Raw genomic sequence first — 56,813 nt, 5'->3', positions numbered from 1 at the left:
GCGGCCCGCCTCTGGAACCAAAGCTGGCCCGAAACCGAGACTGTCCGAGCGCCTGGGCCTGTCCGAGAGGCCAGGTCAGGCCGATCGGCCAGCCCTTTCTGAACCGTCGGGAGTACCCTCGGAGAACCTGCACGCCGCAATCGATCGGGAGAGATCATGAACTACACGCTGATCGGTTTGGGCATAGGCGGCTTCCTCGCCTTCATGGCCTTCGCCTTCGGATTCTGGGGCTTTCTGGTGGCGGTGCTGTTCATGGTGATCGGCGCGCTGGTCGGCCGCGCCGTCAGCGGAAAGCTTGACTGGCGTGGCGTGCTGGACGCGCTCACCGGGCGGCGGTCCTCCTCATGACCACTCTGACCGGGCCCGGCTCTGAGGCGGTGCGGAAGCGGCGATGACGGAGCAAGCCGGCTACGCAGGCCACACTCGCATCAGCTCCCAGGCCCTGACCTCGCTGAGCCAGGCCGCAGCAGCGCAGGCCCTGGGAGTGCTGCCCCATGAGATCCGGGTGGAATTCACCGACGATGCCGGTCGGCTGGCCATCGAACTCATCGGCCCGATCGCTGTTCCACCGCTCGTCGAGGTGGTCCGGCGTCCTGAGGCGGTGCAGCGCTCGGGTGGTTCGGTTTTTGCGCGCGCCATTGCGGCCAAGAAATCCGTGCTGGACCGCGTGGCGTATCTTTCAGGCTCGGACATCAGCCGGGTGGATGTCCGGCTGAGCGGAGTCAGAACGGCGGAGCCGGTGCGGATCGCGACGGATCAGCCCTTGGCGGATCGGGGCGCTACCAACGGGGGTGCGGAATGAGTATTCCCTGGAACGAAGACGCGCCGTCTCCGACCAGTGAGTCCCGGACGATGGCGAACAGCCACACGATCCCTGGCCTGGATGCCGGCCCCGGCCTGGACCTTGACCGGGTGGTCCGCCGTGAACTCACGCCCTCCCGGGCCGTTCCCGCCATGGTGGCAGCCGTCATCATCACCCTTCTGGCCCTCTACGGGCTGCTCGAATGCGGCTTGCGGATCGTCAACCAGCCCGCCTGGCTGATCGACCCGCAGGCTGCGCTGAGGGCTGTAACCCGTTGGCCGGACACGCTCCTCCCGGCGGCGATGGTCGCCATCGGGGTTCTGCTGGTGGTCCTCGGCCTGCTGTTCCTGGGTCTGGCGCTGATCCGCGGGCACCGCGCCCGGCACACCCTCGACTCCCAGCAGAATCCAGGCTCCACGGAGGCCTCCAGCCGGATCGCCGTCGTGGTCGATGACGAGGTGATCGCCTCGGCGCTGGCCAAGCGTGCCCGGATGGTCGCTGGCGTCACGCAGGAGCAAGTCCGGGCCGTGATTTCTCAGCAGTCCGTGGTGGTTCAGGTGCGGCCCACCTCCGGGATGCCGCTGCAGGCGGAGGTCATTGCTGCTGCGTTGGAACAGGAACTGGATCAGATGCAACCCATCCCGCGGCCTTCGGTGCGCGTTGTGGTGTCCACCTCGGGGGTGATCGGGGTTTGAACGAAACGCCGCGGACTGTCAACCGGCTGTTGCTGGGTCTCTTCGGTCTGCTCCTCCTGGCTGGAGGCGTGCTGCTGCTGGCTGTGCGGCTGGTTCCGCCCTTCGCCAGCTGGTGGCAGGGGGCCTCCGGTGCCGCAGTGGATTCCCTGTTGCGGGCTGCCGATGCCACCACCATCGGCAGCGGAGGCTCCTTGCTGTGGATCGGAGTGGCGGTGCTTCTGGTGCTGCTGATCCTGGGCATGATCGCCTGGATTGCCAATCAGGGCCGGGGCAGGACGACCATTCTGGCGGCCGATAATGAGCACGGTGAGGCCGAAGGGCTGGTGTCGCTGAACGGCAGCGTTGCCGAGCAGCTGTTGAGGCAGGCGCTCGCGGAACGACCCGAACTGCTCGGTGCCACGGTGGTGACCTACGAGGTGAAAGGCCAGCCGGGAGTGAAGATCCGGGTCTTCCCGCGCCAGGGCGTTGCCCCGCAGGCGGTGGCGGCGCAGGTGAGTCTGCTCGTCGAGGCGATGGACCAGCTTCTGGGCCAGCGCACGGCCGTGCTGTTGAGCATCGGCTCGGCGGCCCGGGCGAAGTTCACCCGGGCCGAACGAGTCCGTTAGGGCTTTCCGCCCCCATCGACCAGCGTCACCGAAGCAGCCAGACTGCGGTGTCCGGGGCCAGAGTGTCCCCTGAGAATCCGGTGGCAGGTCCGGCACTGCTCAGGATGACGGTGGCCCCAGCCGGTAGCTCCATCGGAACAGTCCCGAAGTTCGCCAGTACGGTCACGCCGTTGTTGTTGAAGGAGAGCACTCCGCGGGCTTCGTCTGTCTCAGCATTCCAGTGCAGCGTGCCCAGGCCCAGGTGGTGCCGGTTCCGGAGGGCCAACGCCGCGCGGTAGAACTCCACCGTGGAACCGGCGACGCCCAGCTGCTGGTCAGCGGCATAGTGGGCAAAGGACTCGGGCTGCGGAAGCCAGGGTGCCCGGTGCTCCGCCGCACCGTGGCTGAAGCCATACCCGGGCTCCGCCGCAACCCAGGGCAGCGGGACCCGGCAGCCATCGCGACCGCGCTCCACCCCGTGCGTCCGGAAGAAGGCGGGGTCCTGGCGCACCGCGGCAGGCAGGGAGGTATGCTCGGGCAGGCCCAGTTCGTCACCCTGATACAGATAAGCGGACCCGGGAAGGGCCAGCTCGATGGCTGCCGCGGCCCGGCCCCGACGCAGGCCGAGCGCCTCATCCGGCTGCTCGTCATCGGCAGCGATGCCTTTCGGGAACAGCGTCGGATCCTTCAGGCCAAAGCGGGTGGTGTGCCGGACCGTGTCATGGTTGGAGAGCACCCAGGTGCTCGGAGCGCCCACCGCGGCATCTGCCGCGAGGGACGAATCGATGGCATCACGCATCCGCACCGCATCCCAGCCGGCCAGCAGGAAGTCGAAGTTGAAGGCCTGCTGCATCTCGTCCGGTCGGACGTAGCGGGCCAGCCGCTCAGCGGGTTCCACCCAGGCCTCGGCCACCATCATCCGATCGCCGTCGTATTCTTCGAGCAGCTGGTGCCAGGCGCGGTAAATCTCGTGAACGCCGTCCTGGTCGAAGAACGGGGAGGGCTCTGGTGCGGGAATCTGGGCTGCTTCCGTTGCTGCGGCGTTGTCGGCGTCACTGTCGTCGGCCGCGGAATCGCCCTGCACCATCGCCGCCGCCCCGGACCAGTCCGGCAGACCCTCCGCCTTGATCATGCCGTGCGCGACATCGACGCGGAAGCCGTCCACGCCACGGTCCAGCCAGAACCGCAGCACGGATTCCATCTCAGCCCGTACCTCCGGGTTCTCCCAGTTGAGATCCGGCTGTTTAGTGTCAAAGAGGTGCAAATACCATTGCTCAGGGTTCCCTGAAGGGTCCACGAGGCGGGTCCAGGCCGGGCCGCCGAAGATGGACTGCCAGTTATTGGGCGGCAACTCGCCGTGCTGACCCTTGCCGTCCCGGAACATGTAGCGTGCGCGCTCCGGCGATCCCGGCCCAGCGGCAACAGCCTCGACAAACCAGGCGTGCTCATCCGAGGTGTGGTTGGGCACCAGATCGACGATGACGCGAAGACCCAGAGTGTGGGCTTTCGCCAACATGGCGTCGAAGTCCGCCAGGCTGCCGAAAATCGGATCGATATCACGGTAATCGGCCACGTCATAGCCGGCATCGGCCTGCGGGGAACGGTAAAAGGGGGAGAGCCAGACCGCGTCAACGCCGAGCTCCTGGAGGTACTCCAGCTTGCCGGTCACGCCGGGCAGATCGCCCAGACCGTCACCGCTGGAATCGGCGAAAGAGCGAGGGTAGACCTGATAGATCACCGCATCCCGCCACCAAGACTGAGCGTTGGTGATCGCTTCATTGCTCAAAGGAGCATCAGCAATGACTGCGGTGCTGGAGAGATCGTGGCTCACTGAGGCGGCCCTTCCGTAGATTTGCGTAAACGCTTGCACAAGGTTGGAACAGCTTACTAATATGATCCACATCACTCAATCGGGGGTGGGTCACAGTGTCCAGCTTAGAGGTGGACCGCGACCGTGACGTACCGGCCGAAAGAAACTCAACGAGGAGTACATGAGCATGAGATATGCCAAAGTAGTTGCCCCGGTCCTGGCCGCGGGCGTGCTGGCGATCAGCCTGACCGCCTGTGGCGGCGGCGGTTCGACCTCCGCTTCATCGGGCGGAGGCGACGCAGCGAGCAACCTTGATGGACGCGGACCCATCACGTTCGTACAGGGCAAGGACAACTCGAATGTCGCCCAGCCGGTGGTGGACAAGTGGAACGCAGCCCATCCCGACCAGAAGGTCACGCTCAAGGAGCAGACCGACAAGGCGGACCAGCAGCACGAAGACCTGGTGCAGAACCTGGGCGCCAAGAACCCCAATTATGACGTCTTCTCCGTCGATGTGATCTGGACCGCGGAATTCGCGGCCAAGCAGTGGCTGCAGCCGTTGACCGGCAAGATGGCCCTGGATACCTCGGCTTTCCTGGCCCCGACGGTCAAGGCCGCCACCTACAACAAGACGCTGTATGTGGCCCCCTGGCTCTCCGATGGCGGTCTGCTCTTCTACCGCAAGGACCTGGTGCCCAACCCGCCCAAGACCTGGGACGAAATGATGGGCATGTGCTCCATCGCCAAGGCTAAGGGCATCGACTGCTTCGCTGGCCAGTACGCACAGTATGAAGGCCTGACGGTCAACGCCTCGGAGGCCATCAACTCCACCGGTGGTCAGGTGATCGGCGATGACGGCAAGGTCGCGATCGATTCCGATAAGGCCAAGGCTGGCCTGCAGAACCTGGTGACCGCGTACAAGAACGGCAACATCCCGAAGCAGGCCACCACCTACCAGGAGGAGCAGGGACGCCAGTCCTTCGAAGACGGCAAGCTGCTTTTCCTGCGCAACTGGCCCTACGTCTACAGCCTGGCCGGTACCGATGCCTCGTCCAAGGTGAAGGACACCTTCGGTGTGGCGCCGCTGCCCGGAGCCAGCGGTCCCGGTGCCTCGACCCTGGGCGGTCACAGCCTTGGCGTCAGCGTCTACTCCAAGAACAAGGCCACTGCCCTGGACTTCCTCAAGTTCATGACCAGCCAGGAGATCCAGAAGTTCTACGTCACGCAGGCGTCGAATGCTCCAGTGCTCTCCTCGCTGTACACCGACCCTGACCTGGTCGCGAAGCTGCCGTACCTGCCGACGCTGAAGACCTCGATCGAGAACGCCGTGCCGCGGCCCGTCACGCCGTTCTACCCGGCCGTCACGCTGGCCATCCAGCAGAACGCATTCTCTGCGATCAATGGAGACAAATCCGTGGATCAGGCGGTCAAGGATATGAAGACAGCGATGGAGTCCGCGGGCGTCAAGTAGCCCCTGGCCTCCCCGCGACACAGCAGTGACCGCGATGCGGGGCAGCTCAGATGCTGCCCGCATCGCGGTCACCGTGGGTCGCGCTCAATACCCGCACTCGCATGAGCAAACCTAAGCACACAACTCTGTTGACCTAGCCCGTTCCATGGTGACCGGGAGTAAAGGAGGAGTCATGTCCATCGCTGCACATGACGCCGATCCGAAGATTGCGGAACCGGAGAAAAACCGCCGCAACCGGAGTAAGTTACCCCCGGGAGCCCGCCCGGAAAAAATGCAAAACGGATGGGCTGCCTGGTTGTTGGCCCCCACGATTCTTCTGCTCCTGGTGGTCATCGGCTACCCGATTGTCGCCGCCATCGGCATGTCCCTCAACAGCGATGGCGGGCTGGACGCCAACGGGTTCTTCGCCGCCGGCTCGCCCAACGGTCTGACCAACTACATTTCCTGGCTCTTCCAGCAGTGCCCCGCGCCCGATGGCGGAACGGCAGCCTGTGCGCCCGGCCAGCCCGGCGCCCAGTTCTGGTCCGCCACAGGGAACACCTTCTTCTTCACCATCATCACCGTGATTCTGGAGACCGTCATCGGCTTCTGGATGGCCGTCATCATGTCCCGCACCTTCAAGGGCCGCGGCCTGCTCCGCGCCGCCGTGCTGGTTCCCTGGGCCATCCCGACCGCCGTCACGGCCAAGCTGTTCTACTTCATGTTCGCCTTCGAGGGCGTCATCAACAAGATGTTCGGTGCGCAGGTGCTGTGGACCGGGCAGGAGTGGCCGTCCAAATGGGCCATCATCATCTCGGACACCTGGAAGACCACCCCGTTCATGGCGCTGCTGATTCTGGCCGGCCTGCAGATGATTCCGGCCGAGGTCTACGAGGCGGCCAAGGTGGACGGCGCCAACGCCTGGCAGCGGTTCCGGATGATCACCCTGCCGATGGTCAAGCCGGCGCTCATGGTGGCCATCCTGTTCCGCACTCTGGACGCGCTACGGATGTATGATCTGCCTCAGATTCTGACCGGCGGCGCCAACAACACAGACACGCTGTCGATCCTGGTGGTGCAGCAGAAGAACTCGGCGATCAACTCGGCCTCGGCATTGTCCACCATCACCTTTATCATCATTTTCCTGGTCGCCTTCATCTTCGTGAGATTCCTTGGCGCCAATGCGTTCGAATCGTCCACCGGTAGCCGGAAGAAGGCAGCGAAATGAGCCACGCGACGAGTGCACCAGCAACCAACGCAGCGACCAATGCGGCAACAAACGCTCCGCGTCTTAGCTCCAACGCGAAATCCACCAGCCGTACCCGCTGGGCGCAGGGGCGCACCTACTTCCAGGCCGTCATCATCGTGCTCTGGTGCCTGGCGCCCTTCTACTGGATGATGGTCACCGCGTTCCGGCCCTCGGATCAGACCTTCGAGATGTCCTTCTGGCCCAGCAACGCCACCTGGGACAACTTCGTCACGGCCTTCTCGGAGGATCGTGGCAACCACTTCGCCCTCAACCTGTTCAACAGCTTCTTCATCGGCGTGGTGGTGACCGTCATCGGTCTGATCGTGGGTGTGTTTGCCTCCTACGCGCTGGCCCGGTTGAACTTCCGGTTCAAGTACGCCATCCTGGGCATCATCCTGGGGGCCTCGATGTTCCCCGGCGTTGCCCTGATCACCCCCTTGTTCCAGCTGTTTACCAGCTGGGGCTGGATCGGCACCTACCAGGCGCTGATCCTGCCGAATATCTCCTTCGTGTTGCCGCTGACCGTGTACACCCTGGTCTCCTTCTTCCGGGAGATGCCGTGGGAACTGGAAGAGGCGGCCCGGGTGGACGGTGCCACCCAGGGGCAGGCCTTCCGTAAGGTGATCATGCCGCTCGCGGCACCAGCCATCTTCACCACGGCCATCCTGGCGTTCATCTCCTCCTGGAACGAGTTCCTGATCGCCAGCCAGCTGTCCACGGATGCGACCAAGACGGTGACCGTCGCGATCGCCTCCTTCGCCGGGGCACAGCCGCACCAGGAGCCGTACACGGCCGTCATGGCGGCCGGTACTATTGTCACCGTGCCCTTGGTGATCCTGGTGCTGATCTTCCAGCGGAAGATCGTGGCAGGCCTGACCGCAGGTGGCGTCAAGTAATGATGCTTCCTGCTGAGCGGTTTGAGGCGCCGGTGAGCCGGGCAGCAATGCATCTGGACATCGGTATTGGATTCACCGTGTTCTGGGGGTTCGTGCTACTGGTGACGGTGGTCTACCAGGAACTCACCGGAGGTGCGGCGCTGGTCTGGGCACTGCTGCTCGCTGGTGTGGTGCTGGCCATGGTGAGCCTGTTCCGGCTGCGCTACCGACTCCAGCGTCGGGATCAGGAACTGGGCGCGGAATAACGGGCGCCCGGAAACTCCGGGCGCCATGACGTAAGAGGGGAGGCCCTTGTGGCGGTAAGCATCGAAGATGTTGCAGCGGCTGCGGGGGTCTCCACGGCCACGGTCTCCCGGGCCATCCGCGGATTGCCCCGGGTGAGCCCGCAGACCAGAGAACGCGTGCTCAGGCTGGCGGGCGAGATGGGCTATGTGGCTTCCTCCGCCGCCAGCGGCCTGGCCACCGGGAGGACCCGTACGCTGGGAGTTCTGGCCCCCTATGTGAGTCGCTGGTTCTTCGCGAAGGCGATTGAAGGCGTGGATGTGGAACTTCACGCCCAGAACTACAACCTCATGCTGATCAACCTGGGTGGCTACGGCACCAGCCGGCTCCGGATCTTCGAAAACACCATGCTACGCAAGCAGATTGATGGTCTGGTGGTGCTGTGTCTGGCACTTCATCCCTCTGAGCTGGAGCAGCTCCATCAGGCGGAGATCCCGGTTCTGGCCCTGGGCGGGCCGGTGGAAGGACTGTCCCAGGTCTGCATCGACGACTATGCCGCCGCTTGCCTGGCCGCCGAACATCTTGTGGAGCTGGGGCACCGCAGAATCGTGCAGATTCACGGTCAGGCTGCCGATGCGCAGAATTTTGCGGTACCGGCCTTGCGCCGGACAGCCTTTGAAGACACTTTTCGCCGTGCCGGGCTGGAGATGAATCCGGAGTGGAGCAGTGAAGGGGATTTCTCCATTGACGGAGGGCTCCAGATGGCACGGAAGCTCTTTGACCTACCGGTGTTCGCCGAGCCTGGACAGGCGCCGACTGCCGTGGTGTGCGCTTCCGACGAGATGGCGCTGGGCGTGATGTATGAGGCGCAACGGCGGGGGATCCGGATTCCAGAGGATCTCTCGGTGGTCGGCATCGATGATCATGAGTTTGCAGGCCCTGCCGGGCTGACTACAGTCCGTCAGGATCCGGTGGCCCAGGGGCGGACGGCGGCTGCGATGCTGCTCAGCGAGCTTCATGGCGTTACGGACGCGATCCAGACGGTGGCCGCACCGTATTCTCTGGTTGTCCGTGAAAGTACCGCCCCGCCGTCATCGTGAGTCACTCCTCCTGGAGTCCCAAAGGTCATGAGGGGAGGGAGGCGTGGGAGTGGTCGAGACGGGGCCGGTGGTGCCGCGGGTGATGTAGCGGCCCTCCACCAGAAAGCGTGCGGGTTCCACCGTTGAGGATTCACTGTCCATCAGCAGCGCCGTGACAGCGGATCGCGCCGCCAGTTCCACCGGCATGCTCAGCGTGCTCAGCGCTGGGACGGACTGCACCGTCAGAATGTCATCGCAGCCGACCACGGACAGGTCCGCGGGCACCCGGTGGCCGCGCTCGGCCAGGCCGCCCATCACCCCGTGGGCCACCACGTCATCGAACGCCATGACGGCCGTGACCTGCGCCTCCAGCAGCGTGGGCACCATGGTCCGCGCCGTCTCATAGTCGCCGGGGTGCGCATCCACCACCTGGACACTCACGCCATGCTCCTCGCCGAAAGCGAGTGCAGTGGCCCGGCGACGCTTCTCCGACCAGGACAGCCGGGAGCCTCCGACGTAGGCGAAGCGACGGTGGCCCAGCGTGAGCAGCGAATCCATAGCCTGGCGCATGGCGGACGCAGTATCAATCAGCACGCGACTGGTCTCCGGTACATCCCGGTTGATCAGCACCAGGCGCTGACTGCCTGCGAGTTCGCGCAGTCGGCTGTTCTTCAGCCGCGAGGAGGCCAGGATCAGGCCCTCGACCCGGGAGGCCAGCGAGGAGATCAGCTTCTCTTCCTCCTCCGCCAGATCATTCGAATCGGCCAGGAAGAGCGCACGCTGCGAGAGCGCGGCATGCGCCTGGGCTGCGCGGATCAGCGGCGGAAAGAAGGGGTTGGAGATGTCCGGGACCACGAGCCCGATGGCGCCGGTGAGCCCAGTGGACAGCGCGCGGGCATTGTTGTTGGGCACGTAATTGGCGGCCTTGGCGGCCTCTTTGATCCGGGTGACCATGGCCGGAGTAAGCAGTTGTGGCCGGGTGAAGGCGCGCGAGACGGTCGACGGCGAGACTCCGAGGGTGGCGGCAAGCTCACGGATGGTTGCGCGACGGGCCATGCGACGCTCCTCTCCGGTCAGTGAATCTGTTCCCCCACCTTATGTGAACGTTTCTGCGTCCCGCCGATGAGCCTGCGGGGACGGCTCAGGCCGCCCCCAGGTCAGTGCCGTTCGCCACCACCTGCAGCACCTCACCCTCCGCGCTGAGCAGTACCAGATCAGCGGGAGCGCCCGCCTCGAGTCGCCCGGCGCCGGGCTTCCAGCGGTCCGCGATCCGTCCCGGAGTCCCCACCGTCAACTGCAGTGCCTGCGCCAGGGAGCGCGAGGTGTGCCGGAGCAGAAGCCGAAGGCCAGCTGGCAGCGTTGCGGCGGAGCCTGCCAGCAGCTCGGTGCCGGAATAGGAGAGCCGCCCCGCCTCGTCCAGCTCCACCTGGCCACCCACTGCCGTCGTGTAATGGCCCGGCGGCAGACCGGCGATGGCGGTGGCATCGGAGACCAGGAAGGCACCGTCGCTGCCCTTGGCGCTCAGCATGACCTCCAGAGTGTCCCAGGGCAGGTGGTGACCGTCGGCGATCAACCCGCAGCTGAGCCGGTCCTCCGCGAGTTGAGTCCAGATGGCGTTCGGATGCCGGGGGAGCAGAGTCGGCAGCCCATTGCCCAGATGGGTGGAGAGCGTGGCCCCAGCATTGACCGCGGCGCGCAACTGCTCGGGGCTGGCATGCGTATGACCCAACGCGACGCTGATTCCGGCGGCGACGATCCGACGGATCTGTTCCGGTGCGTCCTCGGTATGCGGGGAAACCGTCACCAGCCCTATCGGCGCACCCGCCGCCTGCCAGCGCAGCACCTCGGCGGCATCGAGCGGGCGGATCTGGGCGGGGTCATGGACGCCGCGGAACCCCTCCCGCGCGGAGATGAACGGTCCTTCCACGTGGACACAGGGAATCGCGGCTCCGGTGTCCGGATCGCGCTGCCGGGCCTCTTCGATGGTGGCGAGCGCGCGCGAAATCGCGGCTTCCGGAGCCGTGACCAGAGTGGGCAACCAGGTGGTGACGCCGAGCCGGGCCAGCCTGGCGCCGAGGTCGATGACGTCCGCAACCCGTAGATCGTCACCGTTGAGGTCGATGCCAAAACAGCCGTTGACCTGCAGATCGATCAGGCCGCTGGAGATCAGTGGCAGCTCAGGGTCCCGGGGCTGCACCGGCAGCTGCTCGGCCACCGGCAGCACTGCGAGGATGCCCTCCCTCGTATAGCTGACCTCCAGGACCTGACCGGTCACCGGAGAGCGGCCACGGAGCACGTGGACCGGTTGATCCGCAGCGCTCATGATGCGCGGGATGCATCCGGCCGCACGCTGTCGGGAAGCAGTGCAGCGGCGCCCTCGTCGAGGTAGAGGGTCACCCGGGGGTGGGTTCGCAGTGCTGTGGAAGGGTGCGCCCCGCCGATGCCCTGTGCGAAAGTATCCGCGACGGCCTGACTTTTCTCGGTGCCCAGAACGGAACAGATGAGCGTCTCCGCGTTCAGCAGGCGGGGGATCGTGACGGTGATCGCTTCCTGCGGAACAGCCGAGGCCTCGGGGAAGTGACCTTCCGCCACCTGCTGAGCCACGCTGCGCCCATCCAGCGTCACCACGCGAGCAGCCTGCGCATCGGTGAAGAGCGCGGGCGGGTCGTTGAAGGCGAGGTGCCCGTTGACGCCGATTCCGAGCAGTACGACATCAAAAGGGTCAGTTCCCATCTGCTCAGCGTAGTGCCGGGCGGCTACCAGCGGATCGCCTTCGGTCGGGATCCTGTGGAACCTTGCTCCGGCACCGGGGGGGAGTGACTGGAAGAAGTGGTGCTCCAGCCAGTTGCCGAAGCCTTGCGGCGCGGCGGCATCGAGCCCCAAGTAGTCATCCATATGGAAACAGTCGATGGCGGACCAGTCGATCCCTGGCTGCCTCGCCAGAGCGGCCAGCACTGGCCCCTGGCTGGGAGCGGCGGCCAGCATGAGCCGGGCCGAACCGCGCGTCGCCAGTGCGGTACGCAGCGCGCGGGCGGCCTGCTCGGCGGCGCGCTGGCCGAGTTGCTCGTGGTCGCGGAAGACCAGAGTGGTCGGCGGGATGTCTGGCGTGGAGTGCGCGGTCAGATCCGTCTCGTCGTAGAGACCAGCTTCGACATCGGCCAGCAGCACCGGCCTGCCCAGTGCTGCCGAGCAGTACATGGCATAGATGGTCAGTGCCGCGCGTGCTCCCTCCTCGACAGGGGTGGAGGGGGCCGTTCCGGTACGCACGGCCCGGGCAAAGTCGCGATACTGGCGGCCATGACCGCTGGGACCGAGGGTCGCAACCCCGGTGGTGCCCGGTGTGACGTCGCTCTGCGAAACTGTATCCGCTGAGCCCCCCACCCGATGCAGGAACTGCAGTTCTGTCCCGGCGCTGCTGCCCAGCACGACGGCGGATCCGCGTGGTCCGAGCAACTGAAGCTGGGTGGGCAGCCCGGGCGCTGCGGAGGTGCTGGCATGCACCACGGCGAGTGCTCCGGATTCGAAGACCAGGGTGGCCACGGCCGAGTCCTCTACCTCGATCCCGTGATGGGCGAAAAGGCCGGTCCGTGCGTAGATTTCCTGCGGCTTCCCCAGGAAATACAGCAGCAGATCGACTAGGTGGATACCCTGGTTCATCACTGCCCCGCCGCCATCGAGCGCCCAGGTACCGCGCCAGTCCGCCGAATCGTAATAGGCCTGATCCCGCCAGACCGGGCTGAGCGCCACCCCGGAAACAAAAGGCCCGGAGGGCAAAGGACTGCCCACCTCTGTGAAGGCGTCTTTGATTCTCAGGATGGCATCCTCGAGGCGGAGCTGGCTGACCACAGCGACGGTGAGCCCGCGCTGGCGTGCCCGCTCCGCATCCTCCAGGAAGGCCCGGATCTTGCGTGGATGCGTGTCCAGGGGCTTCTCCACCAGGACGTGTTTGCCGAGATGAAGGGCGGCAGTCGCTTCTGCCGTATGCGAGCCGCTGGGCGTGGCGATCCCCACGGCCTCGAAGCTCAGCTCCCCGGCGGCCTCCGCCGCCGCAGCCTCGGCGAGCGAGGCGAACACCGGCAGCTCGGCATCGAGCGTCTGATCCGTGGGGAGCGCCGGACTCGTGGTGACCGCCGGACTCGTGGCGAGGGTCTGGGCCAGCCGCCGTGCCTGCTGGATGTCACTGTCGATCAGGGCGACCAGTCTGAGGGCCGGGTCCGCGGCGATGGCGCGGGCATGGACCGTGCCGATGATCCCGCAGCCGACCAAAGCTACGGGCAGCGGTGCGGTGGGGAGCCGTGCATCGGCCGCGGGATCGGGGAGGTCAGTCATCGAGGAACCTTTCTGGGGGTCTTTCGGGTACTGGAGATCGGGCTCAACCCTTGGGTACGCGGTCGAGTGAGCTCTGGGATTTCTGCTGAGCGTCCGCGAGCAACTTATCCAGCGAGGACGAGCGGACGCCGCCCGAGCTGAGTTCCGGCAGCGACTGCACCACGACGTTCATCAGGGCCAGCTGGATATCACTCCACGCACCGGTGAAGGGTGTGGCGTGCGCCTGGCTGGCGGCCTGCGCCATCGGGGCCAAGCGTGGATCCGCCAGTGCCTTGAGCGCCTCGACGTTGGCCGGGAGGTCGCCGAAGGTCTTGGTGTACGTCAGCTGTTCCTCCTTGGAGGTGGCCAGATTGACGAAGGCCAACGCCAGGTCTTTCACGCTGGAGTAGTCGGCGATCACCAGATTGTCCCCCGCCAGAATGCCCGATGCCGCCACGGCGCCGGAGGGGGTGGTGCCGTCCACCGTGGTGGGCATGACCGCAAAGGCATACTTCCCTGCCACCGGTGAGGCATCCAGCGTCGGCATGGAGCGCGATGTCGTCATCGGCAGGAAGGCGGTTTTGCCCTGGCTGAAGGCGGCAAGTGCTTGCGGGTTGGTCCAGCCAGCGGCGGCAGGATCCACAATCTTGTCCGTTCCGTACCAGCCGAAATAGGTTTCGTAGGCCTTTTTGACCACCGGATCATTGATGGTGGCCTTGCTGCCGTTAACCAGGGTGTTCCCCGTCTGGATGGCAAGGCCCCAGACGTATTTCCAGGGGTCATAGCCGTCCTTGTAGCCAATCGAGAGGCCGAAAGTGCCAGGCGTGGTGGCCATGGATTTCTTGGCCTGATCGCGCAGACCGTTCCAGCTGGTGGCAGGGGCGTCGATGCCTGCACTTTTGAGCAGTTCAGTGTTGTAGGCCATGACCAGCGGTGGCCGGGTATACGGGATGCCGATCAGGTTCTTATCGTCCGGGCCGGAGATGCCCAGGGCGGCTGGATTGAAGCGGTTCTTGCCCCCGATGGCGGCCCAGTCGGCGTCGGTGAGCTTCATGAAGGCCCCGGTGGCGTAGGCGGTGGGGGTGAAGGTGGTGCCGAGACCATAGACATCGGGGCCGCGGCCTGCGACTACGGAGGTCTGGATTTTGGTCAGCTCTTCAGCGCCGCTGGCGAAGGTTTCAAAGGTCAGATCTGCCCCGGTCTGCGCCTTGAACGTGGCGCTGAGCGCGGCCATCCATTGCTTCTGCTGGTCCGGGTAGGTGGCGTTGACGCTGAGTAGAACGCTCAACGTTTTGCCTTTGCCGTCCACCGATGCTCCGGCAGAGGCGGTGGGTGTTGTGGCCGGCGCACCACAGGCGGCTGTGGCGAAAGCGGCCAGGGCTGTGCCGCTGAGGGTGAGGAAGGCTTTGCGGGAGGGATGAATCATCATGGCTCCTCGAACTGTGCGGATCGCTTCTTTGCGATGTGAGTTGCACCACGGATGCGGGTGAGATCACTGTAAACCGTAGCGATCATTCATGCAACCGATTGCATGAATGATCGCATTCTAGTGATTTGAAACCCTGAAAATAAGGGGTTGACCTGCAACCCATTGCATGTTTATCTGGCAGGGTGACTTCTTCTGACTCCTTGACGGTCGCCTTGTTCGGGGCAGCCCACTCGCATGCCGACTATCTTCTGAGGGAGCTCGATTCGCTGTCTGCTCTGATTCTGGTGGCCGTGGGGGACAGCGACCCCGAGCGAGTGCGGGAGGTTGCGCTACAGCGGCAGGTACCGCTGTACACCTCCCTGGACGAGTTATTGGCGGAGCATTCGCCGGATCTGGTCTTCCTGGCTGGCGTGTACAGCGAACGGGCGGCCGCTGCCGTCACGGCGCTCAACCACGGCGCCCATGTGCTAGCGGATAAACCACTGTGCCTCTCACTCGCCGAGGCCGACCAGATCGAGGCGGCGGCTCGGGCGAGCGGGAAGACGGCATCCTTACTGCTGGAGAAGCGCTTTTATCCGGAGACGCAGGCGGCCTGGGAGGCTGTTCGCAGCGGGCAGATCGGGCAGCTAGTCTCGATTGCCGCCACAGCGCCACACCGCCTCGACCCGGCGGCCCGCCCGGCCTGGTTCACAGATCCTGCCAGCTACGGCGGGCTGATCGGAGACCTGCCCATTCACGACATCGACCTGGCGCTCTGGTTCTCCGAGGCCGGTGAAGGAACCGTCAGTGCATTGACCGGGCGCTCGGTGGCGGCTCCGGATGGCTTTGACGACTACGGAACGGTGTTGCTGCGGGCGGGCCAGGTGATCGCCTCCCTGGAGGCCTCCTGGCTGGTGCCTGGTGGGGCGGCATCGGCCGGGGAGTACCGGATGTTTTTCACCGGAACGGAGGGAACCCTGGATCTGAACTGGGGGACCGGGCGAGCCGTGCTGACCACCCAGACGGAAGGGCCGCGGGAGCTGGAGCTGGGCGCCCGGCAGGGGCCGGCGCGCACCACGCTGGAATCCTTCATCGCCGGAAGGGAACCGTTGATCGGAACGGCGGAGTCCCTGCTGGCCACCCGGGTGGCGTTGAGTGGGCAGAGCAGCGCCCAGCACGAGGGGCTCCCCTTCCCCTGGCGTGCCTGACGTCCCCTCCCTCGCAGGCTCGGTGGGGCCTGGTGGTCTGTCAGCTGGCGGAGCCGTGTTGGCGGACGGGAATCCAGCGGGTGGCCAGCCTGCGGTAGGCGGCTGCCGCCGTCGTCAGATCCCCTTCGGCAATCGCCTCGAGCCCCAGCTGCACATCCAGTGGTGATTCATCCGGCCAGACCAAGGTCGCAATGGCACCGTAATCCAGCTCGACGGCGGCCCCCTCATGACCCTGATCCATCCAGCGCGAGAGGCTGGTGAGCTCGTCCAGTAGATCCCACTCCGGATCGGTTCTGCTCAGCAGCTCGATGGCGGAGGTCAGCCGGGTCCGCGCATCGGCCCAGGCTGTCAGCGCCCGCGCGGAGATCAGCTGATCATCGGCCCAGGTTTCCTCCACGCGGGCTCCGGAGGAAAACAGGACAAACCAGCTGAACGGCACGCCCCAGGCCGAGGTTCGGGTCAGGGCTTCTGAATCCTCCTCAGACGCCGTGGCAGAGGCAACCACAGCCTCCCCGATCACCATCTCCGCCAAGCCCCGCGAACCGCTGGAGCCCAGCCTTTTGAGCGCCTGCTGAGTGCGCAGCGATGATTGCGAAGGGTTGTAGAGCAGCAGATGCTCGCTTCCGGCGCGGAAGGTGCGGACGAATTCGCGGTAGGGCAGTGTTCCGGGCAGCCGACGCAGAGCATCGGTCAGCTCCTCCAGTTCCGTTTCGATCCGCGGCGATTCTGGCGTGGTGAGCCGGAGCAACTCGCCCTGCACCTCCGGAGCGAAATCCTCCAGCGGCAGGTACAACCGTAGCGAGGAGAGATAGGGCAGTGAACTGCGGCCCAGGTACAGCTCAACAGCCATCCGTCAGCCCAGTTCCACGACCACCGGAGCGTGGTCGGAAGCGCCCTTCCCCTTGCGCTCCTCGCGATCGATCTCGGTATGGGTCACGCGCACCGCCAGCGCGGGGGAGGCCATCACGAAGTCGATGCGCATGCCCTCTTTTTTGGGGAAACGCAGTTGCTTGTAATCCCAGTAGGTATAGACGCCCGGCCCGGGATGCTCCGGGCGCACCACATCGCTGAAGCCGATCTCCTCAAAGGCATAGAATGCCGCACGCTCCGGGGCACTGACATGGGTCAGCCCCTCGTCGAGAAAGTACTGCAGGTCCCAGACGTCATCGTCCTGTGGCGCAATGTTCCAGTCGCCCACCAGGGCGATCTGCGCCTGAGGATCCGCCGCCAGCCACCCCTGGGCATCCTCCTTGAGCGCGCGGAGCCATTCCAGTTTGTAGGGCATATGGGGGTCATCGAGGGCGCGACCGTTGGGTACGTAAAGGCTCCAGACCCGCACGCCCGCACAGGTGGCGGCGATGGCGCGGGCCTCCTGGACCTCCTCGCCAGGAACCTTCCCGAACAGCGGCTGGCCCGCGAAGGTACGCTCCACGTCATCGAGCCCCATCCGGGACGCCAACGCCACACCGTTCCACTGGCTGAAGCCGAAGTGCGCCACTTCATAGCCGTTGTTTTCGAACAGATCCCACGGGAAGTTCTCGTCCTTGCACTTGGTCTCCTGGATGGCGAGGACATCGACGTCAGTACGCCGCAGCCACTCTTCCACCCGGTCCGCGCGGGCCCTGAGCGAGTTCACATTCCACGTTGCGATTTTCACGTCTCCAACTTACCAAGCGGGGCCGACAGCCTGGCGAGCCTCCAGAAAGAAAGCGTCCCGGAATACTCACCATGGTTCACCGGTTAGCCCTGCACGTGAGCCAACTTTTCACTGAAGCCGTCCTGTCCGCCCCGTCCGGCCAGCTCACGCTGCGCAACCGGACCGTCCTCGCCCCCATGTGTATGTATTCCGTTGATGCGCACGATGGCGTCCCGACCCCCTGGCACCACGTCCACCTGGGTGCCCGCGCGGCTGGCGGATTCGGCCTGGTGATCGCCGAGGCGACCGCCGTGGTTCCCGAGGGGCGCATTTCTCCGCTGGACGTGGGCCTGTGGAATGAGGCGCAGGTGGAGGCCTGGAAGCCGGTCACCGCATTCATCAAATCCCAGGGTGCAGCTGCCGGCGTGCAGCTGGCCCACGCCGGCGCCAAGGCCTCCACCTATGGCTGGCTGGCACGATTTGTCGCCCAGGGGCTGACCGGTTCGATTCCGGTGGACGATGGCGGCTGGCAGACCGTCGCGCCCTCGGTTACCGACGCCCACGGGCTGGCGGAACCGCGGGAAATGACCGTGGAAGAGATTGCCGAATCCGTGGAGGCCTGGGCGGCGGCAACCCGTCGCGCCGATGAGGCCGGCTTTGACCTGGTGCAGATCCACGCAGCACATGGCTACTTGATCCATCAGTTCCTCTCTCCGTTGACCAACACGCGCACCGACTCCTACGGCGGAAGCTTCGAGGGGCGGACGCGGTACCTGCGCGAGGTGGTGCAGGCTGTACGCGCCGCCTGGCCTGCGGAGAAACCGCTGGGCGTGCGCTTCTCCGGCTCCGACTGGGTGGAGGGTGGCTGGACCATTGAGGAGACCTCTCGACTGGCCGTGGAACTGCGTGCCCTGGGCGTGAGCGTTTTCGATCTCTCCAGTGGCGGCATCGGCGCCTACCTGGGCCCGACCGGCCCCGGCTACCAGATCGCCCTGGCCAGCTCTGTCCGCGAGGCACTGCAGGCTGACGCCATCGAGCGTGGTGTGGCGTACGACTCCTTCGTCTCCTCCGTGGGCATGATCACCACGGCGGAGCAGGCGGAGCAGATCCTGGTGGGTGGACAGGCAGACGGCGTTTCGGTGGCCCGGGCGGCGCTGAAGGAGCCGAACTGGCCCGCGCTTGCCGCTCGGGATCTGGGCGAGCCGCTGGAGAAAACCCCGTTCGCCCCGCAGTACTGGCGCGCCGCCTGGTAAAGGTGCGTTGTTTGTCAGACTTATGACCCGCCGTCACATGATGCGACTTAGCTACCCGCCAACCCGCATCATCTGACGGCAGGTGAGCCGCTCAAGAGCCGGAAGAAAGAGCCAGACGCTCAGAACCACCAGGTGTCCAGCAGCGACACCGGAACAGCACGCTTGTGGCGGGTGGACAGGAAGCGCTTCTCGATGGCTTCAGCCTCCGCTTCCGACACCTCTTTGCCCTCGAGGTAGTCGTCGATGGTCTCGTAGCTCAGACCCAGCTCGTCCTCATCGACCCGGCCCGGGACACCATCGAGCAGGTCCGCCGTGGGTAGCTTGGTATAGATCGACTCGGCCGCGCCCAGGTACTTCAACAGGGCCCGGTTCTGGCGCTTATTGAGCGTGAACAGCGGCAGAACGTCCGCACCGCCATCGCCGAATTTGGTGAAAAATCCGGTCACCGATTCCGCCGCGTGGTCGGTGCCGATCACGAGCAGGCGGTGCTCGCCGGCCAGAGCGTACTGGGCCACCATGCGGGTGCGGGCCTTGATATTGCCCTTGCTGAAATCGCTGAGCTTTTCCCCGGTGGTCGCCTCGTACTGGGCCTCGATGCCGTCCACCCCGGGAGCAATATTGAAGGCCCAGGAGCGGTCCGGCTGGATGAAGGCCAGGGCTGCCTGCGCGTCCTCCTCATCCTGCTGGACGTTGTAGGGAAGCCGGACGGCGGTGAAGTTGGCCTCATGCCCCTCGGCACGCAGTTTCTCGGCCGCCAGCTGGCCCAATCGTCCCGCCAGGGAGGAGTCCAGCCCGCCGGAGATGCCGAGGACGAAGCCCCGGCTGCCGGTCGCCAGGGCGTACCGGGCCAGGAAATCGACGCGGCGGGCCACCTCCTCGGCCGGGTTGATCTGGGGCTGGACGCCCATTTCCTCAATGATGGCTGCCTGGAGTTCGCGCATATCGACAGCGTACTACCCGCAGGTTTCCGCTCGGTTACGCATCCGGGCACCACAAGCCCCAGCACCACAACTGGGCCCGAATCAGACTCCGGAACGCTGCCCCGTCGAATCCCGCACGGTCAGATGCGTGGGCAGCACCGAGACATCCCGGGTGCTCCGGCCCGGGCCTGGCGCCACGCGGCCCAGCAGCATGGAGATGGCCACCCGCCCTGCCTGCTCCGTGGGTGCGGTGATGGTGGTCAGCGGGGGATTGCAGAAATCCGCCCCGAAGACGTCATCGCAGCCAATCAGGCTCAGATCCTGTGGCACCTGTACTCCACGTGCCGCGAACCGTTGCAGCATGCCGATGGCGATCAGATCGTTGAAGGCCAGGGCGGCGCTGGCTCCCGAGTGGAGAACGGCATCGGCCGCGGCGGCACCCGAGGTGGTCTTGGGGGCGAACGGTCCCAGCCGGCTCAGGGTGAGGCCGAGCCGCTCCGCATGCTCTTCCACCGCCCGGAGCCTGCGCACATTGGACCAGGAGCTCATCGGGCCGGAGGCATAGGCGACGTGCTGATGCCCCAGCGAGGCCAGATGCTCCAGGGCCTGCCCCATGGAATCCGGGGTGTCGATGATGACCGTCGGCACGCCCGGAATGCCCCGGTTGATCGTCACGATGGGCAGCGTGCTGGCCGCCTCATCGATGGCAGCGTCGCTCAACCGGGAGGCGACCAGGACGACGCCGTCACAGGTGCGGCGGAGCCGGTTCAGGGTCTCCGATTCCACATCGGCTGATTCCTCGGTATCCACCAGGAGCTGGGTGTAGCCGACGGCTTTGAGCTGGTGCTGGGTGCCGCGGATGATGTCGAAGTAGAACGGGTTGGTCACGTCGGGAACCAGCAGTGCCACGGCGCCGGTCCGCCCGGAGCTCAGCGCCCGCGCCTGGCTGCTGGGCACGTAGTTCAGCTCTGCGGCAATGCGCTCAATCCGTTCCCGGGTGTGCGGGTTGACCCGGTCGGGGCGGCTTAGCGCCCGGGAAACCGTGGAAACGGCAACTCCCGCTGCCGCAGCGACGTCCTTGATGGTCACTGGTTGATGGGTGGGGGCCATGGTCAGCTTTCCTTCTCCCTTGAAGAATCTTGAACCCTGTAGTTACCAGTGAAGACCCTGTGGCAATTTTTGGCAAACGGTTGCTGCAACTTGTTGCCGCTTCGTAAACTCGAGCATCGGAGGGGTCAATGTGGTGTACGCCACATGGGCTTCAGCCAGCGGGGAGATCCCCGCACCAAGAACCCCGCAGAACAATGGAGTGACTGTGAAAAGGACACCACTGAAGGCCCTGGCAGCATTGACTGTCACCGCGGCCGCAGCAGCGATGATGTTGACCGCCTGTGGCGGCGGCTCAGGCACCAGCAGCGACAACGGCACCGTGGATGGCAAGGGGAAGACCCTTGATGTTCTGGTCGGTGTGAACACCGCATATCCCGAACAGCAGAAGACCTGGATGGCAGATATCGACGCCAAGTTCAAGGCGCAGACCGGCGCCGACCTCAAGTTCGAGACCTTCGCCAGCGCCAATGATGAGCTGACCAAGATCCAGACCTCGGTCGTGGCCAACGAAGGGCCCGACGTCTACGGCCTCGGCACCACCTTCACCCCCACGGCTTACTCCACCGGCGCTTTCGTCAAAATGGGAGATGCCGAATGGGCCAAGGTGGGCGGCAAGGATCGCTTCAACCCGGCAGCCCTGGGCATCTCCGGCCCGGACGACAAGAACCAGATCGGCATTCCGTTCAGCAGCCGCCCCTTCGTCATGGCGTACAACACGGAGCTCTTCAAGGCCGCAGGCCTGGACAAGCCAGCCAGCACCTGGGACGGTCTGCTGGACCAGGCCAAGAAGCTCACCGGAAACGGCAACTACGGCATGGCCGTCGGCTACAAGGACAACTTCGACCCGTGGAAGTTCGTCTGGGCCATGTCCGCCGAGGCTGGCAACCCGCTGGTGAGCGGCAACAAGGTCAGCCTGGATGACCCCGCCGTGACCAAGGCCTACCAGACCTACTTCGGCTGGCTGAGCAAGGACAAGGTCGTCGACCCCGCCGCCATCGGCTGGACCAACAGCCAGGCCATGGCTGCCTTCGGCCAGGGCAAGACGGGCATCTTCCCGATCACCACGGCCACTGCCATGAACTCCCTGGACAAGTCCGCCATCGCGGGCAAGTACGCTTTCGCACTGATGCCGACTGTGGCTCCGGGACAGGCCTCGCGTCCCTCCAACGGTGTGGAAGCTGCCAGCATCCTCTCCGGTGACAACCTGGTGGTGGCCGATTACTCCAAGAACAAGGATCTGGCCTTCGCCTACGTCAAGCTTGTCACCTCCAAGGATGAGCAGTTGAACTACAACAAGATCTTCGGTGACCTGCCCGCCAACGCAGAGGGACTCAAATCGATCTCCAACCCGCTGCTGGCCCCGGTGACCGATGCCGCGACCAAGTCGCACGCCACTCCCTTCACCGGTGCCTGGAGCGACATCCAGCTCGCCCTGACCAACGTCGTCGTCCAGTCTCTGCCGGAACTCTCCAGCGGCGGAGTCAGCGATTCCGCACTGGCAGGCCGACTCAAAGATGCGCAGACCAAGTCGCAGGCATCTCAGGACCGGGCGGGGAAAAGCTAGACCATGACCACCACAGAAGGCACCAGACAGAGCCTTGTCCGCGGTTCCGGTCCGGTCAAGAAAAATGTGGAGCTGAGCCGGCGCAACCGGCCGTTGTGGATGCTCATTCCCGGTGGAGTGTTGATGTTCGTCATCATCATCGTGCCGTTGCTGCTGGGCATTTACATCGCCATGCTCAACCTTGACCAGTACACCCTGCGGAAGTGGATCAGCGCCCCGTTCGTCGGCCTCGGCAACTTCGTGGAGGCTCTCACCTCCACCCCGCTGCTGCACGCCATCTGGATCAGCGTCTCGTACTCCGTTCTGGCCATGATCATCACCGTGCCCCTGGGCGTGGCGGCGGCTCTGGCCACCCAGAACAAGTTCCCGGGCCGGGCGCTGGTCCGGTCGATCATCCTGATTCCCTACGTGCTGCCCGCCTTCGTGGTGGCCACGGTCTGGCGCACCATGTTCCAGCCGGACGGAATCGTGGACAAGGTCCTTGCCGTGGTGGGAATCCACCCCGGCCTGTGGCTCAATGGGCCGAACAGCTACTGGACGCTGATCCTGGTACAGATCTGGGCCACTTGGCCGTTCATCTACATCATGACCCTCACCGGCCTGCAGTCTGTGGACCATGAGGTGCATGAAGCTGCGTCTCTGGATGGTGCCCTGTGGTGGCGCAAACTGCGCTATGTGGTTTTCCCCTACCTGCGTGGCCCGCTGTCGCTGGCCATCCTGGTCGGCATGCTGCACAACATCAATAACTTCACCCTGCCGTTCGTACTCTTTGGTATTCCCGCTCCCAGCGACGTCGAGGTCCTTCCGGCCCTGACCTACACCATGAGCTTCCAGAGCTTCCGGTTTGGGCTGAGTGCCGCCATGGCCCTGATGTCCCTGATCCTCATCCTGATCCCGCTGCTCGCCTATCTGCGCGTGGTGAAGCTCGATGACGGCGGCGACCAGCCCGGAAAGCCCAGGAAAGCCCGTAACCGGCGGGTCCGCTCGGCAGTCGCCGGCCAGAACGTCGTCGGCCAGAATCAGGAGGCATCGGTATGAGCGCCACCTCAGTCAGCCACCGTTCTGCGGTGCGGGACACCGCCTCGGAGGTACCCAGTCGGAAGAACGTCCGTCAGCAGGAGGTCCTGCGGCTTCTGCCACGCCCCCTGCTGATCGTCATCATCGCGGTGCTCTGTGCCGCTGTGCTGCTTCCGCTGCTCTACATCTTCCTGGCCTCGCTGAACAACGATTCCTCGATTGCCAGGGGCGATTTCTGGCCTGAGTCCTGGACTCTGGAGAACTACAGCAAGATCTGGGTCAACGTCGGCCTGGCCAATGGCCTGATCAACAGTGTTCTGGTGGCCGGTTGCACCGCGGTGGTGTCCGCGGCCATGTCCGTGGGCACCGCCTATGTGCTGGTCCGGTACACCTTCGTCGGCCGGATCACCATTCTGCGTGGCCTGCTGGGCCTGCAGTCGGTTCCGGGCACGCTCATGCTGCTGCCGGTGTTCGTGGTCTTTTCCTCGGCCAAAACCTATCTGGGCATCACGGTGATCGGTACCCAGTGGGGATTGTTCCTGACCTATCTGACCTTCGCCCTGCCGTTCTCCACCTGGGTCATGGTGACCTACCTGCGCGGCCTGCCGCGTGAGCTGGAAGAAGCGGCGCGGATCGACGGGGCCAGCAACCTGGGCGTGCTGTTCAAGATCATCGTCCCGTTGTCCTGGCCCGGCATCGTGGTCTCGGGGATTTTCGCCTTCCTGCTGGGCTGGAACGATGTGCTCTTCGCCTCGGTGATGACGCGCCCGGACAGCCAGACGGCAGCCGTTGCACTGCAACTCTTCGGAGCGTCCACCGAGGGTGGTGCCATCCCGTACTACGGCCAGATGATGGCCTCCGCCCTGGTCTGTGCGGCGCCCGTCGTGATTCTTTATCTGATATTCCAACGCTATCTAGTGGGCGGTCTGACCGCCGGAGGAGTGAAGTAAGTGAGCTGGGTACTTTCAGGATTCGGGGACGAAATAGACCAGGATCCGCATGTCCAGGTGGCCGTACTCCAGGCACTGGGAGCACGCTACATCGAGGTACGCAGCGCCTGGGGGGTGAATATCGTCTCGCTCTCCGCGGAGCAACTCGCGGACCTCAAAGCGGTGCTGGATGTGCGCGGCATGAGTGTTTCAGCCATCGCCTCACCGATCGGCAAGGTCTCAGTGGATCTGCCCGTGGAACATGAGCTCAACCGCCTGGATGCGGCGATCAACGCCGCCAAGGTGCTGGGAACTCAGTACATCCGGATCTTTTCCTTCTACTACGAGGGCGATGCCGCCGCGGTGCGTGACGCCGTGATCGAACGGATGCGCGCACTCGCCGCCCGCGCCGAAGAGGCCGGAGTGGTGCTGCTGCACGAGAACGAGAAGGACATCTTCGGCGACATTCCGTCCCGCGTGCTGGACATCATCCAGAGCGTCGATTCACCGGCGCTGCGCGTGGCCTGGGATGCCGCGAACTTTGTGCAGGTCGGCGTCCGGCCGTTCACCGAGGCCTACGAGATGCTGCGCCCCTACCTGGACTACGTGCAGGTCAAGGACGCCCGCCTGGCCGACGCCCAGGTGACTCCGGCGGGCGAGGGAGACGGCCAGCTGGCCGACACCGTCCGCGCGCTCCGGGATTCCGGCTACGAGGGATTCGCCTCGCTGGAACCACACCTCGCCGATGCTTTCGCCACCGGAGGCTTCTCCGGCCCGGCAGCGTTCGGCGTCGCCGCACGGGCCTTCGCCCGCGTTCTCGCCGACGAAGGGCTGGCCACCGCATGAGTACCGAACAGACTCGGCAGAAGATCCGCGTCGCCATTGTCGGCTGTGGTGCGATCGGTCGCACCCACGCCGCCGTGGTGCTGGAACAGCCCGAGCTGGAGTTGACCGCACTGGTCGATCCGATCGTTCCGGCCCGCGAGGCCCTCACCGAGTGGATTGGCGGGCGGGCCGGTGAGCTGGCGCACTATTCCTCCATCGCGGAGGCGCTAGCCGCCAGCGAGCCGTCAGGCGAGCGTGTCGCCGATCTCTTTGTGCTGGCTACGCCCAGTGGCCTGCACATCTCCGGCGCCCTCGAGGTGCTGGCGGCCGGTAAGCATGTGGTGATCGAAAAGCCGCTCGACGTGGACCTCCGCCAGGCGCAGCAGATCGAAGCGGCTGCCCTGGCGGCCGAAGCCAAGGGGCAGCTGGCCACCGTGATCAGCCAGCACCGTTTCGATCCGGCCAGCCAGGCCGTGGCAGACGCCGTGGCCGCCGGCAGTTTCGGAACCCTGACCTCCGCGATCGCCTCGATCGCCTGGTGGCGCTCCCAGTCTTACTACGATTCCGGTGACTGGCGTGGCACCTGGGCCATGGATGGCGGCGGGGCCCTGATGAACCAGGGCGTGCACACCGTGGATCTGCTGCTCTGGTTCCTCGGCAAACCGGTGTCCATCACGGCCCATGCCGGACTGCTGGCCCACCGCGACATTGAGGTGGAAGACACCGCAGCCGCAGTGATCAGCTTTGAATCAGGTGCCCTGGCCGTTCTGCATGCTACGACGGCGGCGTACCCGGGCCTGAGCGCCTCGGTGCAGCTGATGGGTTCGCTCGGCTCCGCCCGGATCGACAACGACCGCCTGGTCTACTTCCACGCCTCCGCGGAGCAGTCCGAGGACGCCCGGATGGGGCTTCAGGGTGGCGGAAACCAGGCGGAGGAGGCGCTGGCCGGCTATGCCGAGGAGGCACCGGAGGTCGCCGATCCGACGGTATACCCCGTGGGTCACGCCCGTCAGTACCGGAACGTGATCACTGCCCTGCAGACCGGTGCCGTGCCCGGCGTCCGGGTCAGCGACGCCGTCAACGCCCTGGCCTGTGTTCGCGCCGTCTACATCTCCGCAACCCTGGGTCGCAGCGTGCTCTTTGACGATGTGTTGGCCGGAAAATACGACGATGTGGTGGTCTCGGTTCCGGGAGCCTCCGTTCCTGACGCCGTTTCTTCGGATGAGGCCGCCTCAGATCAGGAGGTCAGCGCATGAAGTTCTCCGTCTTCACCGCATCCACCCCCGACTGGACCCCTGAGCAGGCGGTCACCGAACTGGCCCGCCAGGGCTGGGACGGCATCGAATGGCGGGTCACCGACCAGTCGCCCGCTCCCGAGGGCGAAGGCCCCGGTTTCTGGGCCGGGAATCTGGCCAGCATCCCGCTGGCCGGGCTTGAGGCCGAAGTGCCACGGCTGCGCGCCCTGGGCGAGGCGGCCGGGCTGGAGGTTTCCGGCATCGGCGGCTACGTCCCATGCACCCAGCACGAGGATGTTGAGCGCATGCTGGCCGCCACCGCTGCCTGGGGTGCCTCGCAGGTCCGCGTGGTGGTTCCCGCACTGGGAACGGTGTCCTGGAACGGGCGTCCGGCCAGCGGCATCGCGCAGCCGGAGCTGTTTGAGCAGGCGCGCAAGGACTTCCAGTGGGTGGCCGGCCGGGCCAAGGAGCACGGCGTGAAGGCTCTGGTGGAGTTGCACCACAACACGCTGACGGCATCGGCCTCCTCCGCGATGCGCCTGCTGGACGGACTGGACCCGGAGCAGGTAGGCGTGATCCATGACCTGGGCAACCTGCAGATTGAAGGCTATGAGGATCACCTGGCAGCCTTCCAGCTGCTCGGGCCCTATCTGGCCCATGTGCATGTGAAAAATGGTGTGTGGGTGCGCGATGACGCCCCGTCGGCTTCGGCGGAGGCTTTGGGGGAGAGCGACCCCTTCGCCACCGCAGCCTGGCACCATGAGTGGGCACCGATCAATGAGGGCATCCACTCCGTGGTGGAGTACCTGCGCACCCTGCGTGAGTTTGGCTATGACGGCTGGGTCACCCTGGAGGACTTCTCCACCGTGCTGCCGTTGGCCGAGCGCACGGCGTTCAACCTGGAATACATGCGGCGGGCCTGGGAGGCAGCCCAGTGAGCACGTCATCTGATGCTCCCGTGGCCTCCGGCTCCATCGCCCTGGACTCCATCGCCCTGGACCCGGACCGCCTTTTCCCGGCGGATCCTGCGGTCCGGGCGGTGGCCCGGGAGCTGCACGCGCTGGTGGAGCAGCTGCCCATCCTGTCCCCGCACGGCCACGTTGCCGCCTCCATGCTGCTGGAGAACCAACCGTTCGGTGACCCCGCAGAGTTGTTGATCAGCCCGGATCACTATGTGACCCGGCTGATCCACTCCTCCGGGGTCTCGCTGGCTGATCTGGGCGTCGGGACCGCCTCCGGGGCTGATTCCCGGGAGGTATGGCGCCGCTTCTGTGCAGCCTGGCCGCTGTTTGACGGAACGGCCTCCGGGTACTGGCTGCGCTCCGAATTCGTCAGCGTCTTCGGCCTGGACGACTCCGCGATCTCCGAGCAGAACGCGGACGCGCTCTACGACCAGCTGACCGGCATTCTGGCTCAGGAATCGTTCCGGCCGCGCGCCTTGCTGGAATCCTTCAACATCGAGGTGCTCGCCACCACGGATGATCCGCTGGATACCCTCCAGGCACATGCCGAACTGGCCGCCGACCCCTCCTTTGCCGGGCGAGTGCTGCCGACCTTCCGCCCCGATGCCTATATCAACGCCCATGCCGCAGGGTTTGCGGACCGGGTGGAGCGGCTCGTGGCAGAGGCCGGCGAGGGCTCCGTGGGGTACCGCGGATACCTGCGTGCCCTGGAAAACCGGCGTCGGTACTTCATTGAGCACGGCGCCGTCTCCGCCGATCACGGCGTCCGCACCCCGCTGACCCTGAAGCTGGGCGAGAAGGAAGCGGAATCGCTGTTCGAGGCGGCCATCCGTGGCGGTCTCTCTGCGGCGGACCGGGATGCCTTCGAAGGGCACATGATCTACCAGATGGCCAGGATGTGCGTGGAAGACGGGCTGACCATGACCCTGCATCCGGGCTCCTTCCGCAACCATCACGGGCCGTCCTTCGCGCAGTATGGCGCGGATACGGGGCACGACATCCCCTTCGCCATCGGCTACACCGAGGGCTTGCGGCAGCTGCTCAACGACTTTGGCGATGCCGGGGCCGGGACCGACAACCCCTTCCATCTGGCGCTGTTCACGCTCGATGAGACGGTGTTCTCCCGGGAACTGGCACCGCTGGCCGGGTTCTACCCCTCCGTGTTCATCGGCGCTCCCTGGTGGTTCCTGGATGCCCCGGATGCCATGCTGCGCTTCCGGGCGGCGGTCACCGAGACCGCCGGGTTCTCGCGGAGCTCCGGCTTTGTCGATGACACCCGCGCCTTCTGCTCCATCCCGGCCCGTCATGACGCCTCCCGACGCGTGGAAGCGGCTTTTCTGGCTCGCCTGGTGACGGAACGCCGGGTCACGGCGGAGCGTGCCGCACAGATCATCGTGGATCTGGTGGATGGTGCTCCCCGACGGGTCTTCAAACTGTGAGCGCCACGGAGGAGTCATCCACCCGATTGAACCGGCCCGCGATCCAGCTGCCGGAGCCGCCGGTGCGGATGGTGCATCTGGGCCTCGGTGCCTTTCACCGGGCCCACCAGCTCTGGTATACCCAGCACGCGTCCGATGCCGAAGCCTGGGGGGTGGCGGCGTTCACCATGCGCAGCCCCGCTGCGGCGGAGGTGCTGGAACCGCAGGAGGGTCTGTTCACCCTCATCGAGCGCGGGCCGGAGACGGATAGCTTTGAGGTGATCTGGCCGCTCGTCGAGGTGGGTGACGGGTCCAGTGCGGCAGGCCTGGAGCGCCTGGTGGAGCTGATCGCTGCGCCGGAGACCGCCATCGTGAGCCTGACCGTGACCGAAGCCGGGTACGCGCCGGATGCCCCGGCCTTGCGGGCGCTACGCCGCGGCCTGGAAGCCAGGTTTGCTGCGGGCGCCGGCCCGCTGGCCGTGATGCCCTGTGACAATCTCAGCGGCAATGGCCAGCTGGCCCGCAAGGCCGTCACTACGGGTGTGGAAGCCGGGTTTGCGGACTGGCTGGAGCGCTCGGTCAGCTTTGTCTCCACCTCGGTGGACCGCATCACGCCGCGGACGACGGCCGCCGAGCTGGCTGATGTGGAGGCGGCCACTGGATGGTTCGATGCCGCCCCGGTGGTCTGTGAGCCTTACCGCAGTTGGATTCTGGAGGGCGATTTCCCGGCCGGAAGACCCCAGTGGGAGAGCGTCGGTGCGCGCTTTGTTACCGAGCTGGCTCCCTGGGAACAGCGCAAACTCTGGATGCTCAATGGGGCGCACACCCTGTTGGCCAACGCCGGACGGCTTCGCGGTCACAGCACCGTGGCGCAAGCGGTAGCGGACCCGGAACTTCTTGCCGCGGTGCGGGATTTCTGGGTCGAGGCTGCCGCCCACCTGCCGGAGGACGTGGAGGCGGAAAGCTACGGAGAGGACCTGCTGGCTCGCTTCGGCAATGCCCGCATTGAACATCTGCTGGCTCAGATCGCTCAGGACTCGGTGGCCAAGCTACGGGTGCGGGCCTTGCCGTTGTGGCGGGCCGAGCGCGCCGCCGGCCGCTCTGGGCGGGGCGCACTGCGCCTCGTGGAGGCCTGGGTGGAGGCTCTGCTCGCGGGACTGCGTAGTCCCGATGCGGAGGATGCCGCCCTGGATGCGGCGCTGCAGAGCGCGGATCCCCGTCAGGAACTGCTCCGGGTGCTCGATGGCGAGCTTGCGGATGCTCTGACTGACTCGCCATCGGTTGACTCGTCAACCTCGACTGCTCATATCGAATCTGTAAAGGACCCATCATGAAAATCGTCGCTGCCGACGTTATTGTCACCAGTCCGTCACGCAATTTCGTGACACTCAAAATCACCACCGATGAGGGTCTGACCGGCATCGGCGATGCGACCCTCAACGGTCGGGAACTCGCCGTTGCGAGTTATCTGAGCGAGCATGTCTGCCAGCTGCTGATCGGCCGCGACCCGCAGCGGATCGAGGACACCTGGCAGTTCCTCTACCGCAGCGCCTACTGGCGTCGCGGCCCGGTCACCATGGCCGCCATCGCCGCCGTGGATATGGCCCTGTGGGACATCAAGGGCAAGGCCGCCGGAATGCCGGTGTACCAACTGCTCGGTGGAGCTTCCCGGATGGGTCTGCGCACTTACGGCCATGCCTCGGGCCGGGACCTGCCGGAGCTGTTCGATTCGGTGCGGGAGAACCTGGAGGAAGGGCACACCTCGGTGCGCATCCAGAGTGCGATTCCGGGGCTCAAGGCGATTTACGGCATCGCCGCCCAGGAGCAGTCCTCGGGGGAGCGCTACGACTATGAGCCGGCTGGCCGTGGAGCGTTTCCGGCGGAGGAGGACTGGGACACCCGTGCGTACCTGAAACACCTGCCCACCGTTTTCGAAGCTGTCCGCAACGAGTTCGGCCCGGACCTTCCGCTGCTCCACGACGGCCACCACCGGATGACCCCTATCCAGGCCGCCAGGCTGGGCAAGTCGCTGGAGCCCTACGATCTGTTCTGGCTGGAAGACTGCACCCCGGCAGAGAACCAGGAGGCGCTGCGGCTGGTCCGTCAGCACACCACCACCCCGCTGGCCATCGGGGAAATCTTCAACACGGTGTGGGACTTCCAGGCGCTCATCAAGGAGCAGCTCATTGACTACGTCCGGGCTGCGTCCACGCACTTTGGCGGTATTTCACCGCTGAAGAAGGTCATGGATTACGCGGCGCAGTACCAGATCAAGTCCGGTTTCCACGGGCCCACCGATATCTCCCCGGTCGGCTTTGCTGCGCAGTGTCATGTGGGGCTCGCGATCCACAACTATGGCATTCAGGAGTTCATGCTGCATTCCGAGGCCACCAACACGGTCTTCGAGCAGACGCTGAGCTTCACCGGGGGCCTGATCCGTCTGGATCCGGAGGCTCCCGGCCTGGGTGTGACGCTGAACGAGGAGGCTGCGGCCGCCTACCCGTACCAGCAGGCGTACCTGCCCTACAACCGGCTTGCCGACGGGACCGTGCACGACTGGTAAACCCGCAACCCCTCAAGCCGCGTCGAGTGTCGAGATAGTGCTGGAAAACCGCGGGTTTCCAGCACTATCTCGACACTCGACGCCGGTTGGGTCCGGCTCAGCGGGCGATTCCGGTGGCCAGCCCGGGAGCGGACAGTTCCCTCGCCGCTCGAGCCACAGCCCGCCCGTCGGCACCCACATGTTCAAGTGCCAGCAGGCCCGCCCCGAGGATGGGAGGTGCCGTCACCAGCTCAATATGGGCCAGAGGAGCCCGTCCGGCGAGCGCACGTTCGATGCCGCCGATCAGGCCGGGATGGGAGGCAGCAAGCACGCTGCCGCCCAGCACCACGGGTACCGATCGGTCCAGTAGGTCCAGGCGCCGCAGCGAGGTCACTGCCATGGTGGCGATCTCCTCAGCCTGCCGGTCCACCACCGAAGCGGCAATCGGATCGCCCGACTCCGCTGCCTCAAAGAGCAGCGGTGCCAGCCCGGTCACCGTCCGCGCTGGCACGTGCCCGAAGTGCAGGGACTGCACCAGCTCACCGACCGACGACGCCGAGCAATGCCTCAACACCAGCTCGCGCAGAGCGGTCTGCGGACCCCGTCCGTCTTCTGCCCGGACGGCATGCCAGAGGACTTCGGCGCCGAGGTCCCCGCCGCCGCCCCAGTCCCCGGAGACTCTGCCCAGGGAAGCGAACCGTGAGGTGGCGCCGTCGGCCCTGACTCCCACCGCATTGATGCCGGTGCCACAGACCACGGCTACGGCATCCGGAGCACTGGTCCCGGCCCGCAGCAGTGCAAACAGGTCAACGTCCACCACAGAGGCATCGCTGAGCCAGGATTGTGCGGCGGCAGCACGGCGGAAAGTGGCGATCTCCGCCGGAAGGTCCATGCCAGCTAGGTACACGCTGCTTCCCAGCAGGGTCACCGGTGCCCTGGTCAGGGCCCGCTCCACCAGCCCATCAAGCACTACCACCGATTCCCGGACTCCGATGACCTGCGGGTTGGTGCCCGTGCCCCGTTCGCGGGCCAGTAACGCGCCCTCCAGGGAGAGCACGACGACGTCAGTCTTGGACCCTCCGCCATCGATCGCGAGGACCCCGGAGGTGGCGGTCAGGTCTCCCTGCTGGGAAACGTCGTGGGTCGTTGCAGCCCTCACCGTGCCCACGCCAGGTGATCCCGGTTTGCCGCGAGGAGAAGGTCCGCCAGCTTCTCGGCCCGGTCGAACTGACCGACCAGAGGGTGCGCCAGCAGAGCCCGTACCACCCGGTCCCTGCCGTCCGCGGGCGTGGAGTAGAGGGCGGCATCGAGCGCCAGGCGCTCGTAACGGGCCACACCGGATATCAGGCCAGCCATCTCTTCCGGGATCTCACCCACCGGCTGAATCTGGAGACCCTGGGCACCGATGCGGGCGGGAACCTCGATCACCTGGTCATCGGGGAGAAACGGCATCGCGCCGTTATTGCGAAGATTGACCACCTGGACATCGCCACGATCGCTGATCAGAGAAGCCATCAGATCCACCGCTGCTTCCGAGTAGTACGCTCCACCCCGGGAGGCGAGTTCCTCCGGCTTGGTCACCACCGTTGGGTCTGCATACTTTTCCAGCAGGGCTGCCTCCACCGCCATCACGGCCTCCGCCCGGGTCCCTTCGCGGAGTTGCTCCGCCAATACCTCGTCGTGGGCATAGAAATAGCGCAGGTAATAGGAGGGTACGGCCCCCTGCAGAGTCAGCAGCGATCCTGGCAGGTGCACCTGATCGGCAAGCTCCTGCAGACGATCGGTCAGCAGCCTGGGGAGGACGTCCTCGCCATCGACCAGCACGCCGCGTTCCCAGCTCAGATGGTTCAGACCCAGATGTGCCAGGGACACCGACGAAGAGTCGACTCCCAGCATCTGCGCAAATTTGCGCTGGAATCCGATGGCGACATTGCACAGGCCCACCGCACGGTGGCCAGCTTCTAACAGCGCCCGGGTGACAATGCCCACCGGGTTAGTGAAGTCAACGATCCAGGCATCCGGCCGGGCATGTTTCCTGACCGCCTCGGCCACCCTGAGCACCGCGGGAACCGTGCGCAGGGCCTTGGCAAGGCCGCCCGGGCCTGTGGTTTCCTGGCCGATGCAGCATGCCTCATGCGGCCAGGTCTCATCACCCTGACGCGCCCGCTGCCCGCCAATGCGCAACTGGATCAGGACCACATCGGCATCCGCCACACCCGCCTCCAGATCCGAGGTGGTGTGGATGCGACCTGGGTGTCCGGCATGGTCAAGAATGCGCTGCGAGATTCCGCCAACCAGCTTCAGCCTGTCCTGGGCTGGATCCACAAGCCACAGTTCGCTGATGTCCAGGACTGAGCGGAGTCGGGAAATCCCATCCACCAGCTCGGGGGTGTAGGTGGAACCTCCGCCGACAACAGTGACTTTCACGATGAACTAACCTTTCACGCCGGAGAATTTGATGCCCTCGATGAACTGTTTCTGGGCGAAGAAGAACAAAATGATCAGGGGGAGCATCACCAGCACGGTTGCCGCCATGGTGAGATTCCACTGCACCTGGTGCACGCCGCGGAACGACGCCAGGCCCAGGGACAGGGTCCAGTTGCTCTGGTTCTCGCCGGTGTAGAGCAGCGGGCCGAAGTAGTCATTCCAGGTGTTCAGGAAGCTGAAAAGCGCGGCTGCGGCGATGCCGGGTTTTGCCATCGGCAGGATTACCCGGAACAGGATGCCCAGCTCCGACGCTCCATCTACCCGTGCAGAGTCCGAGTAGCTCTGGGGGATGGTGATCAGGAACTGGCGCAGCAGAAAGATGCTGAAGGCGTCACCGAACAGGTTCGGCAGAATCAGCGGCCACAGCGTGCCAGTCAGACCCATTTTGGCCCAGAGCACATACATCGGCACGGCAATCACCTGTGGAGGAAGCAGCATCGCGACGATCACCAGATAGAACATGGCATTCCGACCTCTCCACTTCATCCGCGAGAGTGCATAGGCCACCGGAACGCTTGAAAGGAGCATCAGGAGCGTCGCCAGACCGGCATAGAGCAGCGAGTTGCCGAAATAGCTCAGCATGGGTGCCTGCTGGAACACCGAGACGAAGTTCTCCCAGTGCCAAGAGGCGGGCCAGAGATCCTTGGTCAGGGCCTGTTGGTCACTCATCAGGGCGGTGAGCAGGATGAACAGGATGGGCCCGATGAAGGCCAGAGCCAGCACGATGGCGATCGCGTGCGTACCGACCCAGGCAAGAACCTTTTGCCCCCGACGGCTGGCACGTCGCGGTGCTGCCTGTGTTCCTCTGGCGGACACGGTGGTCATAGCCATCTCATTCCTCCTCGCCGATGCCAGCGGAGCGCATCCGCCGCACCAGAATTACTGTGAACAGTGCACTGACCAGAAACAGGGCAATGGCCATGGCTGAGGCGTAGCCCATGTGGAACTGATGGAAGCCCTGTTCGTAGAGCCACATGGGAAAGGTCATGGTGGAGTTGTCCGGGTAGCCGATGGACAGGGATGATCCCGCTACCTGGGAGCTTCCGGAGGCAACCGAACCGGCCACCACGGCTTCGGTGAAGAACTGCAGACCGACGATGATCGAATTGACCACCGCGAAGGTCAGCACCGGGGCGATGGACGGTAGCGTGATGTGCCTGAATTGCTTCCACGGTCCAGCGCCATCGAGCCCGGCCGCCTCATATAACTCCGTTGGCACGTCCAGCAAAGAGGCGAGCAGAATCACCATGACCGTCCCGGAGGTCCATAGTGCCATGACGGTCAGTGCGGGCTTCGCGAAGGCCGGGTCGTTGAACCAGAGCGGACCCTGGATGCCAATAAGGCTCAGGAACTGGTTGAGCGGGCCCGTGGAGGGGTTGAGGATAAAGACGAAAGCCAAAGCTGCCGCCACCGGTGGAGCCAGCGCAGGCAGGTAGAACACGGTGCGGAAGAGCCCTGAACCTCGTTTGATCTTGGTCAGCACGATGGCGGTGATCAGCCCGAAACCCACCCGGCCCACCGTGATGGCAATGGTCAGCCAGACAGTGTTGCCGATCGCCTTCCACATCAGCGGGTCTCGGGTGAACATGTAGACGAAATTGTTGAATCCGGCCCAGGTCGGATCGTTGATCAGATCGAAGTTCGTCAGCGAATAGTAGGCAGTGGTGAGCAACGGGTAGAGGAAGAAGACGGTGAGGCCGATGATCCAGGGTGCCATGAATGCCAACACCACCAGACGCCGTTTCGCTCGGTTGCCGTTGATTTTTTTGCCACTGGCCTTTGCGGCGCGGGGCCCGCTGTCCGGAGAATGCCCTCTGGCATCCGCGCGCTGCGGCGCGGGTGCCAGACCGGTTGAGGTGGTGCTCATAGTCAGTGCCCCAGTGTGGAGAGATTGTCGATTTGCGTATCGACGTCCTTGAGACCTGCCGCCAGGTCAGAGGCACCACCGGAGACGTATTTCAGGGCGAAATCCTGCGCCACCTTGAGATAGGCGCCCCCGTTGTTGGAGGAGGGGTTGTTCTGCAGCTTGCCACCCTTGAACAGATCCAGGAACGTCTGGAACTGTGGGGTGACTTTCAGGTTGGGTGAAGCTGCGGAATCTACGGTTGTCGGCACGTTTTTGAGGGAGTTTGTCAGATCGACCAGGGCGTCGGTATTGGTGCTGAGGTACTTGACCAGCTCCCAGGCGGCACCGGCGTTTTTAGCGCCCTTGGGAATGCCGATGATCGTGCCTGTGGTGTAGGCGGTGCCATACAGCTCCGGGTGATCATCGGACACCGGGAAGGGCGCCGTCGCGTAGTTCAGGTCCGGCGCTTCGGCATCGATGAAGGCCGTGCGGAATTCTCCGTCTACCATCATGGCCGTTTTTCCGGTTTCGAAGTTGTTGTCGGCGGAGTATTCCTGGCCTGCGGCAGCGGTGAACTGGGTGAGTTTTCCTGCGCCGTAAAACGAGGTGAGGTCTTTCTGCCAGTTGAGCATGGTGGACCAGGCGGGGTTGGTGGACAACGCCGATTTTCCGTCATTGGTGCGCCATACGGCGCCGAACTGAGGGGCCAGAGTCTGGATGGTGTTTTCGTAGAAGCCGGGGGTGGGCACAAAGCCGGCAACCTTGATGCTGCCATCGGGGTTGAACTGCGTGAGCTTCTTGGCATCTGCGGCGAGCTCGCTCATGGTCTTCGGCGGTGAGCTGATTCCGGCGGCTTCAAACATTTTCTTGTTGTAGTAGAGGCCGTAGACGTCGGCCAGCATCGGCATCGCGCACCGGTTCCCCTGGAATGAGGTGTAGTCGCGGGTGGCCTGGGGGATCTGATTCAGATCAACCTTGTCCCGGTCCAGATAGGGCTGCAAATTCTGGAACGAACCGGAGGTGCAGAACTGGCCGATGTTATCGGTAGTGAAGGAGATGGCAACGTCCGGGGAATTCCCGCCACGGATCGCCTGGGTGATTTTGTCGTCGTCCTGGCTGCCTTCACTTTTAACCGTGATGTTGGGGTGAAGCTGGTGGAATTTGTCCAGCACGGCATTGACCGCGGTCAGCTCGCGGCCAGCAAACTTGCTCCAGACAGTGATGGTCACTTTCTCATCGGATGAGGGTGCCGCAGCAGCCTGACTGGAGGAGGCGGTGCCGATGCCGCCACAGGCAGTCAGTGCCAGCGAACTGACCAAGGTCACGGTCATTGCTGAGATCATGGCCGAACGGGTGGTGCGTGGGGATAGACGTAAGCGACGCAATATTCCTCCTGAGGTCAGCCCGCCAATGGCGGGGCATATGGGTGTAAGCCATCGCCGTATCACCCGATCAGCCAGTGGCTGTGGTGATACGTGAGGCGGTGTGTGATGACGCTGTTGGCGACTGACCGGAAGGTCAGCTGGTCAGAATGGAGCCCGTTTCGAAGGCTTTTTCACGCGCACGTTTGAGTGCCAGAGAAGTGGCGCCGGCCAGAACATCGCCGGCAGAGTCCGACAGGGCGCTCACCCGGGCGATTGAGTCCGGGGGAGAGGATGTTACCTCACCGAATTTGCTCCGTACCAGATCAGCCAGTCGTTGCCCTCCCGCTACGCCGATGCTTCCGCCCAGCAGTAGCAACTCAGGATCCAGCACGGTGACGATGGCGGCCAGACCGGTCGCGATCCGCACGGCGAGATCGTCGAGGAACCCTGCAAATGCGGGATGGTCCTCTTCCCGGCAGGCCTGCGCCACCAACGCCGATGGTTCCAGGGGTGGCAGGCCATACGCCTGGCTGAGCGCCGAAATTGCGGCTGGGCTCAGCAGATTGCCAAACTTTTCACCGCGTCGGTCCCCGCCCGTTTCTGCCACGGCCCGATCCGGAACCGGTAGATAGTCGATTTCCCCGGCGCCCCCTGTCAGACCGCGGAACAGCTCCCGGCGAAGAACGATTGCCGCGCCCAGTCCGGCATCGATCCAGATCAGGGCAAAATTCTCCACCTCGGCTGCCAGACCGCCGTCGAGCTCGGCCAGCGCCATGAGGTTCACGTCGTTTTCCACGGTGGCGGGAAGACCGAGCTCCGTCTCCAGGGCCGCGAGCAGATCGTATCCACTCCAGGCTGGCATATGGGGGGCAAAACGAAGCAGCCCACTACGCGGGTCAAGGGCACCCGGCAGACCAATCACGGCATGAAGGATCTGATCGGCGGAGATGGCGGCCAGTTCGCAGGCGGTGCGCAAGGCTTCCCGGACAGCGGCGCTGGCCGATGGGTCCTCGGCGCGCTCGCAGCTGGCCACCACGGTCCCGGACAGGTCGGTGATGGTGACCTGAATGGATCCGGGAGTCACGTTCACGCCTGCGGCAAAACCGACCTCGGGACGGACGCCCCACAATTGGGCTTTTGGCCCGGGGCCGCCTGAGCGCATCCCCAGTTTGTGGACCAGGCCAGCGGATTCGAGGCGGTTGAGCAGTTCCGCTGTGGCTGGTTTGGAGAGCCCAGTCAGCTCCTCAAGCTCTGAGCGGGAGACTTCCCCGGCACGCAGAATATGACTGAGCGCAGCGCGGTCGTTGAGGACCCGGAGCTTGCTGAGACCGGTGGTCATCTGGGAGCTCTCCTGAGAAGTAATCGTCTGGAAACTTACCTATCGATTGCTTCACTATACATGGATTGTGATCTGCGCAACAGAGTGGGGAGTGGATCTTTCTGGGGTGACGTCGGGCAGAGTGCCTTCCGGTGGCCAGCCTGGGAGTCAGGTCCCCGGATGCGGCTGCAGGGCCAACTGCACCGACCCGCGCTGCCCGTTCTCTGGCAGAGTCACCTCTTCGAGGGTGAGTTCGCCATAACCAGGGACGGTGAGACTCTGATGAAGCTGAAGGGTTACCGCCTCGTCACCTGATCTGGGGCGCAGAAGCAGGCGAGCGCTCGGGATGCCCTGCGGCTCGCCGACGGCGATGATGCCGATAGTCAGGGCGCCCAGGGTTGGCTGTGACGCCTGGTCGGCTGTGATTCGCAAGGGTTCGCTCATCTGTTGCTGCTCCTGCACTCGATGGTCGTTCAGGGGGAACCAGGTCACTTGTCCATGGAGGATATTTCGCTGAAGTTGTCCTTGTACTGTTGCTCAGTCAACCAGACGTCACCCCAGCGCTGGTTTCCGGTGTCGATGTCTTTCTGGTTGAGTTGGCCGCCGTTCGGTCCCCAGGGGTTGAGCAGGTGAATCATGCGTTCATTTTTCCCGGTCTGAGGGTTCACATGATCGGTGATGGTGTCCACGATGTATTCGTGTCCTGGCACGATGTGCGGATCATCGGTGGTGTCCTCCCAGAACCAGTGGAACTCATCGGGATCGCGTTCCGTTCCCGCGGTCACGGGACCCCTGGTGAGCTTTTCCTGGATCTTATCGAAATTGAGTTCGCCATCACGGTGTGTAGTTTTGCCGGTGATGGCCTGGAACGCCTCGTCGCCGTACCCGCCATCAAGGTCCTTGTAGTTTCCACCCCAGTATTCGGCAGCTGCTTTCTCATAGATCGAGAGCCAGTTGTCATGGCCGGAGGCGTCCTTGGCTCCCTGCTCCGGCACGGTAGGTTCAACCTGGATGTAAACGGGATTCCCGTCCTTGTACATTTTCACGGTCCAGGTCCCATCAGGATTGCGCCACAGATGGTCACGGATCCATTGTGGATCCTTGGCTGCGACGGCTGCCGCTCCGGCGAGGAACCAGCAATCGCCCACCTGACCCTGCTTGATGTTGGTTGGCGAGAGTGCTTGGGCGTCGGTGGGAATCGTGTCCGGCAACGGTTTGTACTTGCCCATGCCGTCCGGCAAACCCGGATTCCCTGGCCTGTCGCTGTTGCCGCCGCTTCTCGGCGTAGTGTTGCCGCCGCCATCGACCGCACTGGCTTTTTCCTGCTCTTCCGCGTTCCGCTGCAGAATCGTGGCAACACTCAAGAGGCCGGTGCTCGCCTGGCTGAGCTGGGTGACGTGTCGGGAGGTCCATACCGATCGGAATTGTGCCGCGTCCGGCCCATGCCACCGTGCGGTTGTCAGCACCGAAGACAGGGTGGTGATCGCTGTGGAAATCTGCTCCGAGCTGGTCTGTGCAGTGTGGGCAAAGTCCCTCAGATCCTGAGGGTTCGCTCCCAGAAAGTCGCTCATGCTAAGTCTCCACTGTGAGTCGGCCATGTATGTGACTAGGCTACTCGAGGAGGTTCAAGGTACCTATGGGGAGAAGTCCCCATAGGTACACGGCACGTCAACGTCCAGACTGATGATGGATCACCCTGACGGAGGAGGCTGCAGTGAAGCGAATTGCCGCGCTATCGGTGGCAGTCCTGCTGGCGGTGAGCGCTGCACTCGCCGCCTGTGGCACGCCTGGGCGAAGTCTGGCCGATGCGCGGAAGGACTATGGGCAGCTGGCGCAGGAGCTGGCGGTAGCCTTGTCTCCTGATCTCTGGCCGGGCTGGAGTTCCGCTCCCGGTGCGGACGATGCGCCGATCCGCGGTGATGCTGGGTGTCATTCCCGTCTTGGCCAACTCCGTTCGGACACGGCAAAACCGCTGGCTCCACACACCTGGACGGATGTCCATACCGCTCTTAACCGCGTCCTCTCCGCACACGGCCTTCCGGACGTTTCTGAGGAGCAGCTCAAGGGCGGGTATGTGGGAGCGCACTCGGTGAGCAGTTCTGGTGTGACCGTCCGGATTTTCACCAAGGACGTGGCCGAAATCTGGGTACTCGCCACTCTGAACCCGTCCGAGTGCACCAGGTGAACGACGGTCGGTAGGCTTCTCCCATGACCGCCCCTGTTGCCGCCGCCGCCCCGGCTGCTCAACGGCTGATCCTGTGGATCGCCATCCTCGCGTCCTTTGTTGCTTTTCTGGATGGCAGCGTCATCAACGTGGCTTTGCCAGCGATCTCTCACGAGTTCGGCGGCGGACTGACCACCCAGCAGTGGGTGGTCGATGCCTACCTCATTGCCCTGGGCGCCCTGATCCTGCTGGCCGGATCACTCTCGGACCTCCTCGGACGAATCCTCATCCTCCGCATCGGCCTGGTGGGGTTCGGTGTGACCTCGCTGGCCTGCGCCTTCGCGCCTACCGCTGAGGTCCTCATCCTCAGCCGAGGCCTTCAGGGTGCCGCTGCGGCCCTGCTGGTGCCGAGTTCGCTCGCACTGATCACCGCCAGCTTCAGCGGACCTGCCCGGGCCAGGGCCATCGGCCAGTGGACCGCCGGCACCACGGTGGCCTTCATTGCCGGACCGGTTCTCGGCGGAGTCCTGGTGGACACCATCGGTTGGCGGGCGGTCTTCGGCATCAACGTGGTCCCCATCGCGGTGACGCTCTATCTGCTGGCGCTCCTGAAACAGCGGGACAGCAGAGCTCAGGGCGTGCGGATCGACTATGCCGGGGCCGTGCTGTGTGTGCTGGGTCTGGGCGGGCCGGTCTATGCCCTGATCGAACAGGGGACCCAGGGGTGGGCGAGCCCCGGCATCTGGGTGCCACTGGTGGTCGGCATCGTCTGTCTGGCGGGCTTTCTCTGGCGGCAGGCAACAGCAGAACAACCGCTCATGCCCCTGAGCCTCTTCGCTGTGCGGAACTTTGGCATCGGAAATATTGCCACGACCTTCATCTATGCTGCGTTGTCCATCGGCGGGCTCATCGTCGTCCTGTTTCTTCAGCAGGTCGCGGGATTTCCGGCGACGCTGGCCGCCATGGCCACCTTGCCGATCAGCATCCTGAATATTGTGCTGTCCAGCTGGTTCGGCGCGCTCGCCGGGCGCTTCGGCCCGCGCTGGTTCATGGCGCTGGGGCCGGTTGTCTGCGCTGCAGGGTATCTCCTGATGCTCACCTCGGACCTGCCAGTCAACTACTGGATTCAGTTCCTTCCGGGCATTGTGCTCTTCGGCATCGGGCTCTCAGTGACCGTTGCGCCACTGACCGCCGCCATTCTCGGATCTGTCTCGGAGCAGCAATCCGGTATCGGATCGGCAGTGAACAATGCCGTTGCCCGCATCGCTGGCCTGGTGGGCATTGCCGTTCTGGGGCTGATCGTCGGCCCGGCACTGGATCTGAGTGGTTTTCACCGCGTGTTGATTGCCACGGCGGTGTTGCTGGCGCTGGGCGGCCTGGTCTCGGCGATCGGCATCCAGAACCCCGAGGCTGCCCGTCCGGCGGCCAGTCGATAAACTTCTTCCATGACTTCTCTTGACGGTACCGCTGCCCGCGCCCGACTGCTCGAACTCATCAAGGAGCTCGCCGTGGTGCACGGGAGGGTCACGCTCTCCAGCGGCAAGGAGGCGGATTACTACATTGACCTCCGCCGGATCACCCTCCATCACGAGGCGAGTGCGCTGGTGGGCCAAGTCATGCTGGCCATGCTCGATGACGCCGGGATTGACTTCGAGGCCGTCGGCGGCCTGACGCTGGGGGCTGATCCGGTGGCCACCGCCATCATGCACGTGGCGCGCAGCCAGGGCCGGGCCGTCGATGCCGCCGTAGTACGTAAAGCACAGAAGGCCTACGGTATGCAGCGCCAGGTGGAGGGCCCTTCCGTGGAGGGTCGCAGGGTCGTGGTTCTTGAGGACACCTCGACGACGGGTGCCTCGCCGCTCGCTGCTGTGGAGGGGATGCGTAAGGCTGGTGGGCAGGTCCAGGCAGTGGCTGTCATCGTGGACCGGGCGACCGGTGCCCAGGCGTTGATTGAAGAAGGCACCGGCGTGCCGTATTTCGCCGCGTTCAGCAAGGACGAGCTGGGCCTGGACTGACCCCACAGGCTCCCAGCCCTCGCGGGCTCGGACCGGGACCCTCGCCAGCGGGGCCCCACCCACAGGCTCCCCGCCCGCGCGGGCTCGGACCGGGACCCGCGCCGGCGGGGCCCCACCCACACGCTCCCAGCCCGCGCGGGCGCGGACCGGGACCCTCGCCAGCGGGGCCCCACCCACAGGCTCCCCGCCCGCGCGGGCTCGGACCGGGACCCTCGCCTGCGGGGCCCCACCCACAGGCTCCCAGCCACCCGGTAACGTTGGGCTATGACTATGAACCTTGATGATTCCGGGGTGGATGTGCTCCCCGAGCCCGAGCGCGAAGTGCTGACCTGGGACATGTTCGGTGATGCCTCCCGTGAGCTCGCCCAGACCGTGGTGGACAGTGGCTTCCATCCGGAGGTGGTGGTCGCCATCGCCCGCGGTGGACTGTTGCTCGCCGGGTCCATCGCCTATGCGCTGGGAGCCAAGGCCTGTGGGGCGCTCAATGTGGAGTTCTACACCGGCATCGGCACGGTGCTGCCAGAGCCTGTGGTGCTGCCACCCATGCTGGATGAAGGGGCGCTGCGCGGCAAAAAGGTGCTTCTGGTCGATGACGTCTCGGATTCCGGGCGCACCCTGGCCACGGTGGTGGAGTTGATTGCTGACTGGGGTGCGGAGGTGAAGACGGTCTGCCTCTACACCAAGCCCCGCACCATCCTGGAACCGGACTTCGAATGGCGCCGGACGGACAAATGGATCACGTTCCCCTGGTCCGCGCTACCGCCGGTAGAGGCCTCTGCCTAGCCGGCCAGAACTGGCAGCAGCGCGGTACCACCGGTGCAGCTTACTTCACCGCGCCCGCTGTCAGCCCTGCAACAAAGTTGCGCTGCAGCAGCAGGAACCCGATGACGACCGGGATGCTGACTACCAACGATGCCGCCATGATCTGATTCCAGTACACATTGGTCTGGGTTGAATACAGTTGCAGGCCGACGGCCAGGGTGCGATTTTCATCCGTCGTCATGACTGAGGCGAACAGCACCTCGCCCCACGAGGTCATGAAGGAGTAGATGGCGACTGCGATCAGGCCCGGGCGGGCTGCCGGCAACACCACCCGCCAGAGTGCGCCCATGGGGCCGGAGCCGTCCACCTTGGCGGCCTCATCGAGTTCTCGCGGAATGCCGTCGAAGTACCCGGCCAGCATCCAGATCGCGAAGGGCAGCGAGAAGGTCAGGTAGGTGATGATCAGACCCAGTCGGGTACCGACCAACTGGATGCCCAGCAGGGTGTTGATGTTCACAAAGATCAGGAACAGGGGTAGCAGGAACAGCACCCCGGGGAACATCTGCGTGGAGAGCACCGTGGTGGAGAAGATTCCTCGGCCGAAGAACCGGTAGCGGCTCATGGCGTAGGCCGCGAAGATCGCGATGATCACGCTGACCACCGTGGCTGATCCGGCAACGATCAGGGAGTTGCCAAAGTAGCTGGCCAGCGGCACGGTCTTCCAGATGTCGATGAAGGGCTGGATCGTCAGATTGCTGGGCCACCAGGTGAAGGCGCCTTCGACGTCGCTGAGGGGCTTGAGTGCGGAGGTGATCATGACGTAGATCGGGACCGCGGTGAAAATGCCCAGGACGGCCAGGGTGACTATGCGGAAGATTTTACTTCCCTGGGTTTCACGCACGCTTCGACCTCTTCTCTGACGTCTTCTCCGACATCGACGGGCGGTTCAGGATCAGCAAGTAGATCCCGCTGACCACGAGCAGGAACAGCAGCAGCATCACCGACATGGCTGAGCCTGAACCGAAGTTCCAGGTGAGGAAGGATGCGTTGTAGATATGGAAGGAGATCAGGTCTCCCTGTGGCGGCTGTGCGCTGCCGAACAGGACAAACGGTGTGTTGAAGTCATTGAAGGTCCAGAGGAACATCACCAGCAGGAGCACCGAGTTCACCGGGCGCATCATCGGCAACGTGATTGAGCGCCACTGCCGGAAGGGCCGGGCGCCATCCACCGCAGAGGCCTCGTAGACATCGTGGGGAACCGATTGCAACCCGGCCATCAGCATGAGGAAAGCGAAGGGCCACATCTTCCAGACCGCGACGATGACCAGTGAGATGAAGGAATTGTCGCCGATCAACCAGAACGGCTTGTCGCCGGGCAGATGCAGGACGTCGTAGAGAAAGAAGTTCACTGCGCCGGTATCCTTCTGCAGCATGAACTTCCAGGTGATGATGGCCGCATAGGTAGGTAGAGCGTAGGGAATCAGAAACAGCGTGCGTAGGAAGCCTCTGCCGAAGAACTTGCGCTGCAGAGCCACGGCCCCGGCCATGCCGAAGGACCACGAGATGCCCACCACCAGGAGGGTGAACCCGCAGGTGATCAGAAAGGACTGGAGGAGTCCGGCACCCACGGCCCCGTTGAAGTCAGCAGCGATCTGGTAGTTGCCCAGTCCCAGGAAGGGCGCATTGCTCCAATGGGCGATGAAGACCTTGGTGAGTTTGAAGAAGCTGACCCAGATGCCGAAAAACATCGGTATGACATGGATGAACAGCTCAAACAGGATGGCTGGAGCCAGTAGGGCGTAGGGCAGCCACCATCCGGCTGCTCGGCGCTTCCTGGGCCGTAGGGGGGTGCGGTGCGCAGCCGGGGTGGCCGACTGCTGGTCGGCAGGAGTGGTGGCGGTCACAAGACGTCGTCCTTCTACGGTGCGGGTACGGTGCGGATGCAGGCGAAGATGATGCGCGATGCCGAGGGGTGGCCAGTGGTGCTGGCCACCCCTCGAGTGATCGGCAGTTCGTTATCCTGCTGCTGCGACCTGATCCTGCGCCGCCTTGAAGGCCTTGCGGATATCGTCGGTGCTGACCGACCCGCCGGAGGCGATAGTGGCGAAGAACTGGTTCATCGCCTTACCCACGGTGTTCTCGAACTGGTCCTCATTGGGTGTTTGTGGCAGTGGCTTGGACATGGTCGAGTAGATGTCGCTGAAGGTCTTGGCTTCGGCTGCGTTGTCCGTGAAGACTGCCTTGGCATCCTTGAGCACCGGCAGCGAGGAGAACGGCTTGCCCAGCGTGGTCTGGGTGTCCGGGCTCGTCATGAAGTTGACGAACTTCAGCGCCGCATCCTTGTTCTTGGTGTTCTTGAAGATGGAGAGGTTGATGCCGGCCACAAAGCTGGCGATCTTGTCTTTGGCATTCTGAGGTGCCGGGAAGGGGACCACCCCGTAGGCGTCGCTCTTCATGCCGTTGGCGACGATGGAGTTATCAGCATTGTTCTGCGTCAGAACCATGCCCACCTTGCCTGTGGCGAAGTCGTTGACCGCCTTGCTGCCGTTGGCGTACTGGGCGTTGCCGACGTCGGCCACCTTGTCGCTTTGCATCAGGTCGATATAGCGCTTGGCTCCGTTGACCACGCCGTCCGAGGTGAAGGTCGGCTTGCCGTCCTTGTCGAAGAGTTCCGCGCCGTTCTGGGCGGCGTTGATGAAGGCGAAGTGCGCATTTTCGGTGTAGCTGCCTGCGGCCAGGGCGAAGCCGTGAACTGCGCCAGTGGTGAGCTTCTTCGCATCAGCAACCATGTCCTCCCAGGTGGTGGGAGGCTGCAAGCCGGCGGCAGCGAACATTGCCTTGTTGTAATACAGGCCGTAGGCCAGGCCGTAGACCGGGACGGAGGTTGGCGTCTGGCCGGGCGCCCCACCGGTGTCCAGGGCGGTCTTGACGAATTTGTCCGCTCCGCCGATGGCCTTCATCTCGGTGTCGCCGAACGGCAGGAAAGCTCCCGTGGCCTGCAGTGATGAGGCCCAGGTGTTCCCGATATTCACCACGTCGGGAGCCTGGCCTGAGGTGACTGCCGTCTGGATGCGCGTTTGCAGATCGTTCCAGCCGATCACTTCCATATTGACCTTGATGCCGGTCTGCTGCTGGAACTTGTCCAGGACGGGGCCGAGCACCTGCTTGTCGTTGTCAATGCTGGTTCCCTGGTTGGAGGCCCAGTAGGTCAGGGTGGTGTTTCCGCCGGAGTCGGAGGAGGAGTTGTTGCCGCCCCCGCAGGCGGCCGTACTGAGCGCGAGGGCGGTCAATGCCGCTACTGCCATGAATTTCCGAGCTTTCACAGGTGACTTCCTTGTCGAGGAGAAAGCGCCGAGTTCACCTCAAAGTGATCTGCGACACGGTGGTTGTCCTCAACCTAGATCACCTTTTGCCGAACGTCAATCAAAAGATGGGCAAATTCGCGTTAATCTTCGTAGAAGGTGACCTGAAGTATCAGCCGGCACCGACGACGGCGTCAATTCGCTGCGCCGACAGCACGTGATCGGTCACCATGCGGCTGGCACCGATGACGCCGGCCTCCCTGCCGGTCATGGACTGGACTACGCGCAGTCGAGACGTGGCCAGGGGCAGGGAGCGGCCGTACACCACCTCGCGAACTCCTGCCAGAAGGTGCTCACCGGCCATCGACAGGGACCCACCCACGACCACCACGGCGGGGTTGAGCATGCTGACGCAGGTGGCCAGTACATCGCCCACATCCCGGCCGGCCTGGCGGATCGCCTGGATGGCCTGAACGTTGCCCGAGCGGACCAGATCCAGAAGGTCACTGCCGTTGTGCGCAGAAATGCCGATGTCAGCCAATCGCCGGGTGAGGGCCGGAATGGAGGCGATCGCCTCCAGGCAGCCCTCGTTGCCACAGCGGCAGATCACTCCCTCACCCCGGGGAACCCTGACGTGGCCCAGGTCTCCCGCCGTGCCGTCGGCTCCGCGCTGCAGGAGGCCGCCGCTGATGATGCCGGAGCCGATGCCGGTTGCCACCTTGATGAAGAGCAGGTCATCAACGTCTTTCCAGTGGGCTGCGCGCTCACCGAGCGCCATGATGTTCACATCGTTGTCCACCAGGACGTCAGTGGGGAAGGTTCGCTGGACGTACTCCGGGATGTCGAAGCGATCCCAGCCGGGCATGATGGGGGGGTTGGTGGGCTTTCCGCTGCTGTGTTCGACCGGGCCGGGGACGCCCATGCCAATGCCGGCCAGCTCAGAGATATCCCGTCGGGACTCCTTCAGCAACTCGCTGCAGGCCTCGATGGCCAGATCCAGCACTGCCTCGGGTCCGGCTGCCACGTCGACTGAAATCCGATGCTCGCCCATGAGCATCCCGCCCAGATCGGTCAATCCGACCAGAACATGTGTTGCTCCGACGTCCACGGCGAACACCACACGCGCCGAGGGTTTGAAGGCGAGCCGGGAGGGTGGCCGTCCGCCGGAGGAGGCTGCCTCGCCTGCCGGCCCGATCAGGCCCAGGGAAACCAGCGCCTCCAACCGTGCCGCTACCGTGGACCGGGCCAGCCCGGTCAGCTCGGCAATCTCCGCCCGGGTGCGCGCCTGGCCATCCCGGAAGATCTGGAACAGCTCACCCGCACGCGTGGAGGAGCCGATGCCGGTACTGGTTCCCACCGGGGCTGCCGGAGTGGAGTATTGGGGTGTGGCCATGGCTTCAGTGATAGCACGGTGCGTGACCTGTTGTCGCTGCGGTGGACGTGCCCGGAGGTCGGTTGACCGTCACATGAGCTTGTCATGATCGTGAGTGAACAACTTTTGCTTGACGATCGGCAAAAGTGCAATACAGTGGAACCTGATGTGCCCCTCATCACAACGTCGTTCAAGGAGCCCTATGTCATCGCCTTCTTCGTCCTCATCTTCGTCGCCGCTTCTGTCTGTCCAGCTCTACTCCGTCCGGCGTCAGCTCGACGATGATCTGGCAGGAACCATCGCCACCGTTGCAGGCCTGGGATTCACAGCCGTCGAACCGTACAACTTCGCGCAGAACGCCGGCGCGCTCGGGGCGGCGCTGAGCGCCAACAACTTGGTGGCACCCAGCGGCCACGCACCCCTGCTCCGCAGCGATCAGGAAGAGACTTTCACCGCAGCCAAGGCACTGGGCATCACGACCGTCATCGACCCCTTCATTCCGGCAGAACGCTGGGCCACTCTCGAGAGCATCGTGCAGATCGCTCAGGAACTCAACGCAGCGGCCGCCAAGGGCGCCGAATACGGTGTAGCCGTCGGCTACCACAACCATTGGTGGGAAGTGGAGACCGTGGTGGACGGACGCACCGCCCTGGAGCAACTGGCGGACCGGCTTGATCCGGCCGTCGTCCTGGAGGTGGATACCTACTGGGCTGCTGTTGCCGGGCAGGACCCGGCCGAGTTGTTGCGCCGCCTGGGGGATCGGGTGAAGTTCGTCCACCTCAAAGATGGCCCGCTGACAACCGAACCGTTGGACCAGCTTCCCGCGGGCGAGGGGAAAGTGGACATTCCTGCGATCCTGGCAGCCGCGCCGCAACTGAGCGCGGGGGTCGTCGAATTTGATGACTACCGCGGAGACATCTTCGCCGGACTCGGCACCAGCCTGTCCTACCTGCGCACTCTGACCACCGAAGGTGAGGCACAGGCATGAGCGCTGGAACCGGCCGCGGGCCGGTCGGCATCGCACTGATCGGCGCGGGAGTGATCAGTAAGCAGTATCTGGAAAACCTCACCCGCTTTCCAGATGTCAGAGTCCATGCGGTCACCGACGTGTTTGAACAGGTTGCTGAAGAGCGTGCCAAAGAGTTCGGCATCGAATCCTACGGCGGTGTTGACGTTGCGCTGGAGCACCCTGAGGTAGAGATTGTGGTCAACCTGACCATTCCTGCCGCGCACGTCGCGGTGGCGGAACAGGCGGTAGCTGCGGGGAAGCACGTATGGAGTGAGAAACCCTTCTCCCTGGACCGGGAAAGTGGCATCGGGCTGCTGAAGGCAGCAGACCAGGCCGGCCTGCGTCTGGGTTGTGCGCCGGACACCTTCCTCGGACCGGGCCTGCAGACTGCCCTGAGAATGATCCAGCGTGGTGATATCGGCCAGCCGCTCACCGCACTGACCCTGATGCAGAGCCCCGGGCCGGAGTCATGGCACCCGAACCCCGCCTTCCTGTTCCAGTACGGCGCTGGTCCGCTCTTCGACATCGGCCCGTACTATCTCACCGCCCTGATCCAGGCCTTCGGCTCGATTTCACGCGTGGCCGCGATCGGTTCCCGTTCGCGTAACCAGCGCGTCATCGGCTCCGGACCCAAGGCGGGTGAGGTGTTCGACGTCGAGGTTCCCACTCATATGGGTGCCCTGATGCAGTTCGCTTCAGGGGAATCCGCGCAGAGCATCTTCAGCTTCGATTCACCGCGGCCCCGCACCGGGTTCCTGGAGATCACCGGAACCGAGGCGACCATTGCCCTGCCGGATCCGAACAACTTCGATGGCGAGATCCGGATTGCGCGCACCGGAGTCCAGGAATGGACCTCGGTGCCGTGTGAAGGACCCGTCACCGGACGCGGCGTGGGCACCCTGGATATGGCGCGGTCCATCCGCGCAGGCGTTCCGCACCGGGCCACTGGAGAACAGGCCTTCCATGTGGTGGACTCCATGGTGTCCATCGCCGAGTCTGCGGAGCGCGGCGAGTTTGTCGATGTCCTTTCCACCGCGCCCACCACAAGCCCGCTTCCCGCCGACTGGAATCCCTTCGGCTCAACCCTCGGAGGATAACGATGGTGGATCGCCTTGGCGTCGCTGTGATCGGTTACGCATTCATGGGCAAAGCCCATTCGAATGCCTGGCGGAATGTAGCCAGCTTCTTTGACGTGCCAGCCTTCGAGCAGAAGGTTCTGGTGGGTCGGGATGCCGATCAGGTGGCCGCCGCCGCAGCGGCCTACGGCTGGGCCGAATCCGCAACCGACTGGCGTGAGGTCATTGCCCGGCCGGACATTAATATTGTGGATATCTGCACGCCCGGCTGGACGCACGCCGAGATCGCGATTGCCGCGCTGCAGGCCGGAAAACATGTGCTGGTGGAAAAGCCGCTGGCCAACACGCTGGACGAGGCAGAGGCGATGACGGAGGCGGCGGCAGTCGCTGCGGGACGGGGGGTGAAGTCGATGGTGGGCTTCAACTACCGGCGGGTTCCCGCGCTGGCGTTGGCCCGCGAGCTGATCACCGAAGGCCGGCTTGGCTCGGTGCGGCAGGTCCGTGCGGCCTACCTGCAGGACTGGCTGAGCGACGCTCAGACGCCCATGACCTGGCGGCTCCGCAAGGAGACCGCCGGGTCCGGGGCGCTGGGAGACATTGCCTCCCACGCTATCGACCAGGTGCAGTACCTGACCGGCAGCGCCGTGACGGCGGTATCGGGCAGACTGCACACCTTTGTCACGGAACGCCCCGGTCGGGACGGGACGGAGGCGGTGACGGTCGATGACGCAGCCTGGGCCACGCTGAGTCTCGACTCGGGTGCCGTGGCCTCGGTGGAAGTCTCCCGGCTCGCCACCGGGGCGAAGAACTCGCTCCAGGTGGAGGTCTATGGGGAGAAGGGCGCGTTGCGCTTCGATCTGGAGACCCCCAATGAACTGTCCTTCCTGGATGCCACCGAGCCGGTTGAAGTGCAGGGCTTCCGCCGGATCCTGGTCAGCGAGCCGGAGCACCCGTATATGTCCGCCTGGTGGCCTCAGGGTCACCTGATCGGCTGGGAGCACACGTTCACGCACCAGGTGAGTGACTTCCTCCGGGCCATTGAGGACGACGTCGATCCCTCGCCGTCCTTCGAGGAGGGCCTGGCCATTCAGCGGATCCTCGCCGCAGTGGAGGATTCTGCCGCCGCAGGCAGCCTCCAGGTCCCCGTGGCCGGCGCGGCGCCCAGCGCGGCACCCGGCGCCGCACCTGCTGCCGGTGCCTCATTCGCCGAGTCGGCGGCGTCGGCCGTCACCGTTGTTGAAGGAGTTCAGGCATGAGTCGTCCGTTCACCCTGTTCACCGGCCAGTGGGCCGATCTTCCCCTGGAGGAAGTGGCGGCCCTGGCCTCCGGCTGGGGCTACGACGGCCTGGAGATCGCGGTGTCCGGTGACCATCTGGACGCCTGGCGTTGGGATGAACCCGGCTATGTGGAGTCCAAGCTGGCCCTGCTGGAGAAGTACAACCTCAAGGTCTGGGCGATTTCCAATCACCTCAAGGGTCAGGCGGTCTGCGACGATCCGATCGACTTCCGCCATCAGGCGATCGTCGGGTCCAAGGTCTGGGGAGATGGCGATCCGGAGGGCGTCCGTCAGCGGGCAGCCGAAGAGATGAAGCTCACGGCCCGGCTGGCTCAGGCGATGGGCGTCAAGACCGTGGTCGGTTTCACCGGCTCCAAGATCTGGCAGTACGTGGCCATGTTCCCGCCGGTCCCGGCCTCCGTGATCGAGGCCGGTTACCAGGATTTTGCGGACCGTTGGAACCCGATTCTGGACGTTTTTGATGAATGTGGCGTGCGCTTTGCCCACGAGGTGCACCCGAGCGAAATCGCCTACGACTACTGGAGTACCGTCCACAGCCTGGAGGCGATCGGGCACCGGGAGGCGTTCGGGCTGAACTGGGATCCTTCGCACATGATGTGGCAGGGGGTCGATCCGGTGTCCTTCATCTGGGACTTCAAGGACCGGATTTACCATGTGGACTGCAAGGACACCAAGCTGCGGATGACCGGGCGCAACACCGTCATGGGCTCCCACCTTGCGTGGGGAGATCCGCGGCGGGGCTGGGATTTCGTCTCCGCCGGGCGCGGCGATGTGCCCTGGGAGTCCGCCTTCCGGGCGCTCGCCGCCATCGGCTACGACGGCCCCATTTCGGTGGAGTGGGAGGATGCCGGCATGGACCGGCTGCACGGTGCACCGGAGGCGCTGGCCGCCCTGAAGAAGTTCGACTACCCACCGGCTCAGGGCAGCTTCGACGCGGCTTTCAGCAGCCAGGACTGAACGTCCTCTGACTGAACCTCATCGAGTGCCGCGGGGTGCCGATTTTCACTGGAATTTCCATGAAGGCCGGCACCCCGCGGCACTCGATGCGTTTAAGGAGACGTCAGTTCTGCGAGGTGGACTGCTACTCCCAGGTCCAGGATGTTCTCCTGCATTTCTGCCGGGAGCTGATCATCGGTGACCACGGCGTCGAGATTCTCGATCGGCGTCACCCGGAACCGCGAGGCGGTGCCGAACTTGGTGCTGTCCGCCAGCAGGAAGCACGATGACGAGGCCTCCATGGCGGCCAGCTTCATCTCCACTTTGTCCATGGATGGCGTGGTGACACCCCGGGACATGCTCCAGGTTCCGGTGCTCAGGAACGTCAGGTCCAAGGTGATGGAGGCCAGGGCCTGTGCGGCGATTCGTCCGCTGCTGGAGGCGCTGGAGGCATCGACCTGGCCGCCCGTGTGGATGACCTCGATGCCCGGGTAGGCGAACAGGCTGGTGACCACATAGAAATCGTTGGTCACCACGGTCAGGTCCTTGCGCTCCGCCAGCCAGGGCACCACGGACTGGCAGGTGGTGCCGGCATCCAGGAAGATCACCATGCCGTCGGCAATGAACTGCGCGGCCCGCTGAGCAATCGCCTGTTTGCGGGGGAGTTCCAGCTGGGCGCGGAATTCGCGCTCCCGAGGGGGCTCCTGGCCGGTCCAGTCGGCCAGGCGGACGCCGCCCTGCACCGAGGTGACCTGCCCCAGTTCCTCCAGTGTGGCGATATCCCGCCGCACGGTCATATGGGAGACCTTCATCGAATCGGTCAGCCCGCGGATGCTCAGTACACCTTCCCGGCGCAGCAGGCGCAGAATCTCCTGGTGACGCTGTTCAGGGATCAGAGGTCGGGCGGATACGCTCACGAACAGCTCCTTCAGTCCAAACGGATGACGCTGTCACAATCTTAACAAATTCTCACGGAGTGTTCCGATTTGTGAATATTTGGGGTAATCTCTTAATCGATGTTAACCAAATTTGAAGTCTTAGAGACCATTTACCGCACTGGCGCGCTCTTGATCACTCGCCTGGACTCCGCTGAGGAAGCCCATCGCGTTGCTGAGGCTGCCATTGAGGGCGGCATCCGTGCTGTCGAGGTTCCGCTGACTGTTCCTGGCGCGCTGGGCGTCATCGAGCGCCTCTCTGCGAGCTACGCAGATCAGGGCGTTGTGGTGGGCGCTGGCACCGTGCTGGACGCACAGGCTGCGTATGCTGCCGTTTCGGCGGGTGCCCGGCTGCTGGTGAGCCCGCAGCTCAACCCGGCCATGATCGCCACCGCCAACCGGTACCAGGCGGCCACGGCCAGCGGTGCCTTCACACCCACTGAGGTAGTGAACACCCTTGAGGCAGGCGGCGACATCGTCAAGCTGTTCCCCGCGGAACTCGGTGGTCCTGCCTACGTCAAGACCATCATGGCCCCCTTGCCGCAAGCGCCGATCATGCCTTCCGGTGGCGTCACGCCGGAGAATGTTGGCGCATGGTTCGCGGCGGGCGTCAGCGCCGTCGGCGTCGGAAGCTTTGTCACTAAGGCGGCGCAGGCCGATGGCGACTATCGCCGGGTGAGTGACGCGGCCCGGACCTTCCTGGATGCCATAGCTCAGGCCCGCGCCTGAGCTACCTCTTCATCCCTAACGATCCAACGACTACTACCAGTCAGAACACAAAGGAGTGAGCTGTATGAGCCAGGCCTCTGCAGAAAGCTACGCGAGTGAGGCCAGGCCTCTGAAGAAGGTGCGGATCAGGTGGTTCCTGATCGCTCTGCTCGTCATTGGCGGCGTTATCAACTATCTGGACCGCAACAACCTCAGCATCGCGAACACCACGATTGCCAAGGAGTTTGGTCTCAATGCCTTGCAGATGGGCTTGCTGCTCTCTGCCTTCTCGTGGCCCTACGCCATCGCGAACCTGCCCGCCGGTTATCTGGTGGACAAGTTTGGGCCGAAGAAGATGTTCGCCTGGGCGGCGGGCCTGTGGTCCATCGTCTCGATGCTCTCCGCGCTGGCAAACTCTTTCGGTTTTCTCTATGCAGCGCGCGTGGCGCTGGGCATCTCCGAGTCGCCGTTCTTTACCTCCGGTCTGAAGGTGTCCGAACGCTGGTTCAACAAGACCGAGCGTGCTCTGCCCGTCTCGATTGTTAACACCGGTTCACAGATCGCCAACGCCATCGCGCCGCCGCTGTTGACCTTCCTGCTGCTCACCATGACCTGGCGCGGAATGTTCGTGGTGATCGGTGCGCTCGGCATCATCATCGCTCTGGTCTGGCTGCGTATCTACCGCGACCCCACGCTCAAGGAACAGTTCATCATCAAGGGTGAAGCTGCCGACGAGGAGATCAAGCCGGTGGAGAAGCAGGTTGGCTGGGGTGCGTTGCTGACCAAGGGCACCACCTGGTTCATGGTTCTGGGCGCCTTCGGCATCTTCTACACGGTGTGGGTCTACCTGACCTGGTTGCCCAGCTACCTTCAGACGGCGCGCGGCTTCAGCCTGAGCCAGAGTGGTTGGCTGGCCTCGCTTCCCTTCCTCTGCGGCATCATCGGGGTTCTGTTTGGCGGTGTGCTCTCCAGCCGGATGATTGCACGCGGTGTCCCCACTCTGCGGGCCCGGAAGATTCCGATTGTGGGCGGTGCACTGTTGGCAGCCGTCGCCGTGCTCCCGGTGGCCTATGTGGAAAACACCACGCTGGCGATCATCCTGCTGTGCGTGGGGTACTTTGCGGCTCAGGTGCCGATCGGCGTTCTCTGGACCCTGGCCTCCGATATTGCGGCACCGAACCAGGTGGCCTCGCTCGGCGCCATCCAGAACTTTGGCGGGTTCCTCGGTGCGGCCGTTGCGCCCATCATCACCGGCTGGATTTTGACCGAAACGGGCGGAAACTACACGCTGGTCTTCCTGATCGGTGGCGTTCTGCTGGTGGTTGGCGCTCTGTCCTACGGACTGTTCGTCAAAGCCCGCAACGATTCGCCGGTCAGCCAGGCTTAAGCAGGCAACCGGTACAGCCGGGATATATGGGGACAATCAGGGATATTTAGGGACAGTCAGGGAACAGGAGAAAGATAGATGGCGACGATGACGCGCCCTCGGGTCTTTGTGGTGATCGGGCCAGCAGGCTCGGGAAAATCCAGTGTGAGTCGATCGATTGCCCGCCAGTACCAGGCGGCGTATATCGATAAGGACACCGCGACCATCCGGTTCACGGAGCTGGCTCTGACCCTCCATGGCTCTGACCCGAACGAGCGCGACAACAACGACTTCTACCAGAACGTCATCATGCCGTTGGAGTACGCCTCAATCCTTGACCTGGCGCGGGACAACCTCCAGGCCGGCAATTCGGTGGTGCTCGACGCACCGTTCGGCAAGTACTTTGCCGATCCGGACTACCTGGCCAGGGTGCAGGAGGCTCATCAGTGGCCCGATGCCGAGCTGGTGGTCGTGGAGGTCAGGCTCACCGGTGGCGCGCTGCGACAGCGTCTCATGAACCGTGGATATCCGCGGGATGAGTGGAAGCTGGCGAACTGGGAGACCTTCTGGGCTGGAGCTCAGGCCAACTCCTGCCGCTGGCGGGGGGCCAAGCATGTGGAGCTGGACAACTCACTGCCCGGCGCCTCGACCTCCGCCGAGGCGCTGAACGCCTTTGATCTGGCACTGAAAAGCGCGGAAGTCCGGCAGTAGTCCTGTAGTCGTTTGGTGGACCTGAACCTCATCGAGTGCCACGAGGATGGGAGGTCCAGTAACCAATGCAAAGATACTCTTGCAAAGAAATGTTTGCAAGAGTATCTTTGCATCTATGACCATCGACCAGCCGCCACGCTCCCTCGACTCCGGAGCACTCAAGGCTCTCGCTCATCCCCTGCGAGTACGCATCTTCGATCTGCTCTCCAGCCACGGGCCACAGACGGCAAGTTCCCTCGCGGCCCTGGTGGGTGAAACCTCCGGGGCCACGAGCTATCACCTCCGTGCGCTCGCGGCGCACCATCTCATCCAGGAGGTTCCCGGTCGCGGGACCGGGCGGGAACGATGGTGGGAGCGGCCTCAGGGGAAGATCACCTTTCCCGATCCTGACGAGACCACGACGCCCGCCAACCGGGCAGCCGCCCAGATTGTCACCTCCGAGTTCTTCCGGCTCCGCCATCAGACCCTGATGGACTACATCAACCGACCACAGTCCGAGCAACCGGAGGAATGGCGCGACGTCGGCGTGGTCCTGACCACCAACCTCGAGCTGACCGCGGCCCAGGCACTGGAGCTGAGGCAGGAGCTGACCAGGGTGGTCGAGGCAGCGGTTGAGCACTACCGGGGGCGGAGCGGGCCCGGGGCGCGCCGGGTGTCCCTGCGGGCCGAACTCTTCGATCTGCCCGGGGTTCCGCAGCGAACCAGCAATGCCAATGTCACTACTGAGCTGGAGGAATCATGAGTTACGCGACGTCGCACCCAGCAGCACTGACCCGCTCGGAACGCCGGGTGCTCCAGTTGGCACATCGGCTGACCTTGCTCATTGAACGCCGTGCAGCCCAACGCCTGGCGGAACGCACTGAGCGGCGGGCGCTGGCAGCGGAGCTGTTCCAGGAGCAGCCGGAACCCTGGCAGAGCCGTTCCGCGGAGCCGGGTGCCGTGCTGGACCACGCGCTCGCCAGCCAATGGCTGCCGATGCGCTGACTGGCTCCCGGCGCCGGTGAGTGTCGAGGTCATGCTGTT

Annotated in this window: 55 protein-coding genes and 1 pseudogene (1 of these 56 running past the window's edge); 34 read left to right on the top strand and 22 right to left on the bottom strand. The window is 64.4% G+C overall.

Features of this window, described 5'->3' with window-relative positions; translation table 11 throughout:
• From QQM37_RS05670 to QQM37_RS05650, 5 genes and pseudogenes are all read left to right on the top strand, one after another.
• Positions 1–10, top strand: a pseudogene (locus QQM37_RS05670) (Asp23/Gls24 family envelope stress response protein); its annotated part reaches 389 nt to the left of the window's first position; the annotation flags it as partial.
• Positions 11–156: 146 nt separating this feature from the next.
• Positions 157–348, top strand: a complete 192-nt coding sequence (locus QQM37_RS05665) for a hypothetical protein (RefSeq protein WP_285725616.1) — start codon at positions 157–159, stop codon at positions 346–348.
• 43 nt (positions 349–391) lie between these two features.
• Positions 392–802 carry a hypothetical protein gene (locus QQM37_RS05660; RefSeq protein ID WP_285725615.1) on the top strand — a complete coding sequence of 137 codons (411 nt, stop codon included), beginning with the start codon at positions 392–394 and terminating at the stop codon, positions 800–802.
• On the top strand, positions 799–1,497 hold the full coding sequence (locus QQM37_RS05655) for a DUF6286 domain-containing protein (protein WP_285725614.1): 699 nt from the start codon (positions 799–801) through the stop codon (positions 1,495–1,497). The genes QQM37_RS05660 and QQM37_RS05655 overlap by 4 nt, the downstream gene beginning before the upstream one ends.
• Entirely contained in the window at positions 1,494–2,102 is a 609-nt protein-coding gene (locus QQM37_RS05650) for a hypothetical protein (RefSeq protein ID WP_285725612.1), read from the top strand. The genes QQM37_RS05655 and QQM37_RS05650 overlap by 4 nt, the downstream gene beginning before the upstream one ends.
• A 25-nt stretch (positions 2,103–2,127) precedes the next feature.
• Here the strand turns inward: QQM37_RS05650 and QQM37_RS05645 are convergent, their stop codons facing one another.
• Complete coding sequence (locus tag QQM37_RS05645; protein WP_420030126.1) at positions 2,128–3,867, bottom strand: glycoside hydrolase family 13 protein; 1,740 nt, start codon at positions 3,865–3,867, stop codon at positions 2,128–2,130.
• 211 nt (positions 3,868–4,078) lie between these two features.
• On the opposite strand from QQM37_RS05645, the gene QQM37_RS05640 reads away from it, so the two are divergent.
• The 5 genes from QQM37_RS05640 (at position 4,079) to QQM37_RS05620 (ending at position 8,808) form a co-directional block, all read left to right on the top strand.
• On the top strand, positions 4,079–5,362 hold the full coding sequence (locus tag QQM37_RS05640) for an ABC transporter substrate-binding protein (protein ID WP_285725746.1): 1,284 nt from the start codon (positions 4,079–4,081) through the stop codon (positions 5,360–5,362).
• 271 nt (positions 5,363–5,633) lie between these two features.
• Positions 5,634–6,569, top strand: a complete 936-nt coding sequence (locus tag QQM37_RS05635; RefSeq protein WP_285725745.1) for a carbohydrate ABC transporter permease — start codon at positions 5,634–5,636, stop codon at positions 6,567–6,569.
• Positions 6,566–7,486 carry a carbohydrate ABC transporter permease gene (locus tag QQM37_RS05630; protein WP_285725611.1) on the top strand — a complete coding sequence of 307 codons (921 nt, stop codon included), beginning with the start codon at positions 6,566–6,568 and terminating at the stop codon, positions 7,484–7,486. Before QQM37_RS05635 ends, QQM37_RS05630 begins: the two co-directional genes overlap by 4 nt.
• On the top strand, positions 7,486–7,731 hold the full coding sequence (locus QQM37_RS05625; protein WP_285725610.1) for a hypothetical protein: 246 nt from the start codon (positions 7,486–7,488) through the stop codon (positions 7,729–7,731). Before QQM37_RS05630 ends, QQM37_RS05625 begins: the two co-directional genes overlap by 1 nt.
• Positions 7,732–7,779: 48 nt before the next feature.
• Entirely contained in the window at positions 7,780–8,808 is a 1,029-nt protein-coding gene (locus QQM37_RS05620; RefSeq protein ID WP_285725609.1) for a LacI family DNA-binding transcriptional regulator, read from the top strand.
• Here QQM37_RS05620 and QQM37_RS05615 read toward each other — a convergent pair.
• The 4 genes from QQM37_RS05615 to QQM37_RS05600 form a co-directional block, all read right to left on the bottom strand.
• Positions 8,800–9,843: a LacI family DNA-binding transcriptional regulator gene (locus QQM37_RS05615; protein WP_285725608.1), complete on the bottom strand. Its 1,044-nt coding sequence runs from the start codon at positions 9,841–9,843 to the stop codon at positions 8,800–8,802. The two genes, QQM37_RS05620 and QQM37_RS05615, sit on opposite strands and share 9 nt — an antisense overlap.
• Positions 9,844–9,928: 85 nt before the next feature.
• On the bottom strand, positions 9,929–11,110 hold the full coding sequence (locus tag QQM37_RS05610) for an N-acetylglucosamine-6-phosphate deacetylase (protein ID WP_285725607.1): 1,182 nt from the start codon (positions 11,108–11,110) through the stop codon (positions 9,929–9,931).
• A complete protein-coding gene (locus QQM37_RS05605; RefSeq protein WP_285725606.1) occupies positions 11,107–13,116 on the bottom strand; it encodes a Gfo/Idh/MocA family protein in 2,010 nt (669 codons plus the stop codon). The genes QQM37_RS05610 and QQM37_RS05605 overlap by 4 nt, the downstream gene beginning before the upstream one ends.
• A gap of 43 nt (positions 13,117–13,159) precedes the next feature.
• Complete coding sequence (locus QQM37_RS05600; RefSeq protein ID WP_285725604.1) at positions 13,160–14,524, bottom strand: ABC transporter substrate-binding protein; 1,365 nt, start codon at positions 14,522–14,524, stop codon at positions 13,160–13,162.
• A 182-nt stretch (positions 14,525–14,706) separates the two neighbouring features.
• Here QQM37_RS05600 and QQM37_RS05595 point away from each other — a divergent pair, with 182 nt between their 5' ends.
• Positions 14,707–15,711 (top strand): Gfo/Idh/MocA family protein, encoded by a 1,005-nt coding sequence (locus tag QQM37_RS05595; RefSeq protein ID WP_285725603.1) that lies wholly within the window; start codon positions 14,707–14,709, stop codon positions 15,709–15,711.
• A gap of 40 nt (positions 15,712–15,751) precedes the next feature.
• On the opposite strand, the gene QQM37_RS05590 is transcribed toward QQM37_RS05595, so the two are convergent.
• Entirely contained in the window at positions 15,752–16,561 is an 810-nt protein-coding gene (locus tag QQM37_RS05590; RefSeq protein WP_285725602.1) for a DUF8083 family protein, read from the bottom strand.
• A 3-nt stretch (positions 16,562–16,564) separates the two neighbouring features.
• A complete protein-coding gene (locus tag QQM37_RS05585) occupies positions 16,565–17,368 on the bottom strand; it encodes an exodeoxyribonuclease III (protein WP_285725601.1) in 804 nt (267 codons plus the stop codon).
• 71 nt (positions 17,369–17,439) lie between these two features.
• Between QQM37_RS05585 and QQM37_RS05580 the strand changes: the two genes are divergently transcribed.
• Complete coding sequence (locus QQM37_RS05580) at positions 17,440–18,600, top strand: NADH:flavin oxidoreductase/NADH oxidase (RefSeq protein WP_285725600.1); 1,161 nt, start codon at positions 17,440–17,442, stop codon at positions 18,598–18,600.
• Positions 18,601–18,719: 119 nt separating this feature from the next.
• Here the strand turns inward: QQM37_RS05580 and nadE are convergent, their stop codons facing one another.
• On the bottom strand, positions 18,720–19,541 hold the full coding sequence (gene nadE, locus QQM37_RS05575) for an ammonia-dependent NAD(+) synthetase (RefSeq protein WP_285725599.1): 822 nt from the start codon (positions 19,539–19,541) through the stop codon (positions 18,720–18,722).
• Positions 19,542–19,622: 81 nt separating this feature from the next.
• The gene (locus tag QQM37_RS05570; RefSeq protein ID WP_285725598.1) at positions 19,623–20,630 is read right to left on the bottom strand and encodes a LacI family DNA-binding transcriptional regulator; all 1,008 of its coding nucleotides are present in this window, start codon (positions 20,628–20,630) and stop codon (positions 19,623–19,625) included.
• Between the two features lie 265 nt (positions 20,631–20,895).
• Between QQM37_RS05570 and QQM37_RS05565 the strand changes: the two genes are divergently transcribed.
• The 9 genes from QQM37_RS05565 to manD are packed head-to-tail and all read left to right on the top strand — an operon-like array spanning position 20,896 to position 31,143.
• A complete protein-coding gene (locus tag QQM37_RS05565; RefSeq protein ID WP_285725744.1) occupies positions 20,896–22,194 on the top strand; it encodes an ABC transporter substrate-binding protein in 1,299 nt (432 codons plus the stop codon).
• A gap of 3 nt (positions 22,195–22,197) precedes the next feature.
• Entirely contained in the window at positions 22,198–23,232 is a 1,035-nt protein-coding gene (locus QQM37_RS05560; RefSeq protein WP_285725597.1) for a carbohydrate ABC transporter permease, read from the top strand.
• The gene (locus QQM37_RS05555) at positions 23,229–24,161 is read left to right on the top strand and encodes a carbohydrate ABC transporter permease (protein WP_285725596.1); all 933 of its coding nucleotides are present in this window, start codon (positions 23,229–23,231) and stop codon (positions 24,159–24,161) included. The genes QQM37_RS05560 and QQM37_RS05555 overlap by 4 nt, the downstream gene beginning before the upstream one ends.
• Complete coding sequence (locus tag QQM37_RS05550; RefSeq protein ID WP_285725595.1) at positions 24,162–24,986, top strand: sugar phosphate isomerase/epimerase family protein; 825 nt, start codon at positions 24,162–24,164, stop codon at positions 24,984–24,986.
• Positions 24,983–26,221, top strand: coding sequence for a Gfo/Idh/MocA family protein (locus tag QQM37_RS05545; protein ID WP_285725593.1), 1,239 nt, complete (start codon positions 24,983–24,985; stop codon positions 26,219–26,221). Before QQM37_RS05550 ends, QQM37_RS05545 begins: the two co-directional genes overlap by 4 nt.
• Positions 26,218–27,138, top strand: a complete 921-nt coding sequence (locus tag QQM37_RS05540; RefSeq protein ID WP_285725592.1) for a sugar phosphate isomerase/epimerase family protein — start codon at positions 26,218–26,220, stop codon at positions 27,136–27,138. The genes QQM37_RS05545 and QQM37_RS05540 overlap by 4 nt, the downstream gene beginning before the upstream one ends.
• Complete coding sequence (uxaC, locus tag QQM37_RS05535) at positions 27,135–28,601, top strand: glucuronate isomerase (RefSeq protein WP_285725591.1); 1,467 nt, start codon at positions 27,135–27,137, stop codon at positions 28,599–28,601. The genes QQM37_RS05540 and uxaC overlap by 4 nt, the downstream gene beginning before the upstream one ends.
• 26 nt (positions 28,602–28,627) lie before the next feature.
• Entirely contained in the window at positions 28,628–29,914 is a 1,287-nt protein-coding gene (locus QQM37_RS05530) for a mannitol dehydrogenase family protein (RefSeq protein WP_285725590.1), read from the top strand.
• The gene (gene manD, locus QQM37_RS05525; protein ID WP_285725589.1) at positions 29,911–31,143 is read left to right on the top strand and encodes a D-mannonate dehydratase ManD; all 1,233 of its coding nucleotides are present in this window, start codon (positions 29,911–29,913) and stop codon (positions 31,141–31,143) included. The genes QQM37_RS05530 and manD overlap by 4 nt, the downstream gene beginning before the upstream one ends.
• A gap of 97 nt (positions 31,144–31,240) precedes the next feature.
• On the opposite strand, the gene QQM37_RS05520 is transcribed toward manD, so the two are convergent.
• The 8 genes from QQM37_RS05520 to QQM37_RS05485 all read right to left on the bottom strand — a co-directional run bounded on the left by QQM37_RS05520 (position 31,241) and on the right by QQM37_RS05485 (position 39,708).
• A complete protein-coding gene (locus QQM37_RS05520) occupies positions 31,241–32,281 on the bottom strand; it encodes an N-acetylglucosamine kinase (RefSeq protein WP_285725588.1) in 1,041 nt (346 codons plus the stop codon).
• Positions 32,278–33,549 (bottom strand): family 4 glycosyl hydrolase, encoded by a 1,272-nt coding sequence (locus QQM37_RS05515; RefSeq protein WP_285725587.1) that lies wholly within the window; start codon positions 33,547–33,549, stop codon positions 32,278–32,280. The genes QQM37_RS05520 and QQM37_RS05515 overlap by 4 nt, the downstream gene beginning before the upstream one ends.
• Positions 33,550–33,555: 6 nt before the next feature.
• Complete coding sequence (locus tag QQM37_RS05510) at positions 33,556–34,440, bottom strand: carbohydrate ABC transporter permease (RefSeq protein WP_285725586.1); 885 nt, start codon at positions 34,438–34,440, stop codon at positions 33,556–33,558.
• A gap of 1 nt (position 34,441) precedes the next feature.
• The gene (locus QQM37_RS05505; RefSeq protein ID WP_285725585.1) at positions 34,442–35,476 is read right to left on the bottom strand and encodes a carbohydrate ABC transporter permease; all 1,035 of its coding nucleotides are present in this window, start codon (positions 35,474–35,476) and stop codon (positions 34,442–34,444) included.
• A gap of 2 nt (positions 35,477–35,478) precedes the next feature.
• Positions 35,479–36,786 (bottom strand): ABC transporter substrate-binding protein, encoded by a 1,308-nt coding sequence (locus QQM37_RS05500; RefSeq protein WP_285725584.1) that lies wholly within the window; start codon positions 36,784–36,786, stop codon positions 35,479–35,481.
• Positions 36,787–36,973: 187 nt separating this feature from the next.
• Positions 36,974–38,158: an ROK family transcriptional regulator gene (locus QQM37_RS05495; protein WP_285725583.1), complete on the bottom strand. Its 1,185-nt coding sequence runs from the start codon at positions 38,156–38,158 to the stop codon at positions 36,974–36,976.
• A gap of 147 nt (positions 38,159–38,305) precedes the next feature.
• Complete coding sequence (locus tag QQM37_RS05490; RefSeq protein ID WP_285725582.1) at positions 38,306–38,581, bottom strand: hypothetical protein; 276 nt, start codon at positions 38,579–38,581, stop codon at positions 38,306–38,308.
• 44 nt (positions 38,582–38,625) lie between these two features.
• On the bottom strand, positions 38,626–39,708 hold the full coding sequence (locus QQM37_RS05485) for a C2 family cysteine protease (RefSeq protein WP_285725581.1): 1,083 nt from the start codon (positions 39,706–39,708) through the stop codon (positions 38,626–38,628).
• A gap of 143 nt (positions 39,709–39,851) precedes the next feature.
• Here QQM37_RS05485 and QQM37_RS05480 point away from each other — a divergent pair, with 143 nt between their 5' ends.
• The 4 genes from QQM37_RS05480 (at position 39,852) to QQM37_RS05465 (ending at position 43,099) form a co-directional block, all read left to right on the top strand.
• Complete coding sequence (locus QQM37_RS05480) at positions 39,852–40,322, top strand: hypothetical protein (protein ID WP_285725580.1); 471 nt, start codon at positions 39,852–39,854, stop codon at positions 40,320–40,322.
• Positions 40,323–40,345: 23 nt separating this feature from the next.
• Positions 40,346–41,737: an MFS transporter gene (locus QQM37_RS05475; protein WP_285725579.1), complete on the top strand. Its 1,392-nt coding sequence runs from the start codon at positions 40,346–40,348 to the stop codon at positions 41,735–41,737.
• A gap of 9 nt (positions 41,738–41,746) precedes the next feature.
• Entirely contained in the window at positions 41,747–42,316 is a 570-nt protein-coding gene (gene pyrE, locus QQM37_RS05470) for an orotate phosphoribosyltransferase (protein WP_285725578.1), read from the top strand.
• Positions 42,317–42,580: 264 nt separating this feature from the next.
• Positions 42,581–43,099, top strand: a complete 519-nt coding sequence (locus QQM37_RS05465) for a phosphoribosyltransferase (protein ID WP_285725577.1) — start codon at positions 42,581–42,583, stop codon at positions 43,097–43,099.
• A 40-nt stretch (positions 43,100–43,139) separates the two neighbouring features.
• Here the strand turns inward: QQM37_RS05465 and QQM37_RS05460 are convergent, their stop codons facing one another.
• From QQM37_RS05460 to QQM37_RS05445, 4 genes are all read right to left on the bottom strand, one after another.
• Positions 43,140–43,979 (bottom strand): carbohydrate ABC transporter permease, encoded by an 840-nt coding sequence (locus tag QQM37_RS05460; protein ID WP_285725576.1) that lies wholly within the window; start codon positions 43,977–43,979, stop codon positions 43,140–43,142.
• Complete coding sequence (locus tag QQM37_RS05455) at positions 43,972–44,982, bottom strand: carbohydrate ABC transporter permease (protein WP_285725575.1); 1,011 nt, start codon at positions 44,980–44,982, stop codon at positions 43,972–43,974. The genes QQM37_RS05460 and QQM37_RS05455 overlap by 8 nt, the downstream gene beginning before the upstream one ends.
• 111 nt (positions 44,983–45,093) lie before the next feature.
• Positions 45,094–46,401 (bottom strand): ABC transporter substrate-binding protein, encoded by a 1,308-nt coding sequence (locus tag QQM37_RS05450; protein WP_285725574.1) that lies wholly within the window; start codon positions 46,399–46,401, stop codon positions 45,094–45,096.
• A 151-nt stretch (positions 46,402–46,552) separates the two neighbouring features.
• On the bottom strand, positions 46,553–47,773 hold the full coding sequence (locus tag QQM37_RS05445; RefSeq protein WP_285725572.1) for an ROK family transcriptional regulator: 1,221 nt from the start codon (positions 47,771–47,773) through the stop codon (positions 46,553–46,555).
• Between the two features lie 181 nt (positions 47,774–47,954).
• On the opposite strand from QQM37_RS05445, the gene QQM37_RS05440 reads away from it, so the two are divergent.
• From QQM37_RS05440 to QQM37_RS05425, 4 genes are read left to right on the top strand one after another with little or no spacing between them, the layout of a single operon-like run.
• On the top strand, positions 47,955–48,740 hold the full coding sequence (locus QQM37_RS05440; protein WP_285725571.1) for a sugar phosphate isomerase/epimerase family protein: 786 nt from the start codon (positions 47,955–47,957) through the stop codon (positions 48,738–48,740).
• On the top strand, positions 48,737–49,858 hold the full coding sequence (locus QQM37_RS05435) for a Gfo/Idh/MocA family protein (protein ID WP_285725570.1): 1,122 nt from the start codon (positions 48,737–48,739) through the stop codon (positions 49,856–49,858). Before QQM37_RS05440 ends, QQM37_RS05435 begins: the two co-directional genes overlap by 4 nt.
• A 2-nt stretch (positions 49,859–49,860) precedes the next feature.
• Complete coding sequence (locus tag QQM37_RS05430; RefSeq protein ID WP_285725569.1) at positions 49,861–51,093, top strand: Gfo/Idh/MocA family protein; 1,233 nt, start codon at positions 49,861–49,863, stop codon at positions 51,091–51,093.
• Positions 51,090–52,091 (top strand): sugar phosphate isomerase/epimerase family protein, encoded by a 1,002-nt coding sequence (locus QQM37_RS05425; RefSeq protein WP_285725568.1) that lies wholly within the window; start codon positions 51,090–51,092, stop codon positions 52,089–52,091. Before QQM37_RS05430 ends, QQM37_RS05425 begins: the two co-directional genes overlap by 4 nt.
• Before the next feature lie 92 nt (positions 52,092–52,183).
• On the opposite strand, the gene QQM37_RS05420 is transcribed toward QQM37_RS05425, so the two are convergent.
• Positions 52,184–52,987: a DeoR/GlpR family DNA-binding transcription regulator gene (locus QQM37_RS05420; RefSeq protein WP_285725567.1), complete on the bottom strand. Its 804-nt coding sequence runs from the start codon at positions 52,985–52,987 to the stop codon at positions 52,184–52,186.
• Positions 52,988–53,086: 99 nt separating this feature from the next.
• Here QQM37_RS05420 and QQM37_RS05415 point away from each other — a divergent pair, with 99 nt between their 5' ends.
• The 5 genes from QQM37_RS05415 to QQM37_RS05395 all read left to right on the top strand — a co-directional run bounded on the left by QQM37_RS05415 (position 53,087) and on the right by QQM37_RS05395 (position 56,774).
• Positions 53,087–53,734 carry a bifunctional 4-hydroxy-2-oxoglutarate aldolase/2-dehydro-3-deoxy-phosphogluconate aldolase gene (locus QQM37_RS05415; protein WP_285725566.1) on the top strand — a complete coding sequence of 216 codons (648 nt, stop codon included), beginning with the start codon at positions 53,087–53,089 and terminating at the stop codon, positions 53,732–53,734.
• A gap of 64 nt (positions 53,735–53,798) precedes the next feature.
• Positions 53,799–55,100, top strand: coding sequence for an MFS transporter (locus QQM37_RS05410; RefSeq protein WP_285725564.1), 1,302 nt, complete (start codon positions 53,799–53,801; stop codon positions 55,098–55,100).
• A gap of 78 nt (positions 55,101–55,178) precedes the next feature.
• Positions 55,179–55,790 (top strand): P-loop nucleotide/nucleoside kinase family protein, encoded by a 612-nt coding sequence (locus QQM37_RS05405; RefSeq protein WP_285725563.1) that lies wholly within the window; start codon positions 55,179–55,181, stop codon positions 55,788–55,790.
• A 115-nt stretch (positions 55,791–55,905) separates the two neighbouring features.
• On the top strand, positions 55,906–56,532 hold the full coding sequence (locus tag QQM37_RS05400; protein WP_285725562.1) for an ArsR/SmtB family transcription factor: 627 nt from the start codon (positions 55,906–55,908) through the stop codon (positions 56,530–56,532).
• Complete coding sequence (locus QQM37_RS05395) at positions 56,529–56,774, top strand: hypothetical protein (protein WP_285725561.1); 246 nt, start codon at positions 56,529–56,531, stop codon at positions 56,772–56,774. Before QQM37_RS05400 ends, QQM37_RS05395 begins: the two co-directional genes overlap by 4 nt.
• Positions 56,775–56,813 lie beyond the last annotated feature (39 nt).

It is taken from the genome of Psychromicrobium xiongbiense (assembly GCF_030271165.1).
Taxonomy (GTDB): Bacteria; Actinomycetota; Actinomycetes; order Actinomycetales; family Micrococcaceae; genus Renibacterium; species Renibacterium xiongbiense.
Note: the sequence above shows the minus strand (reverse complement) of the source record. Positions and strands in the feature narration are given on the sequence as shown.

Coding starts and splice junctions, on each gene's coding strand:
- QQM37_RS05665 (WP_285725616.1), top strand. CDS start 157: ATGAACTACACGCTGATCGGTTTGGGCATAGGCGGCTTCCTCGCCTTC.
- QQM37_RS05660 (WP_285725615.1), top strand. CDS start 392: ATGACGGAGCAAGCCGGCTACGCAGGCCACACTCGCATCAGCTCCCAG.
- QQM37_RS05655 (WP_285725614.1), top strand. CDS start 799: ATGAGTATTCCCTGGAACGAAGACGCGCCGTCTCCGACCAGTGAGTCC.
- QQM37_RS05640 (WP_285725746.1), top strand. CDS start 4,079: ATGAGATATGCCAAAGTAGTTGCCCCGGTCCTGGCCGCGGGCGTGCTG.
- QQM37_RS05635 (WP_285725745.1), top strand. CDS start 5,634: ATGCAAAACGGATGGGCTGCCTGGTTGTTGGCCCCCACGATTCTTCTG.
- QQM37_RS05630 (WP_285725611.1), top strand. CDS start 6,566: ATGAGCCACGCGACGAGTGCACCAGCAACCAACGCAGCGACCAATGCG.
- QQM37_RS05625 (WP_285725610.1), top strand. CDS start 7,486: ATGATGCTTCCTGCTGAGCGGTTTGAGGCGCCGGTGAGCCGGGCAGCA.
- QQM37_RS05615 (WP_285725608.1), bottom strand. CDS start 9,843: ATGGCCCGTCGCGCAACCATCCGTGAGCTTGCCGCCACCCTCGGAGTC.
- QQM37_RS05610 (WP_285725607.1), bottom strand. CDS start 11,110: ATGAGCGCTGCGGATCAACCGGTCCACGTGCTCCGTGGCCGCTCTCCG.
- QQM37_RS05605 (WP_285725606.1), bottom strand. CDS start 13,116: ATGACTGACCTCCCCGATCCCGCGGCCGATGCACGGCTCCCCACCGCA.
- QQM37_RS05600 (WP_285725604.1), bottom strand. CDS start 14,524: ATGATGATTCATCCCTCCCGCAAAGCCTTCCTCACCCTCAGCGGCACA.
- QQM37_RS05590 (WP_285725602.1), bottom strand. CDS start 16,561: ATGGCTGTTGAGCTGTACCTGGGCCGCAGTTCACTGCCCTATCTCTCC.
- QQM37_RS05580 (WP_285725600.1), top strand. CDS start 17,440: ATGGTTCACCGGTTAGCCCTGCACGTGAGCCAACTTTTCACTGAAGCC.
- nadE (WP_285725599.1), bottom strand. CDS start 19,541: ATGCGCGAACTCCAGGCAGCCATCATTGAGGAAATGGGCGTCCAGCCC.
- QQM37_RS05570 (WP_285725598.1), bottom strand. CDS start 20,630: ATGGCCCCCACCCATCAACCAGTGACCATCAAGGACGTCGCTGCGGCA.
- QQM37_RS05565 (WP_285725744.1), top strand. CDS start 20,896: ATGATGTTGACCGCCTGTGGCGGCGGCTCAGGCACCAGCAGCGACAAC.
- QQM37_RS05560 (WP_285725597.1), top strand. CDS start 22,198: ATGACCACCACAGAAGGCACCAGACAGAGCCTTGTCCGCGGTTCCGGT.
- QQM37_RS05555 (WP_285725596.1), top strand. CDS start 23,229: ATGAGCGCCACCTCAGTCAGCCACCGTTCTGCGGTGCGGGACACCGCC.
- QQM37_RS05545 (WP_285725593.1), top strand. CDS start 24,983: ATGAGTACCGAACAGACTCGGCAGAAGATCCGCGTCGCCATTGTCGGC.
- QQM37_RS05540 (WP_285725592.1), top strand. CDS start 26,218: ATGAAGTTCTCCGTCTTCACCGCATCCACCCCCGACTGGACCCCTGAG.
- manD (WP_285725589.1), top strand. CDS start 29,911: ATGAAAATCGTCGCTGCCGACGTTATTGTCACCAGTCCGTCACGCAAT.
- QQM37_RS05510 (WP_285725586.1), bottom strand. CDS start 34,440: ATGGCTATGACCACCGTGTCCGCCAGAGGAACACAGGCAGCACCGCGA.
- QQM37_RS05505 (WP_285725585.1), bottom strand. CDS start 35,476: ATGAGCACCACCTCAACCGGTCTGGCACCCGCGCCGCAGCGCGCGGAT.
- QQM37_RS05500 (WP_285725584.1), bottom strand. CDS start 36,786: ATGACCGTGACCTTGGTCAGTTCGCTGGCACTGACTGCCTGTGGCGGC.
- QQM37_RS05495 (WP_285725583.1), bottom strand. CDS start 38,158: ATGACCACCGGTCTCAGCAAGCTCCGGGTCCTCAACGACCGCGCTGCG.
- QQM37_RS05490 (WP_285725582.1), bottom strand. CDS start 38,581: ATGAGCGAACCCTTGCGAATCACAGCCGACCAGGCGTCACAGCCAACC.
- QQM37_RS05485 (WP_285725581.1), bottom strand. CDS start 39,708: ATGAGCGACTTTCTGGGAGCGAACCCTCAGGATCTGAGGGACTTTGCC.
- QQM37_RS05475 (WP_285725579.1), top strand. CDS start 40,346: ATGACCGCCCCTGTTGCCGCCGCCGCCCCGGCTGCTCAACGGCTGATC.
- pyrE (WP_285725578.1), top strand. CDS start 41,747: ATGACTTCTCTTGACGGTACCGCTGCCCGCGCCCGACTGCTCGAACTC.
- QQM37_RS05465 (WP_285725577.1), top strand. CDS start 42,581: ATGACTATGAACCTTGATGATTCCGGGGTGGATGTGCTCCCCGAGCCC.
- QQM37_RS05445 (WP_285725572.1), bottom strand. CDS start 47,773: ATGGCCACACCCCAATACTCCACTCCGGCAGCCCCGGTGGGAACCAGT.
- QQM37_RS05440 (WP_285725571.1), top strand. CDS start 47,955: ATGTCATCGCCTTCTTCGTCCTCATCTTCGTCGCCGCTTCTGTCTGTC.
- QQM37_RS05435 (WP_285725570.1), top strand. CDS start 48,737: ATGAGCGCTGGAACCGGCCGCGGGCCGGTCGGCATCGCACTGATCGGC.
- QQM37_RS05430 (WP_285725569.1), top strand. CDS start 49,861: ATGGTGGATCGCCTTGGCGTCGCTGTGATCGGTTACGCATTCATGGGC.
- QQM37_RS05425 (WP_285725568.1), top strand. CDS start 51,090: ATGAGTCGTCCGTTCACCCTGTTCACCGGCCAGTGGGCCGATCTTCCC.
- QQM37_RS05415 (WP_285725566.1), top strand. CDS start 53,087: ATGTTAACCAAATTTGAAGTCTTAGAGACCATTTACCGCACTGGCGCG.
- QQM37_RS05410 (WP_285725564.1), top strand. CDS start 53,799: ATGAGCCAGGCCTCTGCAGAAAGCTACGCGAGTGAGGCCAGGCCTCTG.
- QQM37_RS05405 (WP_285725563.1), top strand. CDS start 55,179: ATGGCGACGATGACGCGCCCTCGGGTCTTTGTGGTGATCGGGCCAGCA.
- QQM37_RS05400 (WP_285725562.1), top strand. CDS start 55,906: ATGACCATCGACCAGCCGCCACGCTCCCTCGACTCCGGAGCACTCAAG.
- QQM37_RS05395 (WP_285725561.1), top strand. CDS start 56,529: ATGAGTTACGCGACGTCGCACCCAGCAGCACTGACCCGCTCGGAACGC.